Below are 57671 nucleotides of genomic sequence, written 5' to 3'. Positions count from 1 at the left end.
TTTTTTGTTAAGGTTGCGCTTAAGAAAAGGGCAATCGTACAATGATGACTCGCTAAATCTCGTAATTTTTCGAATTCTGGAACCGGTGTCCGTCCTTCAGCTCTCGTTAAAATAAGTGTCTGAGTTAAATCGGGAATCGTCAGCTCGGCGCCAATTGCTGCTGCTGAAGCAAATACTGAACTAACACCAGGAATCACCTCATAGCCAATATCCTCTTTCTTCAATAGAGCAATTTGTTCCATGATTGCACCGTACATAGCAGGATCTCCTGTGTGAATACGTGCTACCATTTTTCCTGCTTTAACACGATCAACCATAACATCAACAATTTCTTCCAAATGCATTCCAGCCGTTTTCAGCACCTCGGCATCAGGTTTTGCCTTTGCAATCAATTCTTCATTTACTAATGAATCCGTATATAAAATAACGTCTGCTGTTTGGAGAATATTCAATCCTTTTACCGTAATCAAATCCGGATCTCCTGGACCAGCACCTACAATATAAATTTTCACTTTCTCACCACCATCAAAGTTAAGTATTCTAATTCAAGTCCTTCCAATTCACTTAAGTTCCAGATTACTTCTTCATCGGAAGTGACTTTGGTTACAACTGAAGCCTTTTCAAGCAAATCTAAATCTTTTAATACAGTTATCATTAAATCGATTACTTTTGCGACTTTAATGAACACTACAGCATCATGATCTTCAATCGCCTTCTTCATCGCTTCATAATCATCTCTTGCAGGAATAATCGCGACATGATCATCGCCATCTGCCAAAGCAATGCCCAATCTTGAAGCTGACCCGTTAAACGAAGAAATGCCTGGTACCGTCTTAATCTCAACTTCAGGATGCAACTCCTGCATCAATTTCATCATATGTATGAACGTACTATATAAAAGCGGATCTCCTTCTGTAACGAAAGCAACATCTTTACCTTCATATAACTTTTGCCAAACCTTCTCAACTGTTTCGTTCCATTCCCGATCCAAAATCGTTTGATCCTTCGTCATCGGAAAAACAAGTCCGAGCATTTCCTTCTCCTCAGGCCGAATGTATACTTCTACGATACGATGGGCGTAGCTTTTGCTACCTTTTCTTTTTTTCGGATACGCAATAACTGGCGATTCCTGAATGACTCGAAACGCTTTTACTGTAATAAGCTCCGGATCTCCAGGACCGACGCCAAGACCATATAATGTACCAAGATTACTCATTCATGTCTTCCTTTCGTTGTGCAGTAATGATATAAACCGGATTCAGCGGTACAAATCTGTTCATTCCTAAAATAGGTTTGCTTCGTGAAATTTGAGCGTGCATGATGGAGGTTTGAAAACCTGCTTCTGCAAATGCCTCGTTCGCACGGTAAAGATTTTCTATCGTAGCGGCATTAAGGACAATCCTTCCGCCTTTTTTCAAACGATTGCAGCAAGTATTGATGAGGTCTACCATCTCTCCGCCTGTCCCACCGATAAAAACGGCATCCGGATCAGGAAACGTTTCTAAGCCTTGTGGTGCTTTTCCATGAATCGCCGTTAAATCGGTACGAAACTTACGTTGGTTTTGTAAACAATTTTCTAAATCCGGCTCATTTTTTTCAATCGCAAAAACTTGACCTTCAGGTGAGAGCTTCGCAGCTTCAATCCCCATTGAGCCCGTACACGTCCCAACATCCCAGACGATGCTGCTTTTCTTAAGGTTTAACGCATGAAGGCTTAATACTCGAATTTCCTTTTTGGTAATGAGACCTTTATCTGGCTTCCGCTGCGAAAATTCTTCATCTTCAATGCCTAAAGACCAGCTCGGTCCTTCAGATATCTTTTTCAAAATGACGACATTTAACGGAGAGAATTTCCGCTCTATCATTTCTTCAAGTTCATACCAGCCTGAATATTCATTTTCTCCTTGAAGATTCTCCGCCACAAATGCCCGATATTCTGTCATACCAAATGATAGAAGATATTTAGCAAGTTGATTAGGACTATTTTCAACGTCAGTAAGCAATGCAACTTTTGCTTTCCCATCGATCCGTTGGGCCAACCCTTTCATACTTCGACCATGAACACTAACAAGGAAAGCATCTTGCCAGCTTTCACCCATTTTGGCAAAAGCGAGTTGAACTGAACTAAAATATGGGTATACTTCTATATTCATCTTGCTGGAAAGATAGCCGCCAATTCCGTAAAATAGCGGATCACCAGAAGCTAAAACGACCGTCGGACGAGTCTCTTCCTGTAGTCGTTCTACAACTGCTTTCATGCCGCCCTTTATGACAATCTTCTTTCCTTGATAATTCGGGAAGAAGGACAAGACCCTCTCACCGCCGATAAGCACTTCACTTTCTTCAATCCATTGTGCATATTGAGGCAGTAAGCTTTCTTGACCGTTATCTCCTATCCCGATTAATTTAATCGATTGAGTCAATTCCAACAGCCCTTCCTAGTAATTGTCCTTTCAACGAATAAATCGCCGTTTCCATTTCAATGCCGCCCTTCACTTGCTTTAATCCTGAGTGACAGCAGGCTTCACAAAGTTTATTGAAGAATTCTTTGTTATCAATCTCGGCCATCATATCACCGACTTGCGATGCGGTGTTTGCGTTCTTAATTTCAAAAACAAGGTTATCATCTGCTCCGACACTTTGGGCAATTTCAGATAAAAAGCCGAAGTCGACTGGTGCACTTTTTGAATGCACCATCATCACACCTTGTGCAACTTTCGAAAATTTCCCCATCATACCAACAAGAGATACCTTTTTAATTCCCTGTCTTTTGCATTGCTTTAGCGAGAAGCCTACAAAGTCACCCATTTCAATAAAGGCTTCTTCAGGTAACCCCTGAAGAAGACCCATTGCATACTTTTCGCTTCGACCACCTGTCGTTAAGACAAGATGATCACAGCCACCAGCTTTAGCAACACTAATCGCCTGGACAATACTTGCCATATATGCGGAACTGGAAAAAGGAACGACGGTGCCCCTTGTTCCCAAAATGGAAATGCCACCGACAATCCCTAACCGGCCGTTTAATGTTTTCTTCGCAATTTCTTCACCTGCTGGTACGGATATAACGACTTTCACACCTCTATTAACCTTAAATTCTTCTAATGTTTGTTGCACGGTTGTTAAAATCATTTTGCGCGGCACAGGATTAATTGCCGCTTCTCCGACAGGAACAGGAAGACCAGCTTTGGTCACGCGACCAACACCAATCCCTCCATCCAAGATGATGCCAGGTGTATCTACCCAGCTGACAGTAGAAATTATATGTGCCAGATGAGTGGCATCTGGATCATCGCCAGCATCTTTAATTGTTTCTGCACTAACTGAATTTTCCGTTATATCATATTTCTCAATTGTAAAAGTAGCATCTCTACCTATTGGCAAAGAAATCGTTGCCTCCTCAAGTGCATCACCAGTGATCAATGCGATCAATGCCGCTTTAGTTACTGCTGTTGAACAGGCTCCGGTCGTATACCCATGCCGCATTTGGGAGGGATCTTTCTTGACTTTCTTTTCCATGATTTAACCTAATCAGCTAAAAGGGAAATCGCATTCAATGCCGCAACCGTGACAGTACTTCCGCCTTTTCGGCCAACATTTGTAATAAATGGCACTTCGGTAATTTTTGCTAGTTCTTCTTTTGATTCCGCGGCAGAAACAAATCCAACAGGCATACCAATAATTAAGTCGGGTTTAGCAATCCCTTCTTTAATAAGACGAATGAGTTCTAACAATGCTGTTGGTGCGTTACCAATGGCATATATCCCGCCTTCATTTTCCTTTACGGCTTTTTGCATCGAAATGATGGCTCTTGTCGTTTTCAATCGTTTTGCTTCAACCATTACATCTGGGTCTGAAATATAACAATGCACGTCCCCGCCATGTTTTTGAAAACGTTTTTTCCCCGTTCCACTTTCTATCATTTGAACATCGGCAATAACATGTCTTCCTTTGCGGATTGCTTCCACACCAGCTTGAATGGCATTTGGATGGATAATTACACTTCTTCCTAATTCAAAGTCTGCTGATGCATGAATTACACGGCGAACTATCTTCCACTCGTCTTCTGAAAAATCATGATTACCCATTTCTTCAGCAATAATTGAAAAACTATAATCATATATTTTATCTGGATCAACCGTTAGGGGTTTAAAATCTGTTTTAAAATCCATCGTACATTCCTCCTATTTTTCGTTTAGTTGTTTTTTCAAATCGGCAATGACCAGATTAAAACTGGAATGAACATTTTTATAATCAACATCGGGACGAGAAATCATAATCGTCTCAATTCCACATTCCAATGCTGCTTCCAATTTCTCATCAACAGATCCAACCTTGCCACTTTCTTTTGTAATCATTAACGTGACACCATATTGATTGTATAGCGCTTTGTTCAATTCTTTTGAAAATGGACCTTGAACCGCGACTATATTTTTTTGCTCAATGCCTAACTGAGCACATTTTTCCATATTATCAATGCGCGGAAGCATTCTCGCTATCACTCTTGTATTCTCCAGACCTACTAACTCTTTAGCAAAAATCGCTAAGGTTTTACTTCCAGTCGTTAGCATAATAACTCCTCGCTTTGTAGCAGCAAGCTTGGCGGCTTCAGCATAATCACGAACCATAATCAATTTCTCATTCTGGAATCGTTGACTTTCACGTTCATAACGAATATAAGGAACATTTGCTTCCTGTGCTGCCTGAAGAGCGTTTTTCGATGCTTCTTCTGCAAATGGGTGACTTGCATCAACTACCGCATGAAATCCTTTTTCGATGATTAAAGATGCCATATCTGTTGCAGTTAATCGTCCAATTTGAGTTGTTATCTTCGCATCTTGCAAACTTTTTGCTGCCGACTCGGTCACTACCGTTGCCAAAACTTGGAATCCCACCCGTTGGATTTCGATCGCTAATTCCCTTGCATCGCTTGTTCCCGCTAAGAACAAAATCATTTTGTCGTCCCCACCACTTGCTCATCATGGTCATGGTGGTCATGTCCATGGTCTGTTTCATGACCGTGATCGTGGTCATGGTGGTCATGCCCATGGTCGTGGTCGTGATCGTGGTCATGATGATGATGGTGATGGTGGGCATGGCCATGTTCCTCCACATGTTTACGATAGTTTTCTAGATCACGGGTACCACTTGATCTTCCTTCGCTAGCTTCGATTACACGTTCTTTCAGTATGGTTTGTAATGTTGGATGATAACCAAAGTATTTCGCCAAAACAAATTCATGCTCTGGATATTGGTCTTGATAGCCTGTTAGCATATTCTCCATTCTCTCCATTAACACACCTGTGAAGAGGAAATATGGAAGCATCACTATTTTTTTGGCACCTAACCGAATACAGCGTTCAATGCCTTCATCAACAAACGGATCCGTAACACCCATGAAGGCATTTTCGACCCACTTCACATTTAATTTTTCCCACAATAATCGTGAAATTTTATAAATATCACTATTTGCATCAGCATCACTTCCACCTCGACCTATCAGCAATATTGCTGTCTCCGGATGTTCCGAAGATGTATCGAATCCGACTTCCTCAAGGCGATCTGTCAGAATCGTTAATACTTCATGGTGAACCCCAATCGTTTGTCCATATGTGAATGTAACCGCTGGATACTTATTCCTTCCATCCTCTATTTCAGCTGGAATATGTAATTTTGAATGTCCTGCATGCAACAAAATAATCGGAATGACGATAACTTCAGTGGCCCCTCTTTTTATGCAATTGTCAATGCCTTGGGATATATTTGGCGTGGCAAATTCCAAGAAGCATGTTTCAATTAATAAAGAGTCGTCCATTGTCGGAATCATATTTTTAATAAAACGAATAACTTCTTCGTTTCCAGAAGCTAGTCTGCTTCCATGTCCTACGAATAATACTGCTTTCATTTGTTATCCCCCTCTTGATTAGTCTTCACAAGGCGCAGGCTCTATTTTTATTTTGGGAGCAATGTCTTGATATAAATAGCCCTGTATCTTTTTCGCCCGTTTGAAATATTTAAATAGTCGTTCATTAGGATGAGCATTTTGTTTATATTCGTTGACAATGTTTGTAATTAATTCAACTAGTTGATCCGGTTCAATTCCTTCTGCAACTGGTTGACCAGGATGAGCCGTTCTGCCAACAGGTTTCGCTCCAAGGAATAAATCAAATTTCCCTTTTCGGAAAACGATCCCGATATCATCCATCACTGCACTATAACAAGCCATTCCACACCCATTAAAACCAATGTTCAGTTCCTTAGGCATATCAATCCCACCAAGCACCCTCTGTATTTCATCCGCGTAAGGAATGGATTCCACTTTTTCACCATCACAGAAATCACAGGCTTTTAAAGTCAATACATCCCCAATTGGCGATAATAAAAAGTTTGCTGATTGCAATTTTCCAGTAATAACTTCTGGATCTGTTGTAGGAATCTTTAAAACGATTTTATGATTTGGCGTGTATTCCATCGTTCCCTTTTCTCCAACAACTTCTGCAAGTGTCATCATTTGTTTCGGAGTAAATTGCTTGTTCGCCACACCTGGGCTAACGGCAAGCTCGAATACCGACTCAATTTTTTGCTGAACAATCGGCGTAATTGATTGCTGAACGGTTTGACCCTTAACTCTTGTGAGGGCTTCCATTGCCACTTCAAAAGAAGTGCTCTTTTTTTCTGGTGCTTTTGTAAGCAATCCAACTCCGCCAGTCGCCTCGGTGTACGCTTCCTGCATAGAACCCGTTTCTTGATCTAATGCCCAAGGTTCTGCTTCTTTTTGCAAGCGTTGATGCGGCTTCAATGGTTGCTTTTCCGAATTCAATGTATACTTTCTTTGATATCCACGTGGCGTGATGATTTTGTCATCATATAAAAAGGTAGATGAATTTCCAATAATGACGGTCGTTAGCATCCCTATATCGTGATTTAACATGTCTTTCAAATTGGTTATCACAATATCCTGACGATCGCGATAAGCACTTTTTACCAATCCGACAGGTGTTTCGGGCGAGCGGTAACGCAGTAAAATGTTCTGTGTTTCAACAATTTGCCTAGTCCGTCTACCGCTTCGAGGATTATAAAGTGCAATGACAAAGTCAGCCATTGCTGCAGCCTCCACTCTTTTGGCAATCAGATCCCAAGGCGTTAAGTGGTCACTGAGGCTGATGGTACAGGAATCATGCATGACAGGTGCACCAAGTAAAGACGCACATGAATTGATGGCAGAAATACCAGGAATGATTTCAATGGCTACTCCCGTTTCTTCTTTCCAGCCTTTTTCAATCAATACTTCATAAACCAGCCCTGCCATTCCGTATACCCCTGCATCACCACTCGAAATTACAGCTACTTTCTTTCCCAACTCCGCCTGTTTCACTGCTTCTTGTGCACGTGATACTTCTTCAGTCATACCTGTACTTATAATCGTTTGATCTGTAAGAAGGCCCTGTATAAGTTCCACATATGTTTTGTAACCAATGATGAAGTCACTTTCTTGAAGGGCTTCTACAGCACGTTTGGTAATATGTTCAAAATTCCCTGGTCCAAAGCCAACGACAAATAATTTACCGTTTGTACTCATTTAGACATCTCCTTTTACGACTTGTCTTTTGAAATTCCTGTTTGAGCTGGAAAATCTGGATTAGGAGTCATTTCTCCATTAGTAAATTGGTAAATCATCTGTGGAATAAACTTCTCATCATCGAGATTATGGACAATCTCTCGTCCAAAATCAGGTGAATCCACTCGATACCATGTCCCTTGAGGATAAGCAATCACAACGCAGGCATCCTTACACCTTCCGTTACAGCGAGTTCTAGTAGTATGAATTTTTTGATTCAGACCTTGTGAAGTAATTTCATCACGAATTGCTTGCGTTATTTCTTCGCCACCTTTTTTCATGCAACTGCTGCCGTTACAAATCAAAAGATGCGAGTTTGTGCCTTTTAAGTTCCAAGTTGTCATCTTCTTCCTCCTAAATCTGAGAAAAGGCAAAATAAAAAACCTTAACTGTTAGAGTTAAGGTTTTAAAAAAACTATATGAAAAGGGAGCCTCCAGCAAGCAAAGTGAAACTCTCAAAATCTCCATAGTCCTTCTACCTTTCCCTCCGAAAAGTATCACACAATTTTAAAAGCAGGTTTCCTGGCTTACGCTTCAATTTACTTTTGTCCCTTCCCAGCTCTAGGCCAGTGGTTATCGACAATTTCATCAGCGTTACAGTAGCGGGGGCTGCATCGGATTCTCACCGATTTCCCTATTATCCCTTGCGTGTTCATACAAGAGCACTTTTAAATTGAAATATTTGGTTTTATAATAATATATTTCTAGTTAACTTTATCTATCATATAACAACTTTTTTAAAATTCAATAGTTTATTCCGACTGTTTTGAAAAGTTTAATGGTGAAAATCCAGCTTCATGCCTATCCTCTCTGCGATTTTATCCTTCTCAAAAAAAAATATGAATAGAGTGTAGATGGAATCATTGCTTTATGGTACAATAAACGAGAATTTTCAAAAAATTACATAAGTTTTATGGTGCTAGATTCCTCGGAATTTAGCTTAATAGGGAAGTCGATGTAAATCCGACGCGGTCCCGCCACTGTAAAGGGAAGTCCTAATACGTAAAGAATAATCCACTGTCAAACGAGATGGGAAGGATGTATGAGGATGATGATCCAGAGCCAGGAGACCTGCCATGAAGCGTGAAACTGTTTCAACCTACGAGGATGGGTGTGCGGATCAGGCAGATAAGCTAATATTTGTATTATGCTGCAAACTTACTGTTCATTACGCACTTCTTTCTTTTTGAGAGAAGTGCTTTTTATGTTGCCCGCCACTTCTCTTCTCAGCTTTAATCATTAAAAATAAAAGCGTTGAAAGGAGAACAAATGAAAAAAGCCAATTGGAAAATACTTTATTTTGTCATTTTACTACTCTTCGTACCAAAGAAAGCAATGGCCATGCATATTATGGAGGGCTTCTTACCGATCGAATGGGCGATATTCTGGTGGGCTGTGACACTTCCATTTTTAATCTTGGGTTACCGTTCCATTAGGTCTAAAGTGAAGGAAAACCCAGAAACAAAAATGATGCTGGGTCTGTCCGGCGCATTCGTTTTTATTTTATCAGCCCTAAAAATCCCTTCCGTTACAGGAAGCTCTTCACACCCTACCGGCGTCGGCTTAGGTTCAATCTTGTTTGGGCCACTGGCCATGAGTGTCGTCGGTTCTATTGTTCTGTTATTTCAAGCTGTATTACTAGCTCATGGAGGACTAACTACTCTAGGAGCCAATGCATTTTCCATGGCTGTTTGCGGACCGTTCATTGCTTATTTTGTATTCAAAGGCGCTACTAAATTAGGTTGGTCCTTTTCTCTTGCTGTTTTCTTAGCAGCAGCTTTCGGAGATTTGGGCACCTATGTGATAACTTCTGTACAACTTGCTTTAGCTTTCCCATCGGAGGTAGGTGGATTTATGGCCTCATTCACTAAATTTTCAGGAATCTTTGCCCTTACCCAAATACCTTTAGCAATCAGTGAAGGTTTATTGACAGTCGTTGTCATGAATTTCTTGAAGAAATACAATCTAGGCGAATTGAAATTACTGCGAGTGTTATCTAAGGAGGCTCGTTAGCATGAAAAAAAGTTTATTGTTGCTTTTTCTAGTCGTCATACTTGCTATAATTCCGTTAATCACCCAACAAGGAACAGAATTTGGTGGAGCTGATGGAGTGGCGGAAGAAGCCATCACTAAAATCCAACCGGAATATAAGCCTTGGTTCAACAGTATCTGGGAGCCGCCAGGTGCAGAAACCGAAAGCTTATTGTTTGCTCTCCAAGCCGCGATTGGCGCCGGATTCATAGGATACTTCATCGGCGTTATGCGACAAAAAAATAAACAGGCCGTTCAAGAAAAGGACGAACAGGCAAAACATGTTACTCATAGATAAATACGCCTATTTCAACCGGCTAAAGCATGTACATCCTTTAGAGAAAATGATTTTTGCCCTCTCCCTTTTGTTGTTTTCTTTAGCAGTGAGGGATACGACCGTCTCACTCATCACCTTTACAGTGATGAGTGCTTTTATCATTTTCGGGGCAAAAATCCCAATCTCTTATTATCTAAAATTACTCTTATTACCTGGATTTTTTGTACTATCAGGTACAATTACCATCCTTTTTTCAGTCGCAAGTAAATTTACTTCAATACCAAATGTATGGTGGTCCTGGAATTTCGGCAGCTGGCAAATATTTATCAGCGAAGACAGTATAAAAACGGTAATTGGTCTAATCGTTGTCGTATTAAGCAGTATCAGCTGTTTATATTTCCTAACCTTAACTACTCCCATCACAGTTATACTATATGTATTGCGTAAGCTGAAACTGCCTTCATTGCTGATTGATTTAATCGAATTAACTTATCGCTTCATCTTTATTTTTTTAGATACAGCTATGGCCATTCATCAATCACAGTCATCACGGCTTGGGTATAGTTCAGTGAGGAAGGGAATTCGATCTCTCGGGTTACTCATATCTTCCCTGTTTTTAGGAGTGTTTCAGCGCTCTGAACAATTAACGATGGCAATGAACGCAAGAGGGTATCAAGAGAATATTTCATTTATCGATGACTCTTACACTTATTCCTCTCGTAATTGGCTGATTACCATTGTAACTCTAGTAAGCTTATTCTTTATTTATAGATATATATAAATTGGGGGCAGTTCGATAATGGAAGAACATATTTTTAATATAGATGGCCTCACCCATCAATTCGCAGATGGGACGTTCGCATTAAAAGATCTTTCTCTAACTATTCAAAAAGGTAAAAAAATTGCTTTATTAGGCAATAACGGTGCCGGTAAGTCAACTTTATTCCAACATTTAAACGGTCTTTTAAAGCCAACAACAGGATCCATCAAATTTAAGGGAAAGAAATTAAAATATGACAGAAAAACATTATTACTATTACGAAAACAGGTCGGAATCGTTTTTCAAGACCCGGATTCACAACTTTTTTCCGCTAATGTTCAACAGGATATATCGTTTGGACCGATGAACTTAGGTTGGGAAAGAGATGTCGTGCGGGAGAAAGTTGAATGGGCGATGGCCCAAACAGAAGTAACAGAATTGAAAGATAAGCCCACCCATTTTTTGAGTTTAGGACAAAAGAAGCGTGTTGCCATAGCTGGTGTGTTAGCCATGGAACCCGAAGTCTGGATCCTAGATGAGCCTACGGCGGGATTGGATTCTTATTTTTCCAAACAGATTATGGCTCTTTTGGATAACATCCATCTCCCTGATAAAACAATTATTTTATCAACCCATGATGTTAACTTAGCCTATCAATGGGCTGACGAAATCATTGTCATGAACGATGGAAAGGTCATATATCAAGGAGATCCTGTCACTATTTTTCATCATGAAGACCTTTTGTATCAAGCACATTTAGAAAAACCATGGATATTTGAAATGTTTCAATCACTTATTCAATCAAAGATATTCACAGAAGAAGACCCTGCCCCTAGAACGAAAGAAGAATTACTTCAAAAAATGGAGATTGAAAAGGTTAATTAAGAAGCAATCCCTAGCCTGTTTCATTAGGTCAACAGACTAGGGGATAAAATGGAGATATTCTTCACTATCCAGGCAATTGAGTCGGTACTCCAATATCTGGATAGTTTTAACCTCAGAGAAAAACAAGTAGCTGCAAAGTATCCCTCTTGTAAGCTCATGTAATGCTCTGGTATTTCTCCCTAATTATTTTATTGGCTTTCTTCTTCAGCCTCTTCCCCTTTAATCTCTATATTCTTTCCGTCTACATCATCAACTACAGATTGCATTTCACCTTCCGTATAAGTATCCGAAACTTGCTCGTGCGTTTTAGCAAGCCCAGAGGACAATGTATCCTTTCGTTTATAATCACTGACGTCATAAATTCTTCCAGCTATATCTAAAGAATCCTTTTTTGATTCCTTGCTATCCATAGAATTCACTCCTTATTTCGAATTATTTTTATCTTGCCCATTTTATTAAAACAGGGAACTTGGTTTCATTTGTCATCTCATATAGATTGACAGCATGAAGTAATGACAAGGGTATTTTGCGTAAAAAATAATCCAATATTCAATAAAGATAAAAAAAACTATGAAAAGGATGATTTATCGCTGATTTAACAACCAGAGGGTTCAATCTTATCTGAATGGGAACATGAAAAATGAGGTATTTCAGTATCCATATCCATCATTCCTATCCATTTTTATGAACTCCGTTTAATATTATTTTTTCAAAAAGGCGCGCCCAATTGAAGTTGAAGAATGAGGTTAATTTCATCCTCCTTTTTTATTTGAAATTTCCCTTGTTTCTGACCCATTAGCTTATAAGCACTATTACTTCTCCCTTAGGCCCAATAGAAAAAGCGATTACTTGGAATAGGAACCGCCTTCATTCTCTGTCAACAATCTTTGCAAAGTCGTCAAGGCTAGTTGAATATTTGATATAGATTCGTGGTAAAAGATAGAGTTCGTCTTTAATGTCCTTCTCAGAAAATGGTTCAGGAGTTGTCGTAAGTCCAAACAAATAGTATTTCTTCGTTTCTGCTACGACTTTGTCATTGAAATTCCCGTATGGATACGCAAGAGCATAAACTGGTTTGCCCGTTATTTTTTGAATTTTATCTTTGGACCCTTTCAGTTCATATTCATAATTTTTTATTTTCGTCAAGTCAGGATGTGTAGCAGTATGAGACTGAATTGAGATCATACCCGAATCAGCCATCGTTTTTAAATCCGATTTCGATAATCGGTTTGAGCGACCAATAAAGTCAGAGATAACAAACATGGTACCAGATGGTTTAAAACGTTCGTTTTTCAATTTTTGAAAGATAGCAAATGCATTCAGGTTGTTTTTGTATCCGTCATCAAAGGTTATGAAAATGGGTTTGTTTACTTTACTAATGTCTTGCCACCGATCAAAAGTTAATAATGTGTAGCCGTGGTCTCGTAAATAAATCATTTGTTTCTCGAAATTCTTTGGGGTTACATATAACTCCATAGAACCGTGTCCATTAAACTCTTCAATCGAATGATAAATTAAAATAGGTACTTTTCGTTGAGCAATAACTTGTGATGGAAAAATTAAGATAAGAAGACATAGGAAAAACATTGCTATCTTTTTCATAAAACTCCTCGCTTTGTATCCTTTTTATATCTTTTCAATTTATTGTTCCTCAAAAGCATAGTTCTATTATGCTTTCTCTCATATTTCATTCTATCTTCCATTTTGATCAATGGTGACTTTGATATTCCCAAATGAAAAGTAATTCCCTAAAACACTAAGGAATCGGCTTTTTTATAAGTCCTCCTTCACCAATAGCCCTGTTTGCTTAATAAGAATTTCTGTTATTCTTCATCATCAATTTCTTCTTCAGAGCTTAGAAAGAACATATGCAACTTCTAGAAGAACTTTTCCTTACACCACTCACCTCCCCCTTTAGTATGTAAGAAAAAAAGGTTGCCGCAGCAACCTCCCTTTTTAAAGTAAAGCACCCCTTATTTGAACAAAACTTTTCGTTTAATTATCAAATAACTCAAAATTAGTAAACGGAATGATCGTTTGTCAATTTAAAAATCGTTATTTTTTTACAGACAAATATATTTATTTTGCTTCACTGTTTTTCTGTTTTTCCTTTAGATAAAAACCATCCACCTAATGCAATAAGCAGCATTACTGACCAAAAGATTGTATTCCAAATAGGTCCTTCAACAAACTCGTGAGGAATAATGTGCAAGGCTGGATGCGCAAGAGTATGCATTAATAACTTAACCCCAACCCAACCAACGAGTAACATTGCTGCAGTTTCAAGACTAGGGCGTTCTGTCAATATCTTAACGAAGTAACCTGCTGCAAACCTAATAACAATTAAACCAGCAATTGCTCCTAATAAAATAACTATAAATTGTGCGCCATCCATCCCCCCAATTTCCCCCATTGGTGTATCTGGCAGGGCAATGACAAGAGCTACCGCTGCTAAAATAGAATCAACAGCGAAGGCGATATCAGCTAATGCAATTTGCACAATAGTCATACGATAGCTTTTCCCTTTTTTCTCTTTTTCTCCGTGGTCCTTTTTTAGTAAATGTTTTAACGAGATGAAAATTAAATAAGCAGCCCCAATTGCTTGAACTTGCCAAACGTGGAAAAGGTACGAAATAATAAAGATTGCACCAATCCTAAATATAAAAGCTAATAGCAACCCAATATTAATCGCTTTTTTTTGCAGTTCTTCTGGTAAATGTTTTGACATAATAGCTAAAACTAAAGCATTATCTGCAGATAATAAACCTTCTAAAAAAATCAAAATAATTAATACCCAGCCATACTCTAATAATAAAGAAAGTTCCATATTATCCCCCTATAAATTATCACTTCATAAGCCAGTATAAGTATGCTTACATGAGTTTAATAACGTTTTGTATTATCGGTATTATATACCATCCAGCCTATATTAAAGAAAGTTTGCCTTTTTCTTATTCCAATATTGTCTCAACGTATCCACTTCCTTATTCAACTCTTCTGCCCCGATAGTGGAATAAGAAAGGACATATGCTTTTTATATGCTGATATCCTCCCACCTATAAACGAATAATTTAAGTTATCATCTGCAATGTTTGTTAACATGCTATCCACTATTTTAGCTCCCATTGCCTCATAGAAGTGGCAAGAACTATTTTTCTCTAACACTTTAACACTAGCTGAATTGAAGTCTAAACTCTTAAATTCAGGAAGGAGTCTTTTTAATAATTTTTTTCCTATCTCTAAACCTTGAAGTTCGTTTAAAATATATATAGAAGTTACGTCCTGTGTCAAAATTCAGTTTGACAAGTTAATTCTTATTTCACTAAAGAAGTATTGAGTTGAAGAAGGCGATTTATTTAAAATAACGAAAATGATGTATTAGAGGTGATTAAATTTAACAAAGTTTTTGTCTTAGATGGTGAAAATTTTTCGGACTTTAATGGACTCTGTAACGAGTTTTCGAATGTAGTTCTCTCTGGAAAATACAAGTGGAATGGAAGTCTCGATGCATTTAATGATATTTTGTTTGGTGGTTTCGGTGATATAGAAGTTGAAGAAGAATATACAATTTTTTGGAGAAATTCTGTCAAATCTAAAATCGATTTAGGGTACGGAGAAACAATAACCATACTGAATGAGATGTTGAAAAATTGCCATCCAAGTAATGAAGAAAAAGTAATTAAAGAAATAAGGGATGCAAAAATGAACATTGGTTCAACTATATTTAATTGGGTAGAAGAAATTATCCTTGATAATAAAAATATAACGTTGATTTTGGAGTAATCCTTAATCAAGTAAAGGGTAGCGTTAGTTGAATTAAAAAGGGAACTTAATATGTATCAAGAGTTCCCTTTCTTAATGTATACATATCAACATTTAGATTTAACATCGCCTATACATAAAAAGCTTATAGACTTGTCCCTAAAAAAGGGGACTTTGTCTACAAGCTAAAAGGCCTTAATTTATCTTTAACTTTCGATTGCTCTTACTCTCATCCACATTATCGGATGGATCACCCCAACATTCCACATTCTTCAAACCTTTAATATTGTTTACATGGAAAACTGGGTTTTTTCCACTCTTCTTTTGTTTTTGATAATCGGCTAGTGCAGCAAATGCAATTTTTCCAAGTAATGCTATGGCGATTAAGTTGATAATGGCCATTAACCCCATCAGCAAGTCAGCTAGACCCCATACAAACTTGAGTGAAGCAAGCGAACCGAAAATCACCATCCCTACGACTGCGATACGATATAAGTTTAACCAAACTTTATTTTCATTAATAAAGCCAATGTTCGACTCTCCATAATAGTAGTTACCAACTATGGAACTAAAGGCGAATAACAGTACGATAATGGCAAGGAAAATGCCAGCCCAAGATCCTAATGCCGTACCAAGTGCATTTTGGGTAAGGACTATACCATCTGTTTCCTTCGATGTATACAGGCCTGAGACCAAAATGATGAAGGCGGTCGAACTACAAATGACAAGTGTATCCACAAATACACCAAGTGACTGAATGAGCCCTTGTTTTACCGGATGACTGACATCTGCTGTCGCACCTGCATTAGGGGCACTACCCATCCCGGCTTCATTAGAAAATAGACCTCTCTTGATTCCTTGCATCATGGCAGCGCCTAATGCTCCACCAGCAACTTCCCTTAATCCATCAAAAGCACTTTCAAAGATTAAAACAAAAACACCCGGTAACTCGGTAATATTCATGATAATGATAATCAACGCTACTATCACATATGCTCCTGCCATAATCGGTACGATGACTTCAGATACTTTTGCAATCATTTTAATGCCTCCAAAAATGATGACAGCCGTAACAAGAGCAAGGATGATTGCCGTAACCCACTTATCGATCCCAACCGATTCATTGAACGCACTTGTGATCGTGTTGGCTTGTACAGAGTTGAAAGCAAGCCCAAATGTAAGCGAAATCAATACAGCGAACGTGATACCCATCCAACGGGCATTCAATGCTTTTTCCATATAATAAGCAGGGCCACCTCGGAATGTATCGCCATCCTTGACCTTATAAATTTGTGCAAGTGTACTTTCAATGAAGGCAGAGGCAGACCCGATAAGTGCTATTAACCACATCCAGAAAACGGCTCCTGGACCACCCATTGTGATGGCTATGGCAACACCTGCAAGGTTACCTGTTCCAACCCGTGAAGCAGTACTGATGCAAAAAGCCTGAAACGATGTCACCCTTTTTTATCCGCTGTGGCACCTTCTCCCAAAAGCCGCATATAAAAAAACACCCTAGATCTAAAGATTCAGGGTGTTTTTCTGTTTAATTCACTTTTTCAAGAAGTATGTTTCTTCTCTTCACTCCCTGAAAATCGCGGAAAACCAATCAAAATGGCTATGACTCCACAAATCCCAATTAATACTGGATAAAAAGAATAGGGTAAAATACTTACAGGTGAAATTTGTGCTACCCCCGCCGCAACAAGCAGTTGTGCCCCGTATGGAATTAACCCTTGAATACAACAAGCAAAAACGTCAAGCAAACTCGCCGATTTACGGGGATCGATGCCATACTTTTCCGCAATGTTTTTGGCTAGCGGACCGGCAATGATAATAGAAATCGTGTTATTTGCCGTAGATAGATTTGTCAAACCGACCAGACCGGCAATGCTGAATTCAGCACCTTTTCTTGATTTGCTATTACGGGTCACGACGTGGAGAAGATAATCGATGCCGCCGTTATGTTTGATGACTGACACCATACCAGCAATTAAAATGGCAAGAAAAGAGATCTCATACATTCCCGCCATTCCATCCCCAATTTTTTGAATGACTCCCATCAGTTGATAACTACCATCCGCTAACCCGATAATTCCGGCAAACACAATACCGATGGAGAGGACAAGGAACACATTGACTCCAGCTAATGCAGTGATCAAAACGCAAAGATAAGGTAGAATCTTCACCCAATTATAGGAATGTTGAGAGATAGCTGCTTGTTCACCCATTGTTAAAAAACCAAGGATGACACATGTGATGATGGCCGCAGGTAAAACAATGAAAAAATTCACTTTAAACTTATCCTTCATTTTCGTTCCCTGCGTTCGAACAGCTGCGATTGTCGTATCTGAAATGAAAGATAGGTTGTCACCAAACATCGCACCACCAATAACGGCAGCCATTGAAAGGGCAAGCGAAATATCGGTTTGTTCACTAATTCCTACACCTATAGGTGCTAGCGCTACGATTGTTCCCATGCTTGTCCCCATAGATAGAGAAATAAAACAAGCGATAATGAAAATACCTACCATTAATAGATTTTGCGGAAAAACCGATAACGCAAGATTCACCGTTGATTCTACCGCACCCATTCCATTCGCCACTTCTGAAAAAGCACCGGCCAAAAGGAAAATGATAACCATTAACATAATATTGGAGTCCCCGGCACCTTTACAAAAGATTTCAACTTTTTGATTGAAAGACTCTTTTCGATTCATTGCCAATGCAGCCGCTGATGCAATCGCAATCGCCACAATCACCGGAAATGAATAAAAATCTCTTGTAATAACCCCGGAACCTATAAATAAAATTAAAAAAACGACAAATGGGACTAAAGCCCAAGGATTCCCTTTATTGTTTGTACTCATGATGAACACCTCTTTTTATTTTTCCCATGACAAATATGTCACAGCCCTTTTTCATTGAACTAATTCGGTAAAAAAATTCTAGTAAGATCCAGCATTTCTTTCATATTATTGTAAGCATGACTCCAAAAGCATAATAGCCAATACAAAGCTAAAGCTAAACCCTTGAACGTGAAAAAAGACCTCTTCTATTAAACAATAAGAAGAGGTCTTTTAATCTATAAAAAACACCCTCCTCATCTTTCAGGCGTATTCGCCTGCTGGATTTGGCACAGCACTCCTATTAAGTCTGCTGCCGAGACATCTTCGGGCCAGTCCCTCCGTCTCTCTTGATAAGAAGATCCAAATTACGTAATGATATTATCAAATGTTCCGATGTCTACGAGTAAAGAATCAGGCAGGTTAACAAGTTCACTGCATTGTTCATTGCTAAGTTGTCTTTTTGCAGCCCTAGCTTTTCATCCATTCACTCTAGGAAAGTGACATCGATACCCGCATCGAAAAGCAAATATAAGAGTACAGTATTTTGTGTATTTCCGCAAGGTGTAGCCTAAAGTATTTTATAAGGAGGTTTTTTCAAATGAGTAAAGAGGAACTTATGAACGATGATAAAGTACTTCATCTTTAATAGGAAAAGAGAAAAACAAAAAGAGGTCCTAGGACCTCTCAGCAAATTTGGTGTATTAACTTAGGTGAATTATTTTTAGGTGAGTTCACATCAGTTGATACCTCAAAAGCTTCCATCTGTTCAGTATCAAATGATTTTAAGTATTGCTGCAGATATGCAGTATCATTAATTGAAGGATCCAGCCAAGTCTTTTCATCTTCAGGTTTAAGTATAACTGGCATGCGATCATGAATACTAGTCATTAGCTCATTCGGAGTAGTGGTAATAACTGAGCAGGAATATATCGTGATACCTTCAGGTGATTTCCATGATTCCCAGAGACCAGCCATTCCAAATGGGGCATTACTTTTAAGTTTTATTCGCATAGGTATTTTTCGTTCTGGTGCCTTCTTCCACTCATAAAAAGAGTCGGCAAGTATCAAACACCGTTTCTTCTTATACGAATTCTTAAAACTTGTTTTCTCAGCAATGGTCTCCGCTCGGGCATTAATCATCTTGTAGCCCATTTTCTCATCTTTTGCCCAGTAAGGTATGAGTCCCCAACGAAGATATCCAAGTCGATTCCTAGATCCGTCATTAATAACGGATAAGACAGAGTGAGAAGGTGCTATGTTGTAGCTGAATTGGTACTCGGCATTAAATGGAGCTTGAATATCAAACCTGTCAATTATTTCTTCAATGTCAGTGAAAAGGGTGAAACGCCCGCACATAATATCGCCTACTGTTTTAAGATTTATTATGATTGTAACAAATGGAGAGTTCAGTAACAAATTAGCGTTCTAAAATCCTAATGTCAGTAAAAGGTTGATTAAATAATTCGCTAGTAATCAATAGTGTGCCAAGGACTTCTCTTTCATCTTCAGCTTTAATAATTTCTGACAGAATTAATGTGCTGCCATTCTTAACTGTAACATTATATTCATTCAAAGTTTCACCCCCTGATAAGACTTGATAATTGTTATTATAAACCAAAAACTCACTTGTAAAAACTAAAGAGCACCGTCATCAATTAACTAAACGAAAGGAGAAAAGCATTGAAAACATACGTTCAATTATGCATTTTTTTAATCTAGTGATCAAGTGAAGCGTTAATTTCATCTCGTAGGATTACTAGTTATTTACACGAAATCCCCAACCAGGTTCTCATAGTTAATTCGTTTTTTGTCTACTTCATATAGGCTACACTAAAGCCCATAATTTCGTTGATTATTACTGAATGATTTATTATTTCAACACAAGTATGCGCTCGTTTTAATTACTTATATGTATAGAGTGATCGCTATTAATCTATAACTGGGGATCAGCTTCAAAAATTCACCCTTTTCTTATTAACTTAATTTCATTTAAAAATTAAATGTAAAAAATATAATCCTCTGGTAAGACCCTTTTTAAGAACTTCTTTGTTCTTTCTTCTTTTGGTTTCACAAAAATATCTTTAGGTGATCCTTCTTCTACTACTACACCAGCATCCATAAATATTACTCTGTTTGCTACATCCTTTGCAAAAGACATTTCATGCGTGACTACTAACATGGTTGTTCCTTCTTTTGCTATTTGCTTCATTACTGTTAAAACTTCACCGACTAGTTCAGGATCAAGTGCAGAAGTTGGTTCGTCAAATAGAATAATGTCAGGATTTAAAGCAACTGCTCTCGCAATACCAACCCTTTGTTGCTGACCACCTGATAGTTCAATAGGGTAAGCATTGTATTTTTCTGACAGACCTACTTTATCTAATGCTTTTTTACCAATCTCATTTGCTTCTGCTTTCGCAATCTTCCTTCCAATAACAAGACCTTCTGTCACATTTTCTAATGCCGTTTTATTATTAAACAGATTATAATTTTGAAATACAAAAGCTATCTTTTGCCTAATTCCATGAATCGCCTTTTTTGATGCTGTTTTAAGATTTACATCAATATCCCCAAAAATTGCATGTCCTTGATCTGCTTTTTCAAGAAAGTTAATGCATCGAAGTAATGTTGTCTTTCCTGAACCGCTTGGGCCCAGAATTACTACCACGTCACCCTTTTCTATTTTTAAATCTACACCTTTTAAAATCTCATTTTCTCCGAATGATTTATGGATATTTGTAATTTCTAACATCATGGCCACCTCCTGCTTCATTTCAAATACCTACTGCTCTATACCTACTTAAACGTTTTTCATACAGCTTAAATAAATACTCTACTAAACTACATAAAATCAGGTATACAAGAAAAATATCAATATAAGCCTCAACATAATTGTAGCCTACATTGGCAGCTACCTTGGCTCTTAGAGTAATTTCTTGCAATGACAACGCATATCCTAGAGATGTTGCTTTAATTAGATTGACTGTTGCTGTACAAATATTTGGTAATGCTACAACTAATGTCTGTGGAATGATAATTCTTCTAAATGCTTGGACATTTGTTAATCCGACTGAATAAGCAGCTTCTAGTTGTCCCTTACTCACTGTGCTTATTGCTGAACGAAACACTTCTATTAGAATAGCTGTCGTATTCAATGAAAAAACAATGAATGCGTACCAAATCGGATTTACATCGTATACATTCATTTCGATGTTATACTTATCAAATATCGAAGCTAGCAATAAGGGTACACTGCTATAAATAATAAAAATTTGAATTATGACAGGAGTTCCTCTTACAAAGGAAACATATATCTGTGCTACACGATTTAAAACCGGAATTTGATTTATTCTTGTTAAAGCAAGCAAAAATCCTAACGGAAGCGCAACAAGTAAAGCTACAATTGTAATGAATAACGCGGTGGGCACCCCTGATAATGCTACAAAAAAGGTTTCCACTAAAAATTTATAATCCAATCCTTCTGACACTCTGTCACCCCCTATGTAGTTGTTATCACTTGTTTTCCTTTACTAAATACCTTCTCTAATTTTAAGAATAGTTGTTCAATAGCAATTGATAATATCCAGTAAATAACAGCTAAAGCAAGATAAATTTCTAATGCATGAGTATTATAATTCCCAGCGATTATAAGCTCTGCTTTCCCCATGATATCTATCAATCCGATTGTATATGCTAGGGCCCCTTCTTTCATCAACTCAAGTAAGCTGTTACCGAAGTTTGGTAAAGCAACTACAAAAGCTTGCGGTAAAATAATTCTCCAGTACGCTTGTGTATTACTTAATCCTACACTTACTGCAGCTTCAAATTGCCCTCTATCTATAGATTCATACGATGTTCTGATAACCTCAGACATGGCAGCTGCAAATTGAAGCGAAAAGGTAATAACAACAAATACCGCTTTGTCAATGTCATTTAGGTTTACGCCAAAATTATCTGCAATTGCCGGAATCCCATAATAAGTTAGAAATAGGAGAACAATAGATGGTGTACATCTTAATATTGTTGTATAACCATTGGCAATTTTCTTAGCAATTTTACTATTTCCTATTTTCATTGCTGCTAAGATGAAACCTAAGATTGTCCCGAATATGACTGAGAGACCAGCAACCATTAATGTTACTTTTAGAAAAGGAATTAACATTGGTACTGACTCAACTATGTAACTTACATCAAAGTATTTCTCCATGTTTCACATCCATCTTCTTTTTCCTATTGAAAGGGTTCAATATTCAAAACGTAATCATTCTTCAATATTAGAGGTATATATACAAAAACTTGCCACTTCTTTACTTTTTAGGTTTGAGTTGAGGTTACTCACCAAAAACCTAAAATAAGAAAGTGACAAGTATAGCCTCAATGATTTACTTTTTTCAGGCTCTGTTAGATTAAAATGTTGTTATCTTTTTACAGTTTCCAATACATCAAACAAATCTCTGCCGTAAAATTCTGTACTTAACTGATTTGTCTTCTTTTCTTCTTTTAACTTTTTGATTGCTACATCATAAGCGTCTGCAAATTCTTGTTCTTTTTTGTTAAACAATGGCCAAGTTTTGATTACTGCGAATTCATTGTAAACGAGATCATTTTTTAAATTATGATATGGGCCATCTTCTGCTACTTGCTTCTTAAAAGCTCCCTCAATTGCTATTCCACCGTCTACACGACCTTCGTTTACCCATTGAACTACATCAACTGTGAATGCATCTCCGGCTTTTAATTTTACTTTATTGTCCTTATTGGCCTGGTTATATTCATCAACAATTGTATATTGCGCGTTGTTTGCAGCAATTGGTGCTAAAGAAAAACCAGCTGAAGCAAAGTCTTTTAGATTTTTTATCTTTTCATTTTCTTTCTTTAACACAAGTCCTGCACTGCTTAACCCAAGGAATTCTTTAGGAAAGATAAACTTCTCTGTCCTTTCCTGTGTCCAGAAAGCATTTTTAACCCCTGCTTGATATTTACCTTGTTCAATGCCTACTAATAAGTCATCACTTGATGTCCCAATATATTCAAATTCGTATTCTGGAAGTAATTCATCAACCAATTTCATAACTTCTACATCGTAACCAGTTGGATTTCCCTTCTCGTCTAACCAAGACATTGGTTTTGACGCTTGGTCATATGCTATTTTTACCTTTTTTACTTCTGTGTCGCTACTACCTTCATTTGTATTTGCTTCTTTTCCGGACGATGTACTTGAACCGCATCCTGTTAAAAGGGTTACTAATGCTAAACCGGTGGCTACCACATTGAAAAACTTTTTATTTTTCATAAAAAATCTCCTTCTTTTGTTTATTTGTATAATGCTTATTACATACCTTTAACTATCTTCATATAGCAGATCCACCTGCTGCCTTTAAATACCAACTATTTTGGTAGGTTAAGTATGGTAACTGATAATTTAAATATTAGATTGATAATATTTTAAAGTCAATGTATTTTTTGGAAATCTCCAACTTATAATCTACTGGATATAAATTCCTTGACAACTTAAACCATCACAATTATCATTTAAACCAATAAGAATAATAGGGATTATTTTGTTAAACTAATAGGTAAACCTTTTAAATAGCAGGAGGGCAAAACGTGATTAACTTATTTATTAAAACAGAGAGTCAAAAAACGTGGTTACATAAGTTACATGAACTAGAATCAAAATTCAAAAATAATTCTGCTCAAATTGATGAATTAGCAACCTTCCCAACAGAACACATTCAGGATTTAATTAATATGGGATATACAAGTTCAACTCTTCCCAAAGCCTATGGTGGCGGAGGTTTAAAAATATATGACATGATACTCCTTCAAGAAACATTGGCTAGTTTTGATGCAACAACAGCACTTTCCATTGGCTGGAACCTTGGAGTAATAGGCGAACTTTTTGAAAAAAAGAGTTGGACAGATAAGAACATAAACTTTTTTGCTAATGAAGTTCTAAATGGTGCCTTAGTGAATCGTTCAGTTAGTGAAGCACAAACAGGAAGTCCAACCCGGGGAGGCCGTCCTGGAACAAAAGCTGTCAAAAAAGAGAATTCTTGGGTTATTTCAGGACGTAAAACTTTTACAACCATGTCCCCAGTATTAACTTATTTTCTAGTATCTGCATGGATTGAAGAAAAGCAAAAGGTTGGATTTTTTCTCCTACATAAAGATTTAGTAGGACTAACCATAGATGAAACATGGGACGTAATTTCAATGAGGGGAACTGGAAGCCATGATCTGGTTCTTAAAGAGGTAGAAGTAGATGATTCAAAACTTGTCGAACTTCCTGAAATACCAAGTGGCAGCCAATTGAATGCATGGATTCTTCATATTCCAGCTTGTTACCTTGGCATTGCGCAAGCTGCAAGAGATTACGCTATAAAGTTTGCTAATAATTATTCGCCAAATAGTCTAAATGGACCTATTAGCCAGCTGGCAAATGTCCAACAACTTCTAGGAGAAATTGATTTAGAATTATTGAAAGCAAGGCATTTCTTATATAGCGTTGCAGAGGCTTATGATGATGAATCACGAAGAGCTCATATCACCAATGAGCTTGGAGCTGCTAAACATATTGTTACAAACGCAGCAATTACAATTGTCGATAAAGCCATGCGAATAGTCGGTGCAAAAAGCCTTCAACGAAGCAATCCTCTTCAAAGGTACTATAGAGATGTAAGAGCCGGTTTACACAATCCTCCAATGGATGATGTAACAATAAAAAAATTAGCATTATCTGCAATTGAACAGGAGAAATCTAATTTTAGTTATCCTGCACCATCAAAATAATTTTTGGGGTAAAAGAGCCTGTCCCCTTCATAAAGAATAATGTAGCTAAATCAGGTTCTTTAAATTAAATTTTAGACTGGATTTAGCATAATTCGTCGTATAGTTAATCTTACTTATATTGAATGAGAGGTATTTTATGATTAAGCTGCTTCACCCTTCACTTGCGTTATTTCTAAGTCTGCTTTCGCTCGCAGGCTTTATTTTGATTGGGTGCACACTTACCAAGTGACATTCTTGGTGGCTTTTTCACAGGTGGGTTTTGGCTTTAAAATAATTCCCCTTATGCACATAGCACAAGGGGAATTATTATCATTCAGTTAGGTTTATGACTATCATCACTTTCAAATTCTTCGTTCTCTAAGAGTATTTTTCAACGATAATAGACCTAAAACTTAGAGTAAAAAAATTAATTGGTGATAGTACCATCATCATCAGGATCTTCCACATCAGTTTTGTCTTTTTCTAACAGTACTACTTTATCTTTTTCGTCCCATTCTACTTTGTATCCCAATGATTTCGCGACTTTTATAACTGGTAAATACGATTTATTATCTGGTTTATATGTTTTTAAATCCGCTGTGCCAATTACACCTAAACCAAGTAGCAATTTATCTGACTGAATATAAGGTTTTCCATTAATGATTTTCATTTGATTGGCTGTATAGGGATATACGGCTCCATTCACTTTCAAGGTAAACGGTCCCTTCTTCTCTTCTCTTATTTCTTTTGGCTTTTTCGATTTATAGGATATCCTATCTACCCCAAGGACTGTACCTTGTCTCGTATTATCGGCTCCTCCATACATTTTCCCATGTTCATAATCAAAAATAACAGCCTGCACATTTCCAATATGCTGCGGTTGTTCTTCATATACATGCCCTTTTGCCATTAACTCCAATCTGGTATTTTGTTCAATTCCTGGTTCCCATCTCACAGTCGGATAACTAGCGGAATAAATACGAGGCATTAAAATGGCTTCTTGAATCGACATATGATGATCAATCACATTCATAATTGTTTCAGACACCGATGAGATAATCGTTGCTCCACCGGGAGAACCAATGGCCATAAATGGCTGACCGTCTTTTAATACAAAGGTTGGAGACATACTGCTTCTCGGTCTTTTTCCTGGCTCTACCTGGTTAACGCCACCCGGAGTCGCATCAAAATCCGTCATTTCATTATTAAGCATAAATCCATAATCAGGCACCATAATACCTGATCCAAATACTTGTTCAATCGTTGTCGTATAAGAAACCATATTTCCCCACTTATCCATGACAGAGAAGTGAGTCGTTTGTCCAATTGGGGTCTTCTCTTCTTTTACTTTCACCCTAGAAGTAGGTTCTTTGCCTTCATATTTCCATGGATAGCCTTCTTTTACATCAGCGGTTGATCTATTTGCCTTAATAAGTTTTCTTCTTTCTTTTATATAGTCGTCATCTAAAAGTCCTTTTTTAGGTACATCATAAAAATCTTCATCTGCCATATACGCTGCCCGATCAGCAAAAGCCAAATGCGTGGCTTCAGTTAGATAATGAAGATATTCTGGTGAGTTTGCGCCCATCTTTTGTACATCGTACCCTTCCATTAATTTCAGGATTTGTTGGACAGTCAAACTGCCAGAACTTGGTGAAGCTGCCCCTGCCAATTCGAATCCTCTATATTCCGATCTAATCGGTTCTCTTTCTTTCACCACATAATTCTCTAAATCCTCTGTTGTCATTGTTCCTTCGCGTTTTTGCACTTCTTTGGTAAGTGCTTTACCAATTTGGCCACTATAAAATACTTCTGATCCTTGTTTTTTAATTAATTTAAGCGTCTTTGCCAGATCTGGTTGAACGAGGGTATCTCCCTCTTTCAAGGGTTGGCCGTTAGGAACAAACACATTTGCTGCCGCTTGATTATTTTGAAGTTTTTTTACATTTTCATCGATGTATTGAGCTGTGATCCAATTTACTTTAACCCCTTTTTCAGCTTGTTTAATAGCTGGATCTATTACTTGAGATATATCCAACGTTCCATATTTCTCAAGAGCTGTTTCGACACCCTTTAACGTTCCTGGAACTCCTACTGCTTTTCCAGTAGTGTGACGCTTACTAAAAGGAATTGGTTTTCCTTTTCCATCTAAAAAAAGTTCAGGCGTTACATTTTGCGGGGCCATTTCACGACTATCAATCATTGTAATTTTATTTTCCTTTTTACTATAAATCATAATGAAACCACCGCCACCAATTCCAGACATCATTGGTTCCACTACGTTTAACGACAATTGAATGGCAGCTGCAGCATCGACCGCGTTTCCTCCCTGTTTTAATATTTTTATACCAGCCTCAGCAGCTAACGGATGAGCAACGGATACTATTCCTTTTGTTGCCCCCTTTTTCATTGACTTATCTACCCCAGGCACACTTGCAAAAGCCGGTGTAATCATACAAAAGAAACTGAAAGTAACTAAAATAAAACTTTTTATTAATTTCATAAATTAGTCTCCTTTCAAAATGATTATTGTTTCTAAAACAAATGCGATAACTAATGAAACTTTTACTGGTCTTCACAAATTCACAAAGGGCTGTTACAGAATTCGACTACATTCACTATTACCAGACGGAATGTGCGTGATGCACTCTATACTATATAAAAGCAGTTTGAACTGACTGAAGCACATTCTTTTATTCTCTCTTTTGTCAAAATATGAATTGGAAACTTTACCTCATCAAGCCACCCCTTTAAAATTAAAAACTAAAATTTGATTTAGATTTCTTATGCTATTAAAAAAAACCATTACCTGCTTTTCTTCAACTCTAGTATTTATTGATACCATTCATGTCCTTACGATTATAGTCACAAAGAGTGCAAACACATACATTACACCCTCTGCTGCCATATAATATCGTTGCAGGTATCATTTCTACATATTTTGTTTATGTTCCAATATATTAGAACTGTTATCCTTGTCTCGATTCCTCAAATATTGTAAACCAAGTAATATTACAAACGTAGTTAATCCAATAATGTCCGAAATTGTTTCAGGATAGATTAATAGCAACCCAACCACGATAGCAAGGATTCTTTCTAACCAGTGCATCCCCCTCACCCAGTAACCAATTACACCGGCTCCAATTGCGATCATACCCGTCATTGCTGTAAGAACAACCCATGCAACTTCCATCCAAGTTGTATCAATCATTAGCATTTGCGGAGAAAGTACAAAAATGTATGGAATAATAAATGCGGCTATTGCCAGTTTTGATGACTCTATCCCAGTTTTTATCGGTTCTCCACCAGAAACTCCTGCAGCTGCAAAAGCTGCTAATGCAACTGGTGGTGTTATGTCTGCAATTATGCCAAAGTAGAAAACGAATAAATGTGCCGATAAATCCGGTACACCTAGTAAAATTATTGCAGGCGCCGCAATTGTGGATGTGATTACATAGTTTGCAGTTGTCGGTGATCCCATTCCCAAAACAAGTGCTGCTACCATCGTTAGCATAAGTGTTGGTATTAAATATCCACCAGACAAATCGATTAAACCATTTGCCAGCTTTAGCCCTAATCCCGTTTTCGTCACAATTCCTACAATAATACCAGCTGATGCAGTGGCAGCTGCTACTGCAAGTGCTGTACGAGCTCCATCAACTAATGCATAAATAATATCAATGAATTTCATACGTACATCTTTGTTAATAAATCCTACTATGACAGAAATGACAATTGAGTACAGTGCAGCATGTGTAACCGTTATATTTGACATGAGTAATAAAACAATGGCGATTATCGGAATTAATAAATAAATCTTACCAAATACTTCTTTCTTACTAGGCATTTCTTCTTTGGTTAACCCACGCAATCCAAGTCTCTTCGCTTCAAAGTGTGTCATTATCCAAATTCCTGAAAAGTAAAGTATGGCTGGAATGGAAGCTGCTTTAGCTATATCCCAATACGTAATCCCGTTACCAATAAACTCAACCATTAAAAATGCAGCAGCCCCCATTATTGGCGGCATTAATTGACCACCTGTTGAAGCAGCTGCCTCTACTGCACCAGCAAATTCCTTTTTATATCCAAGGTTTTTCATCATCGGAATCGTGAATGCTCCTGAAGTAACAACATTAGCTACAGAGCTTCCGCTTATCGTTCCTTGAAGAGCACTTGAAAAAATTGCAACCTTTGCAGGCCCTCCTATTCTTCTACCAGCAATCGCTGTTGAAAGATCATTAAAATATTGACCAACCCCTGTTCGAATAAGGAAAGAACCAAATAATAAAAACAGGAAGATAAATGTAGATGAAATCGCTAATGGCGTGCCTAATATCCCCTCCGTAGAGAAAAACATCGTTTGTACCATACGCTCAAAGGTTAAACCACGATGTGATAAGAACCCAGGCATATATTGTCCAAAAAGTCCATAGAGAACAAATACTATGGCAATAACCATAATGGGAAGACCTACTGCACGCCTAGTAGCCTCAAGTACAAGTAGAATCGCTACTAAACCAACTGCAAAATCCAAAGTGCCTAAACGACCAACATTCATAACGAGATCCTCGAAAAATAATGGCCAATAAGCGCCTACTCCAATACTAAGAACAGCTAAAATAATATCGTACCAGGCAATTTGGAACTTTCCCTTTTGACGTTTCTTGCGGTTTGCGGGGAATAGTAAAAAAATTAAAGAAAGTGCAAAACCTAAATGTATCGTCCTTTGAATTTGTGCTGTAAAAACACCAAAAACAGCCGTATATAATTGAAATAATGAAAAGGCTAAGAGACCGATAAAAGCAATGTAACCCAAAATACCTGTTAATTTCCTTGTTCCCGCTTCGGGATCGTATTTTTCTAATAGTTCCTGTTGTTCTTCTTCCGTTAAATACTTCGCTATTTCGTTATCATCAGCCATTTATATTCACTCCATTCAATTGTTCCCAAAATGAAATTTTTTTTGGAGAAATTCTGATCCATGTGCCTGGCTTAATAAAACTTGAAAATGTGTATGTACACCCCTTATAAATTACCCGATGATTTGCTCTAACTTTCCCTATCCTTAAATCGATATATGCAAATTGGCGATTCATATTTTTTATATAATAAGTGCCATCTTTCTCTTCAAATACTTCCTCACCTTCTGCATTAGAAGGCATACCAACTGCAAAATCTTTATAGGCAAGCTCGGTTAGTTTCATTTTCTTGTCGGATAAGTGATATGTTTCGAGTACTTCTGATAGGTGAATAGAGTGTGTATACTTTATTTGAACGGTTCTTTCTTTTTTTAACGGTAAATATGCTAGTAATTCCTCTTGATCCTGGTAGGAAAAAGCAATGACTTGTTTATATGGAAAGAAGAATAGAAAAGCGCTAAACAATAGTAGAGGTATACAATAAATCGTAAATTTCTTCACTCTCATAGATACCCCTTTCAAAATTAGGAATCTATTTTCCAGAAAACAAAAGTCGATAGAACACATGTAGCGTACTACCGACCATTATAGTGTTTACTGAGTAACACCTTTTTCTTTAAAGTATTTAGCTGCACCAGGATGAAGCTCCATATCCCCTAATCCTTCAAGTGCCGTTTCAGGTGTAATGAACTTACCTTTTGCATGTGTGATTTTGTCTGTATTTTCATAGATAGCTTTTGTCATTTCATATACTAATTCTTCATCAAGATCCTTTGATACAACTAACATTGCTTTAACAGCCACCGTTTTAATGTCAGATTTTATTTTATAAGTGCCACTAGGAATGGTATCCTCTGCATAGTATGGATATTTGTCAACCAATGCTTGAACTTTGTCGTCTGCCATTGGAATAATGATAATATCATTTTGTACAGATAACGCTTCAACCGCACCAGTTGGTGTACCTGCAGTTATAAATGCTGCGTCAATATTACCTGCCTGGATCCCGTCAGTTGACTCATCAAAAGATAGGTTTTGTGCTTTAATATCTTTGTCTGATAATCCATGAATTTCTAGAATTTGCATGGCATTAATGTATGCTCCTGATCCAGGTGCGCCCACTGATACTTTTTTCCCTTTTAGATCACTAACTGATTTAATTCCACTTTTAGCTGTCGTTACAAGTTGTACTGTTTCCGGATATAAAGAGCTGATTGCTTGGATATTATCAATTGGTTTTCCTTCAAACATTTCTTTACCTTCAATTGCATAAGCTCCGATATCTGTTTGCGAGAAAGCAATTTCAGCTTCTCCCACTCTCAAGGTTTCCATGTTTTCAGCTGAAGCACCGGATGTTTGGGGTGTTATATTCGCCTTTGTGTTATCAGAAATGATATTTCCAATTTGTCCACCAAGTGGATAATATGTACCGCCAGTTCCGCCAGTCAATAGACTTAAGTTTTGGCTTCCACCGCCGGAGACACCTTCTTTACTGCCACTACATGCTGTCATGATTCCGATAAGCATCAAGATACTAACTAATAAAAAACCACTGTATAATTTTTTCATTAAAATCCTCCTTTTGCATTTTTATCACCATTTAATAGATGATATTGTTAATATTCTACCGACCACCTTGATTTCCCTGCATTTTCCAGCTAGACCTTAGTACTGAAAATCTCTAGGAATAAATTATTATTTTTTACAAAATCAGGAAAAAAACAAGGCGTAAATGGGTCAAAATACTGCAAATAAATAAGAAAATTCAATCATTTGTGAGTGGAAATCCCTAATTATACAGCTCCACCCTTTATTAAAGGAGAATATTGACTCTTCTATATTAGAAATATATTATTGTTATAAACTTATAAGTGTTAATTATAAAAATTACCTTTTTGGCAGTGATTCTTGAAATCCAACTGAAGTGAGTGATCATATGAATTTTCTATCTCTACGCTATTTTATAGAGATTTCTAACCATCTTAGTTTCAGTGAGGCATCCAAAACCCTGCATATTTCCCAACCCGGGCTAAGTCAACAAATCTCTTCCCTTGAAAAACAACTAGGTTTTAAACTTTTAAATCGAACAACAAGAAAAATCACATTAACAGAGGAGGGAGAGTACATCTATAAAAAACTCGCTCCTTCTTTCGATGATATTGAGAAAACGATCAATTACATAGTTGAAAACAAGATTATCCCCAAACCTAAAATAGAAATCGCTACCGTACCCTCTGCAGCTAGCATTTATATCCCAAAGCTATTAAAAAAGTTTCTAGGGGAATATCCTGATGTTGAATTTTATCTACATGAAACAACATCATCAAGGGCTGTCAAACTAGTTAATCAACAAAATTATCACATCGGGTTTATCCGAACACCCATTCACAATAACATAATTGCCCATGAAGGATTGAACATGATTGAATTCAAAAGGTTTCCATTACAATTAGTGGTTTCAACAGTTCATCCACTAGCTCAAAAGGATTCTATACACTTATACGAAGCAAAGGATGAATCTTTCATTCATTATGATGCGGTTCAAGCACACTCCCTTCAATTTCTATTGGAAAAGGCTTGTTTAACTGCTGGATTTTCTCCGAAAGAATTATGTAAAGGATCGGAATTATTAACTATAGCTAATTTGGTCTCTAATAACCTAGGCGTTGCTCTCATGCCCAAAGATATGATTGGTTTGTTAGGGACAAGTAACGTTAAAGCTTTAGACATCGATAACACTGAATTAACTAGTTCCATTTCAGCGATATGGAAAAACACCGATGATACGTCATTATTAACTAATCAAATTTTGCATACTTTACAAAACGATCCAACGTTTTACGATAAATAAGAGTTTTTTTATTTACGTCCTTCAAAAAATTAGAATATGGTGGGCTTATTTTGTATGGCCTTTCACGAATATATTTTCATACAAAATAGTTGCCTTAAAGACAACTCCAATCTTCAGCTAACGCACGATCCAATAGTTTAATTGGAAATCTTCACAATATTAATTAACAAAAATACATCCATTTTCCCTTTAAATTAGAAGCTTATGGTGTAAACGTGTTTAGTAATTAAAAGAACCGGGTAATAGTAGTTTTGGCATATAAAAAATAGGAGGATTAGAATATGAAGGGGTCGCTAGATACATATAAATTTCTGGAATTCATCCAAGAAAATATAGAGGATTTTGAAGATTCATTATTAAACGAAGCATCTAATGTGAAAGAAAAAATCGAAGAAATTTTAACGGTCGGTAATATTGACCTGATAAATAATGCCCATAGTCTGATTCAATACATTATTGAGGGTAAAGAACAAGAACTTCAATCATTTGCTAAGCAAGAAGGTATAGCTTGGGCGACACACGCAATACCATTATCTTTCAAATTAGAGTGGGTGCAAGCCATTCGAAGAACCTTGTGGAAGTTCCTACAAGAATATAATGAGGTAACGAATAAGGCTTTAACTGAAGAATTTTTTTCGGTAGAAAAAAAGGTAAATAATCAAGTAGACAGGTTTTTAAATGTTTTTTTTATCACCTATTCTCAATACAAAGATTCATTGATAATGGCTCAAAAAGAATTGGTTGAAAATCTTTCGGTGCCTATAATACCAATAACACCCACTATATGTATTTTACCTTTAATTGGTGCGGTTGATCTTTACCGAACGAATATTCTCGAGAAAAAAGTTTTAATAGAGATTGGAAAATTACGTATTCAAACATTGATTATGGACTTATCTGGAATTATGGAAATGGAGCCTGAAGTAATTGATCATTTAATGAAGATTATTGACGGCACTTCATTAATGGGATGTACCACTGTGGTTACCGGGTTAAGAGCTGAAGTGGTTAGAAAAATGATAAACGTAGGAATAAGATTAAATGAAAAAGCACAAACATTGGGAACTTTACAACAAGCATTGAATAAATACTTATTAAGTTAAACACGGAGAATCTTAGAGGTGGGTCGCTTTGCCGACTCTTTTTTTAATTGGCTATATTCTGACCAACTGTCTAAATATTTGTTCCTGCCCCGCAGTTACATCTCGGTATAAAAACTATAGTGAGGGTATTTAGTATTTAATTCAACACCAATCAATTCATTTTCATCTTCAACTAAAAAATGCCCGGTTAGTAGCATAAAGAAAGAGCTGACAAAACAAACTGTGAAACAAAAAAACCTCTATTAATTAGAGGTTTTTTTAGAACTATCTTGCATAACTTTATCAATAGCTGAGATAGTAGATTCTATATCGTCACAGGTTTCGATAATTTGTGTATCCAAATGTGTTAGTTCATAACAATTATTGTCATAGCATACAGACAATAACGGTATACCATTTTTGTTTTTGAAAGTTAATGTTATTTCACAGTTAGTATACTGTTTTAAGGTTTCTAACATTGTTTTAATGTGGTCTAAGGACATATCGTCTTAGTCTCCCTTCTATTACAGAGGGAAGATGACTAAGAGAAGTCTGGAGGTGCCCCATATAATTCTAATTTTAACTCTAATTAAATATAACATACTAATGATTAAAAGTATTGTTATTCGATGTAGCTATACAGTACGAATACACTACACTTGTAACAAACCTGCCCCTTTGTGCCATAATAAAAAGACTACCTCAGCAACCTTTCTTATTGAATTAAAGCACCCGTTAGTGCATTAAGAAATCCTGTATGGAAACAAATAAAACAAATAAAGAGATAACAATGCTCATATATCCCACAAAGCCTTTTCTGTCTTTTTGAAGTTCTGCTAAACCTATTTCCAATATAAGTGTCCCTAAGAAAAACATACAATACGGCATTAACTCGGTTTAGATTCAGTTATTAAACTATAACTTGATAGAACAATAACAGCTATTGCTAAGATAATTCTAATCATATTATCCCCCCATTTTTTTCGCAATCTATTATGTAAAACATACCCAAACTATAAAATAAACGAACTCATTTAAAGAACAAATCCTAACTTTTATTAATAGCCTTATAAATGATAAGGGGTACTTTTTCTCCAATTTAAGCTTAAGATGGAAAATCGATGGTTCTACGGCATTGCCAGGATGTTGTTATTACCTCAGGAGAAATAGTTTTGTTACTTCAGACAAATAACCCAGTCGTAAGACTTGATAAAGAATTGGATGAGCTCATTCAGATTGCTATCAAAACGGAAATACTGTTAGAGGAAATTAAGTATTTTTTATCAGGAAGTAAATCAGTATTTACATTTGAAAAAAAATGAGTAAATACGTTGTTGGTTCTCGCTGAGGTAAGATGGACAATTCAATATAATAAAAATGTTTGTGTACTGGTTTTATTAAGCTTTAGGGATATTACCCTGCCATACTGCAATGGATCCTGAATCACACCATCCGTTTAATGCATTATTTAGGGGTTGCTGGAAGAGAAAACGAGCATAAAGTTCGATGCACCTCTCTACTGCAATGCTTTTCCAATACCTTTACTGCCACCTGTCACGAGTGCCGTTTTATCTTTTAATCCCAGGTTCACTTTAGATCCAATCCTTTCAATGGGCGTCTATTGTTGATTATATATTAACAATAACTTCTAGTCATAAACAAATGAACTATGGCTGATTTTCTGCTCCAATACTCAATAAAGGAGGGAAACCACTAAGATGGTTTCCCTCTAAAATGTTCCGTCTTGTTTAGTATAAGGTATATTCTTATACTTGCTGAGCAAGGACAATTATCATCACGATTCCCATTTTTTGTTGAACAATTCAAGGAAGCAGAGATGGAATGAGATAAGTGAACTCCTTATACAATAGGAAGCCAGTCAGGGATGCCAGTATAGTACTTCCACATTTTATCAGAAATAGCCAGTTCTTTTTGATCTTTTTTAGATAATGTTGTACGGATTTTGTTTTCTTCACCGGCTTGTACTTTTTGTACCCACTGAGGTTCCATTATCAATTCCCTCCCTAAAGCGATTAAAGGTACACCTGTTTCAAATGCTTTCATCACTTCTTCGGGTGCCCGCAGCATCCCAACACCCATCACAGGAACATGATCGCCGACACGCTCATGGATCATAACAACTTGGGATGTCTGATGTTATCATCACGGATTGATCCGTTCCAAAAGCCGCCGACAGAATTATGGAGATAATCCAGGTCCTGGTCCGCTAACTTGTCCACTAATTCCAACGTTTCTTCCATGGTGATGCCAGGATTCTCTCTTTCTTCAGGCGATAACCGATAGCCGATGATAAAAGGTTTTGTTGCATGGTCTAAAACTGCTTTTTTAACGTCGTCAACTACAGCAAGCGGGAAGGACATACGTTTTTCCAGCGTTCCACCCACCCAACTTGTCAGTTCTGCGATTTGAGTGTGGAGAAAAGAATTGCTGAATCAAATACGTATTGGCACCATGGATTTCAACTCCATCATACCCAGCTTCGATTGCTCTTCTGGTTGCTTCACCAAATGCTTTAATAATTTCATCGATTTCGTCTGCTGTCATTTCCCAAGGTACCACGGCATCGTCCCGTTCCGCTGCTACCGCACTCGGAGCAATTGGTTGACGATCGAGCATTTTTATTCTATGAAAAAAAATTTTTAGAGATACATTAAAAGCTTGCCATAAGGATCGGCCAGTTTTGACCTATTTTAGCTGAGTAATTTCTGCCAATATTTCATAGGAATGGAGGCGGGCCTTATGATCGTAAACCTGGGCGATTGCCATGATTTCATCGGCTTGACTTTCATCCATAAACTTTTCCAGCTTTTCTTTTACGATTTGAGGACTGCCAACAATCGAAGTTCCTAATTGTTTCTCAAGGGCAGCTATTTCATAGTCGCTCGCTATATCATTAATATTATCCACTGGCGGCTGCAATGGGACTTCCTTCCCGCGCATCAAATTCAAGAACTGCTGCTGCAATGTTGTAGCGAGCCGCTCAGCTTCTTGATCTGTGTCGGCCGCAATGATGTTTAGCCCTACCATTGCATGCGGCTTGTCCAGTACTTTAGAAGGCTTAAACGAACGGCGGTACAGCTGGATAGCCGGCAGTGTGTTATGCGGCGAGAAATGGCTCGCAAATGCAAACGGCAGTCCAAGCTCTCCTGCCAGCTGGGCACTATATCCGCTTGAACCTAACAGCCAAATAGGTATGTTTAATCCCTCACCCGGAATTGCTTTAACATGACTATATCCTTGTGCCAGGGAAGGGTCAAAGTAATTCCGGAGCTCAGCCAGCTGCTCAGGGAAATCTTCTCCTGAACTTCTCAAGTCACGTCTTAATGCACGTGCGGTAAGCTGATCAGTGCCTGGTGCACGGCCCAAGCCAAGATCAATACGTCCTGGATATAATGATTCCAGAGTACCAAATTGCTCAGCAATAACAAGAGGTGCATGATTCGGCAGCATAATGCCGCCTGAACCTACCCGGATTTTTGATGTACCTGCTGCAACATGGGAAATGACTACCGATGTTGCAGAGCTGGCGATAAATGGCATATTATGATGCTCAGCGAGCCAATATCGGTTATACCCCAGCTTTTCAGCGAGCCGGGCCAGCTCCAAAGTATTGCGAAAAGAATCAGCCGGCGTACTTCCATCTGCAATTGGAGAGAGATCCAGGACCGAGAATGGAATATCCGTAATTTGTTTTGTATCATTTTCAGGCATATGCTCATCTTCTTTCTTTAAAAATTTCGTTTCAAACCTATAAAAGAATTTACAGGTTGTTTTCTTTGTCTTCTTTTACTGCTTCAATCTAAATCACATTAATTTAACTGATTTAATATCTGCAGAAAATACATCCTTTATTAGACTAGACACTGTTTAATTTACTGCAGCCTGAGCCAAAATTTCATAAGAGCGCAGCCGTGCCTTATGATCAAAAATCTCTGTATGAGCCATAATTTCATCAGCGTCAGTCTTTTCTATTAACTCATGGAGCTGCTGCTTCACACCTGCAGGGTCCCCGATGATGGAAGTGAAAAGCTGTTCTTCAACCGCCCTGCGTTCATTATCGTTCCAAATCTCGTCCATGTTATCAACAGGTGGCAAAATGGGCGAAGGCTGTCCGCGAGTTAACAAAAGAAATTTTTGATACATCGAAGTGGCAAGCCTTTGTGCCTCCTGTTTCTCATCAGCAGCCACCACTTGAACGGCTAACAGTACATAAGGCTCCTCCAAAAATTGAGACGGACGAAAATAATCCCGGTACAGTTTTATGGCCTCCATCATGTTACCTGGAGCAAAATGTCCCGCGAAAGAGAATGGTAACCCAAGTATTCCAGCCAATTGTGCACTATAAAACCCTGAACCTAACAGCCAAATTGGCACATTTGTTTTTTCGCCGGGAATGGCGTGAAAGCTAAATAAACCATTCTTAGTGGCTGTTCCTGTACCATAAAGATATGCGATAAGCTCCTCAAGCCGGGCATCAAATTCAGGTTCACCAGCAACCCGCTGCCGCAATACATTTGCTGTATATTGGTCGGTGCCAGGTGCCCGCCCCAATCCAAGGTCGATTCGGCCAGGGAAGAAGGATTCTAATGTTCCAAATTGCTCAGCCACGGAAAGAGGAGAATAATGAGAAAGCAGCATTGCGCCTGATCCAATACGAATTTCTTCCGTGACAGAGGCTACTCGTCCAATTACGATTGGGGATGCTGAACTCGCCATTCCTGCCCAATTATGATGTTCAGCAAGCCAAAACCGTTTATATCCCCACTGCTCTGTTTTCTTTGCTAGATTAAGCGTGTTTTGAAGGGAAAGTTCGGCTGATCCTCCCTCGACAATTGGGGAGGGATCTAGTACTGAAAGTTCTATTTTCTTTGTCATAATTCTTCCTCCTTTTATACAATTTAATTTGTACCTTTATGGGTTGGAAAGTAGGGTAAAACAAATTCTCCAAGTTCCTGGATTACTTCCTCTGGAGGGCGCTTGGAAAAATACAGAACAAACGCCAAATGGTTGACACCAATCGCTTGAAATCGATGAAGTAGATCAACTAAACGGTTTCTTCCCACGGAATAGCCTAAGGGTATGGGGACAGGCATTTCATCGGGATTTTCCAATAAATTGATGAACAAGCTTTGAGAGAAGGGTTTAAAATCTCCTGGAGCATGCACTTCAGTTAAAGCACGATAATCCTGGATAAGCTGCGCCTGTTGAATAATGCTTCTTGGGTATTGAAGCCACCCATCCCCATTCCTGGCTATCCAATTGATAGACTGATTGCTAAATCCATTCACCATGGTCGGAATCGAAGATACAGGCTTTGGAATTAACCTCATATCTGTACCATCGATCAGCCCGGCGTGGCTGTGGATTGTCGGCTGATCCTCTTTTAACAGCCGGTCGAGAATTTCGAAATTTTCTTTAAATAACGGACCGCTTTCTTGCTTAGATATCCCTAAAGCTGTAAAGTCTTTTTCCCTGTCCCCTGATGCCACCCCCATAATCAATCGACCTGGAAACAATTGATCGATTGATGCAGCTTCCTTGGCTACCCTGACGGGGTGGCGCAAAGGAAGAACTACACTTCCTGTCACTAACGCAATGTGCTTCGTATAGGCAGCAAGATACGTCAAATAAATCCATAAATCGTACTTTTGGCCGTTATCATCAATATTCAAATTCTGTATCGTAATATCACGGAGCCATAATGAAGCAAAGCCATATTCCTCAATTTTACGGGCAAGCTCCAGCTGATTTTCCATAATCGGATTTTTAGACATCCTGGCAGTCGGGAGGATAAATCCGAGTGTCATTTTGTCCTCTGGTACATGCTGTTATAGGCACGATGATTTTGAAAACTCACTCTTGGTCCTCCTTAAAAGGTTATATTTTTAAGCCTATATACTTTTCAAACTGTTTAATGGTTTCCTCATTGCGTCGATAATAAGTCCATTGTCCGATTCGTTTCATTTCTACCAGGTGAACGTCCGACACCTGCCTCTATTCTTCCGGGAAAAAGTGATTGTAATTGAAATAGCTGGGTAGCCACCTTATATGCACTATACTGTGGAAGCAGGATTCCACCACTGCCAACCTTCAATTATGTTTTTCAAATTTGTTCATTTTAATTTTCTCCCTTTTCATCTCTTAGAATTTCAGTATATTATTAAACAACGGATTGTATTGGATCAATAGGAAACAAAAGCGAATACTTCATCCTTATTCTTATGGACACCATTTCTAAATTCGTCTAAATCTCTTCCTTACTATAATTAATAAATCAGCTCCTTAAATAAAGCTGAAATCATAGAAGCGTATATAATAAATTAACATATCGCGAATTAACGATTTATTTTAATAAAAAAATATATGGCCTAACACATTTACATATTCTGAAATCTCGATATATAGTAATTAATTAAAGTGAATTGCTTCAAGCAATTCACTTTAATCCTCAAATCTCTTTCGCAATGTAATTGCTTATTTCCTTAATAACTTCTTCATTACGCTTATAGTATGTCCACTTCCCCTTACGCGTTGCTTCGAGTAGCCCAGCCCGATGTAACATAGTAAGATATTGAGAAACCGTTGATTGTGTTACATTTAACTTATGATGCAGCTGTGATACGCATACACCCTCTTTCTCAAAGCTAACCCCTTCAGAAATAGGGAGGGTAAAATAGTTTTCAGGCTCTTTTAACCACTTCAAAATCTGCAAACGTTTTTCATTAGACAATGCTTTAAAGATTTCTATGATATCCATATGTTTATAATATCATTAATTCCCGATATGTCAATTTGAATTTTCCCCTATAAGGATATCAATCGATGTTAATACCTACTACCAAGCATGTTAGTTATCTAAATATAGTCAGAATACTATTTACGGACCCAATCAATCTGAACATAATTAGAGCCTCCTTATACAGCGTTTGTCATTGTCATCCGGATTATGCCAAAGCAGTCGTAGCAGTGAAAAATGCGGCAGATCAATAATCACTTTTTTGTTCAAATTTATTGATCTTCCACAATCGAGGCATTATCTACAGTATGGAAAAAAGCCCAATTTCTCAATTTAATGCTGAGAAATTGGGCTTTTTAATATTGGTATTTCCTTAACGTTGTAAATTCGCGTTTTGCTGGTGGTACCCCTGTAAGTACGCACTTTATAATTAAATAGTATCAGTAAAATTACATAGTGTAATAAATTATACCAATTACTGGGTCTTTGTATAATATTCCTAGAAACGAAAAGGTTTTCCCCTCTGAGTAGACACTCCTTCATTAAGCTAACCGTACACCACCATGGCTAGAGATTTGCACCAATGCCGGGTGCATGTGAAAAAGCCAAGGTCAGCGAATATACAAAAATCGCTAACCTAGGCTTTTAATAACCGATTATTAAATGTTGTGCTTTTCTCTACCTTAATTTGATACGTGACCAAATCAAGGTAAAGAAAAAGGAGAAAACATCTTTGAATAAGAAAGAAGGGAAAGTTTTTCTACTTGATATCCTCTTTACTTTCTACTTGGCCCCCAACGACATTCTCCATATAATTTTTACCCCAATTATACATCGAATCAAGAATCGGCATCAGGCTTTCTCCTTGTTCTGTCAGAGAGTATTCCACTTTGGGAGGTACAATTGGATAGACTTCGCGATGAACAATAAGATCTTCTTCCAGCTCTCGAAGCTGGTTAACGAGCATTCTTTGAGTGATGCCCGGCATAAGAGCCTTCAGTTCACCAAAACGCTTGGTCCCCTGCTTGCCTAGGTGCCATAAAACAAGCATCTTCCATTTCCCCCCAATAACAGAAAGGGTCAATTCCTTCTCACAATTGAATGTTTTATTCTGTAGCCTTGTCATTCAAATCACCTCCAAATATAAATCCTAAATCACATAGTATACTTTTTATCACTATGTAAAATTAAAGTGCGTACTTACAAAAATATTATACTTAGTATACGATACATTGTACAGTCGATATGAATTTCTTGCGGTGCAATGATTGAGTACCAGAGGAACATACTTACTGTGCAACAAACTAAAACATACTATTAGGAGTGAAGGATAAATGGAATTACAATTGGCACTGGATTTAGTAAACATTCAAGAAGGTATTGAATTGGTTAAACAAGTGGAGGAATATGTTGATATCGTAGAAATCGGTACACCTGTGGTTATTAATGAAGGGCTTAGGGCTGTTAAAGAAATGAAAGAAGCTTTCCCTTCTTTGAAAGTATTAGCTGACCTAAAAATTATGGATGCAGCCGGTTATGAAGTGATGAAGGCATCTGAAGCTGGCGCTGATATCATCACGATTCTTGGTGCAGCTGAAGATATGTCCATCAAAGGGGCTGTTGAAGAAGCTAAAAAACAAGGAAAAAAAATCCTTGTTGATATGATCGCTGTGAAAGATCTTGAAACTCGTGCTAAAGAAGTGGATGCATTTGGCGTCGACTACATCTGTGTGCACACTGGCTACGATCTTCAAGCTGTTGGAAAAAATTCTTTTGAGGACCTTCAAACCATTAAACGTGTTGTAAAAAATGCAAAAACTGCTGTAGCAGGCGGCATAAAATTAGATACACTTCCGGAAGTCATTAAAGCACAACCTGACCTTGTCATTGTTGGTGGAGGTATCACTGGACAAGCTGATATTAAAGGGACAGCTGCCCAAATACAAAAATTAGTGAAACAAGGCTAATATCCATCATGCATACTTCTCAATATTTAGCTGAAATCATAAAAGAGCTAAATCGTTCAGTAGACTTAATAGCTGACGAAGAAGCTGAAAAACTGGTTAATGGGATTCTTGAATCAAAGAAAGTTTTTGTAGCGGGTGCAGGAAGATCCGGGCTTATGGGTAAATCCTTTGCCATGCGAATGATGCACATGGGGATAGATGCGTATGTAATAGGTGAAACGGTCACCCCTACCTTCGAAAAAGACGACATTTTGATCATCGGAACCGGTTCAGGAGAAACAAAAAGTTTGGTTTCCATGGTTGAGAAAGCAAAAAGTATCGGTGGAACCATTGCGACTGCAACAATTTCCCCTGAATCCACCATTGGAAAATTGGCAGATATCGCAATAAAATTACCTGGTTCACCTAAAGATCAGTCAGAAGGTGATTATCAAACAATCCAACCAATGGGCTCTCTATTTGAGCAAACTCTCTTACTTTTTTACGATGGTGTCATTTTGAGGTTCATGGATAAAAAGGGATTGGATACCAATAAAATGTATGGCCGACACGCAAATCTCGAGTAAAGAAATGATAACTAAAAAGTAAGATATAAAAAGACCGCAAGTAATTCTTCTGAATTCTCCGCGGTCTTTTTTTTGTAAAAGGGTTGGCGTGGGCTATAATTCATATGCCTTATGCGAAATTTTAAATCGGAGACTATACATAGGTCACTGTCAAAATGTCATACACTTGTATGAAGATGTGATATACCTCCCGATCGCCTACAAACTTGATAACTCGATAAAGTTCCGTTTTCATCATATCATTGCTCACTTGTACCGATACTTAGCAATTCTCTTTTATAAAAAGTATATCCTCATTTGATTGCGTTTAATAACCCTTTGATTAAACCTTTAATTTTCATTGTTGGTGGAATTCAACATTTGTAGCGGATAATTTGTCATGTCGCCAATAATTCGACCGCGAGAAAAGTGTAAGTGAAAACTTCTTGCGTTCCTACATTTTATGGATAAAAGTAAATAACCACTAGTATTGATTCTGAAACACAAATTAGTCCTACTGAATAGTTTCGTGTTCGATGGAACATAATAGGTTTAGCCTTTAAAAATATTATACTTTCCCTTTTTTATAATCGCCGCGTGACTAATAAATGAATTTAGTGAGGGATTTATATGTTTTGGAAAAGGAATAAAAGGAAAAACGGTGCGTTTATGGAAATATCTCAAAAAACGACAGGTCAACAAGAAATTTCCATGGACCTATTAAAGCAGGTTTTAGCAAATTTGGATGATGCAGAAATCATTGAAAGACAAAATGCAAAAGATCAAAATGTCACATTCGTATACATAAGAACATTGATTGATGAGGAAAGAATGAATGAATCCATAATAGAACCTGTGATTCTCTGTACTCATGAGACAATCCTTGATTGTATGTCCACTACTAAAGTCTCTGAAATTTTCACCTTAGCAGAAGCACAAAAACAATTATTAAAAGGTTCCATTATTATTTATGACGTGATTGGAAACCAATGGTTGACTGCACCACTCAGGAATAACATAGGCCGTTCTATCGAAACGTCTGACACTGAAACGATATTATATGGAGCGAAAGACAGCTTTTGTGAGCAAATAGAAGTTAATATGACTTTAATTCGTAGGAGACTGCCATTAGCCGAATTAAAAGCAGAGAAGTTTAAAGTTGGCTCTTTAAGCGATACAACTGTTGTCCTTATGTATATGGAGGGGGTAATCAATCCTGAATTCGTTTCTGTTGCCAGGGAAAAAATCTCCAAGATTGATTTTGATTTATTTTTTGATTCGTCTCAAATTGCGGCTTTTATGGAAGATCATCAACATAGTATATTTCCTCAATTTCAACAAACGGACCGTCCAGATGTTTGTGCCTATTCTTTAGGTCTCGGTAAACTGATTATCTTGGTCGACAATACACCGTTTGTATTAGTTGGACCTGTTACATTTTTCCATCTTTTCCAATCACCTGAGGACTATATTAACCGCTGGCCAGTCGCGAGCTTTTTACGCACTATACGATATATCAGTTTTTTCTTATCTATTGCACTAATTCCCCTTTATGTAGCGTTAACTACTCATCACTATCATATGATTCCTTTGCAAATTCTTTTTGTACTAGTGGAATCAAGAAGTAAATTGCCATTCACTCCCTTCTGGGAAGCGCTGCTCATGCTTATCATTTTGGAAATTATCAAAGAAGCTAGCCTGCGAATGCCATCAAAATCCAGTCAAACACTAGGTGTAATTGCCGGAATAGTCATTGGCCAAGCTTCAGTAGAAGCAGGTTTAGCCAGTAAGGTATTGATTGTGCTGGTAGGTATTTCAACTATCGCTTCTTTTTTGGTCCCCAACTATTTAGTGACAAAAGCTAATACATTGATTCAGTTTGTTTTTCTTGTGCTTTCTTCATTTCTTGGGATAGTTGGGATCGTGCTGGGTATGATAGCAATTCTTGCCCACTTAAACGGACTTACGTCACTTAGACAACCTTATTTAGCACCGGTAGCTCCTTTCTACTGGGAGGATTGGATTGATCTTTTCATACGCGGACCGTTAACGAAGATGAAAACTAGGCCTGAGCATTTACATCCATTACAGAAATGGCGTTATGGTAAAAGGAGGTGAATTCGTGAATTTATTTTCTTTATATGATAAAACATCATCCTTCAGTGGCATTTATGTCTTTTTTTTGGTGAACCGGCTCCAAATGCTTTACTTTCTATTTATTATGCCAACAATACTAACCCACCCATATATGATTTGGGGAATTATCTTGGTAGGAATGCTTTCTCAACTCAATTTAATGGTGTTGTCAAAATGGGTATCTTCAGATTATGCTTCAAAAGGTTATCAAGGGTTTGTGCAGATTTTTGGGGAATCGTTGGTACGTTTATTTACATTTTTCGGTGTCATTCTTATGTTAGTGAAAGTAGTCGTCCTTACATTAGGTTACGTGGAAATTATCCATCAACTTGTGTTTCCATCGATGAATGCAAATTGGTTGGTTGTATTTATAATGGTGATCTGCTGTTATGTAGCATCACTAGGAATGAGTAACTCGATTCGTTTTGTAGTAATCGCCTTCCTATGTACGATATGGATGATTGTCTTATTTTATCCTTTTTTCTTTCCCGAGATTGCTTCACTACATGACCTATATCCACTAGTACCAACTGAATGGTCTAAGGAGTCTTGGAGGGGATTGTTGTTGATATGGTCGTCTTTTTCCGGACCTGAGTATATCGTCTGTTTAGTTCCCTGGCTAAAATCCAAAGAAAATTTGGTTCGATATTTCACTTATGCCAATACACTATCTGTACTGGAATATGTGCTTTTATTTATGGGCTCCTTATTCTTTTTTGGATCCGAATATTTAAGCAAAAGCAAATTTCCTGTGGCAACAATGGCTAAGTACTTACAGACACCTGTATTTGAGAGAATCGATATTATCATGATTTCTTTACAGGTTTTTAACTTAGTGTTTGCTGTGTCAATCTTTTTGTTATGTATCTATGGTGCCTATCGAATCATAAGGAAAAAATCACAAAACCAACCTACCAGAAAAGGGCTCCAATTTACTTGTTTGGTACTAATTGTAGGCCTCATTGCCACAAACAATTGGATCTGGCAGGAAGATCACCAAAACCTTTTACTTAATCTTCAAATATGGTGTGGGTCATTTACATACTTATTGGTCCCTTCATTGCTTTTCATATCAAGTAAAAGAAAGGGGCGCATGTAGAATATGACATCCTTTAAAAAGGCTATATTGCTGGTTATAGTGAGTAGCATCTTGTGGATTACTGGTTGTTCCCCATTTGTGGAAAATAACGAGATTGAAGAAATTGCACCAGTGATTTTCTGGTCATTAGATGACGCTGGAGAAGGGAAATTAAAAGCAAGCACAGTCGTGCCTCCCTTGGTTAAAGAAAAACAACGTCTTCTCACTATGGAAGTTGAGCTACTGAAACAAGGTGGGAAAACCTTTAATTTTAAATATTACCGTGAGTTGAAAACAGGACAACTTCGGATGTTACTAATTAATGAAGAACTTGCTAAAAAGGGAATGAAAACAATTATCGATACGGTATTTTCTGACCCCAACATATCTCAGCGTCTCTATCTCGTAATAGTAAGAGGAAACTTTGAAGAGTATATAAAAAATGAACTGCAAGATGATCAGGAAAATCCAGATTATTTCCTTTATCGTATGCTAAAACACTACGAGGAAAAACATCAAGGCGAGATGTCGATTGTAAACTTGCACCAATTTATGGAGAAACTATACGCCGTTTACTCTGACCCGATATTGCCAGTTTTTAAGGCAGAGAAAGATAGTTTCACTTATGAGGGGACAGCGATCTTTCAAGGCGACAAGCTAATTTCAACAGTTAGTCATATGGAAGATCAAATCTACCAGCTTATAGGAAATGACGGCTATTTAAAATATTTGCCAATGACAAACTTATCTACTGTTTTAGGTCAAGTACGATCAAATACGAATATGACATTAAATCAAGATTTATCAACATTGACCGTCAATGTAGAACTTACAGGTACGATAGATGAGTATCGTGGTACAAAGAATCTAAATGATCTAGCTGAAATAATGGTTTTGAAAACCGAGATTGAATCCTATTTGGAAACCAAAACAAAGGCATTTTTACAAAAGAATCAGGAGTGGAACGTTGATCCACTACAGATTGGAACTAAAACGTTCACGCCCTTCACTAAACCGATGAGTGAAGAAAAATGGTTTGAAAAATGGAGTAATATGAAAATCAATGTAAACTATCATCTCGAATTAGTGCCCTTAATTGATGTCCAAGATTAACTTTGTAAAGTAAGGTGCTACTATATAACAGTTGCACTTCTATATTTCCCCTAGTAAACCGTATGACGAGATTTGGAAGGCAACGAGGTTATCAAAAGACTAGGATAACCCTTTAAGTAAAGTAATTGTAATAAAATAAGACCTTATTCAGGTCTCAATTTGATTTAAGTACTCTCTAATTTAAAAAAACAGGAATGATCCCTTAACGATTCCAGCGATAATCGGTTTTCATGTCTCGCTAAATTCTCTAAGACGTCTTTCAATTAAGCCCCTCCATTTCTTTACGTCCATAATTGAAACCATGAAATATGATTGGAAAACTGTAGTATTTACTGTTATATTAAGTGGTTCTGTTGGATTAGAGAATGAAAATATTCTTATCATTAAATTATGGTTATGTACGGTCATTTTTAGAAACAGCTAGTTTACAACCCCCTTTATTAAAACTAAGAAATCAACCCTGGATTCGCCAAAAATAGGCCGAATCGAGAGTTGATTTTTGGGGCTAGATATTAAAAGTCCTTCCATGACTTACTTATCAAGTTCCATTTCTTTTTTCAACCGTCCCGTTCCACAAAACGTTCATTGATATAAGTACGGACAAACTGGTCCTTTTTCGATGTATTTTCTAAAAAAACCCACCCTCTTAAGGCGTTGATCCTCAGGCAAGTTGGACCATGCCAGGTTCGCCTCCTCTTCCGAGAACTTTCAATCTTTCTCTGAATCACCATCGCTTGAAAGCTTTGGTTCTTTCTTTCTTCTATAGATGGTGGTTTGGGCAAGCCGTTTAGTAATTGTTCATATTGGCTTTTCAACTCTTCGACTTTTGCGGTAGCCATTTCTACAAAATTTTTCTTTACTTCTTCTGTTATCTGTTTTTTCAAAGTCTCCGTATTGTCTACATATGGTGCAAGCTTCTCTTTTTAATGGTCTTAACTCAAATAAGTTTGAGAGATCATTTGAAATCGCTGATAAGGCCCGCTTTTCTTCCCTTCTATTCTTTATAAACATTGCAATTTTTAAATCTAATTCATCGTACACCTTTTCATTGGTTTCTAGAGTACGATTAATATAATGAAGTCGTTCATTCTCTAACCATTTATACCAACCGTTCAATGTATTAATATGTATATTTTGATTATTCAGATGAGTTTTTAAACATTTCTACAAAATCGCTATTTTTCCAAAAGGATTCTTCAGACATTTTGAACCCCCTAAATTGTTTTATTTGTCTTACTTTGCTATTAAAGGTCTTAAATAATGAACTATATGTAGAACACAATTTAAAGAAGCGAAACAAGGAGACACTCATCCTATCTCCAAATCAAAATTGGAAATAAATGAATCTAGAACTTCAATTTCATCTTCCAATAAACAGAAACAATATATTGAAGAGAGTATTAGATTATACAGGGAAGCCAGGGAATTGTTCGATAAAGGCGGGGAACTCAAAGTCGTATGTGATATTTTAGAAAAAGCTAACAGGTTCCACTATTCCTCTATTGTTCAAGAATTCAATGAAGATAATTTTAAACAATTTTATAGATTAAATGTACAGGGCTACAAAGAATCCAAAAAGCTAAAAATCCCATTAAAAGGTTTAGCAAGTGAGGACCTTACTACTATTTAACACGAATTAATATGGTATTCCCTCAATAATATTAAAGCTGACTACATTTTGATGGCGTTTCTAATCTTTCGTAACTATCAGTGGAAAGAGTTTGTGGAAGAGTTAATAGCTACTACAAAAGAAATCGGAAATGAAAACCTTGAAATGTACTATTTTGTAAAGAATGACCAAAAGAGCGGACTGACTTTAAACAGTATGAAGAAAGATTCTATTCACTATCCCAAGGTGCCAGAATTTTATTAACGAATTTCAATGCAATCGGAAGGAAAAGAAAAATCAGGAAACCAGATGAAATGTTGATGGTTAAGAACTCTGCTGGTTATAAGTCCAGCAGCAAGGCTTTATTCTAGAAGTACCTGAAGAATTAATTATAGAGTTTCCAGTAGAAAATTCTAAGCAAGTAATGTATGAAAAAAGGAAGATCGAAGCATTACTTTTACACTTGCAAAAATTAGTCCATGCTCAACGGGAATGGGCAGATATTCAAAAAGATTTAAAAAAGGCTGATGAATCTAGAAAAGAGGATTTAGTTGTTTTGATAAATGGGTTTTGGAGGAAGTTCAAAATGCCAAAAAGAATTCTTCTACACGAAGAATTTGAAGAAATTCAACCTTATTCCACATGCTGTTGGTTGTAAGTGTTCATTACACCAGGCAAACCGTCATCTTTTACCTGATTCAGAACTTAAAGCATACGGAATAATAAAATAATCGTGAGGATTTAAGGTATCATTTTTAGATACTTTTTTTAGATAGATTTTGTTATTTTCCTTGTAGATTATTAGCAAAAGGAAGATCGACCTAAAATTTGTCTTGTTATTTTCTTTGTTTCTTCTACTAACGCAATCCGTTAGTTTACAACATTAAATCAAGTTTTTTACTAAGCTAGCAAATACATGTTTTCTTATATTGTCTAATAAAAAAGGAAAGGCAATGTAATTCGATTCGAATCACATTGCCCTTTATACTGCTTTTAAAGGTTTCATTTATTTTGTAGCTTCCAAAGTTACTTTATATATTTTTACGGTGCACCCCATTTCCGTCAAACCTGATCCAGAATAAACACTAGGTTATTTTAAAAAAAGAGGCCCTACCAAAAGTAAAACCTTTGGTAGAGCCTCTTTTACATAAATTTATATTGATTATTCAATTTCAATTATAATACAAATAATTTTCCCGCTTTGAACAAATACGTTACTTGATAATTCCCCCTTTCTTTAAGTACTCCCTTCTATAACCAATATTTATAAGTATATAAAAATTTACTATTTTTATTATTTATCTTACCATGTTAGCATTTTTTTATACGATATTTGAAAGGATGAGAGATTATTGACTAAACAACATTCAAAATTTTCAGTATTCGGGCTCGGCCCTATTGGTATAGAAATTCTCCGCAGTGCATACCAAACTAATCCACACTCGATTATTGGTGTTATAGATATTGATCCTGAAAAGATTGGAAATGATATTGGGTTATTAATCAATGAAAAACAAACAGGACTAAAAGTAGTATCTAGTATACAGGAATTAAAAACGAACACAGATAATCCTGTCGCCCTTCATGCAACCGGTTCTAACTTACAACAAGTATGGCCACAAATCAAAGAACTTCTAGATCATGGTTTTTCAGTCGTTTCTACCTGCGAACAGCTTTCTTTCCCCTGGGACCGTTACCCTGAACTTGCCAAGGAAATAGATGATTACGCTAAGGCTAAAAGGCTTAGTGTCATTGGGACTGGCATTAATCCAGGATTCATCATGGATACATTGGTCATCTGTTTTTCAACAGTATTAACAGCGGTCAATAAAATAATTGTCAACCGTAGGGTAGATGTTTCAAAACGACGCATTCCCTTACAAAAAAAAGTCGGCATCGGTATGCCCAAAGAAGAATTTGAATCCTTAGCTGAACAGAATAAAATTGGGCATGTTGGGCTTGAAGAATCTATCAGATTAATCGCTTATGGTCTCAATTGGAACCTTACAAGTGTAAAAAATACAATTGAACCGACGATTGCTGGAGAAAATATTACCGTTCCACTTACTTCCTTAAAACCAGGAGATGTAAATGGCCTTCATCAAGTTTCCAAGGGCAAGACCTCAAATGGAAGGGAAATATGCTTGGATTTGACTATGTCTGTTGGAATTAATCAAGAAGATGAAATTATTATTGAAGGAAACGAAACGCAAAGATTGATCATTCCAAATGGTATTTTTGGAGATACTGCGACCGCTGCAATGGTTATCAATACCGCTAAGCAGATCGATGCTATTCGCAAACCAGGGTTACTTACCATGACTGACATTGGATTACCAAGGAATATATATCAATCCGAATTTGCACGTATTTAAATGCAGAAACAGCATCACTGGGACGAAGTGTAACCTGCTCTAATGGCTTTAAAAAAATAGACAACACAGAATATGTTCATTTCTTCAATAGTTTATTATATTTCCTTGACGTGTGCGAGAATTCTAGATTCGAAAATAGGATGATTCCCGTACACGTTTCGTTTCTTATTTGACAACTTTTTCTAATTCTTCCGAACACTGGTTTAGTTCATTTTATTTATTCCCTTACAGGAGTTAATATCGTATTTTAACAGTCTACTTGGACGGATTAAATTATAAAATAAAGTATTGTTTTATTTTTCTGAGGCATTCGCCGAATAAAAAAAATCAGCTTCTTCACAAGCAGATATTAATTCAACAAAAATGTTATGGAAGACGGTATCAAAACTAGCCCTATCAAGATATGAATTACTCACCAATACTTCTAAATTGTTTTCTACTTTTTCTAAAATGATTCAATGGTAATTCTACATTTGGTTGGACGAATAATCCCACAAGATTATTTCGATTGCCGCTTATTGCAAGTGCTAAAGCTTTTAACTCATTCTTTGAGATAGATTGTTTACCTGATTCCACTACAAAAGAATTTTCTATATCTTCATAAAAATAAAAAAGAGCATTGGATAAACTATCTCTTTTCTGATCATTCACAAAAGCTTTTGCCTTTTTATGTGTCACAAGAAACTCTTTACTAATATCGTTATCCAAGTTAATAAACTCGTACGATTTATTCATACTAATAATTGAAAACGGATAATGACAACTTACAAAGAAGGATTGATACTATTCTGAAAGATATACTTCTTTACCTCTCATTTAATCCCCCTTTATAAACATAAAATGCAAAAATAGATAATATAAACCTATCATAAGTGACTATGATACTGAAAAAGGTTGGAGAGCTCTATTTATATGCTTAGATGTTTTAACAACTCAATGATGATAAAACTGTTAGTAAAATGATAACAAAAACCCAAAAAACCACCATAATCGTAAATGATTAGAGTGGTTACACAAATTATTCCCTTAGTTGAGATGAAGCCTTCACTACCTTCAAGGAACCAAGTGGTAAAAGGTTCACCTAAGAAATAACAAAGAAAGGTCTGCTCATGGTTGTTTCCGTTCGGGAATGGCTTTCCATAGTCCTATCCCCCAACTTTTAGAAATTCCAAGTAAATCTTATGTAAGTCATAATAAATAAGGAAACAAAAATCAGACAGTATAGTACTGAATTGAATTGGCGGACATACAAAGTTTATTAATCTGCTACTTCTTTTTCGGTTTTAGTTTACGAAGTTTGAGAACCTAGTTTCAATGAAATTCGTCTGGCGGCATTCGTTACTTTTTCAATTAATTCCGGCAAGCGATCTTCTTGAAATCTTGCATCAATTCCAGCTACGCTTATACCTGCTACAATTTGATTTTTACCGTTAAGTATTGGTGCACTTACGGATTTTGTATAATCCTCTAATTCAGATGAAGTAATCGTATAACCTTTCATTCTTGCATCTTCCAAAGCATGACGGAGTATTTTTTTATCTGTTATCGTTCCAATAGCAATTGGTTTTAATTCTATATTTTCGAGATATGCTTCACATTCTTCTTCAGGCAAATAGGCGAGTATTATTCGAGAGTCACCTGCGTACAGTGGTGAACGCCTTCCGATTGAAGTATATAAACGAACAGGATGCAACGTATCTACCTTTTCAATATACATGGCTTCGTTAGTATCTCTCACAATTAGATTCACAGCTTCTTCAACATCATCTCGAAGTTCTTTCATAATGGGGTATGCGATTTTTCTTATATCTAAACGCTCCCCTACGAGTTGTCCAAACTGCAAGAATATAAGCCCAAGTGAATAATAACCATCATCATCTCTTGTTAAAAACCCCATTTCTTCTAATGATCCAATCATACGGTGCAGAGAGGTTTTTGGGAGGCCAGAAAGTTCCATCATTTCATTAAAAGTGAGCTTGGAATGATTCATGAAAAGGTTAAGAATCTGCATTGACTTTACAACTGTTTTATTTTGTGATTGCATACATGGCTCCTTTCATGATTTTAGTATTTTTATTAGTGCAGAAGATAGAAATTGTTGTTCACCTTTACTATCAATTTATTATAAAACAAAGCACAAAAGTTGTAATTGAATAAGACTGTTTTCGCATAGATTGTTATTTTGCATAAATGCTCTGAGCACATATTCATATTACCTTCGTAGCTGTTTTCTTCATAACTTTCAACTTTTGTTTGCTTGTATATTGGAAGCTTTCGCCATGGGTTATTAGCTTAACAGACCCCTTAAGAGGATCTTTAATGGGAATATTATCTTAATGCGTAAAGCTATCAGGAATTCCTTGCAGCTAAATTTACTTGATCGTTACAAAAAAAATTTCTTTACAAAGGTATTTCCAAAAATACTTTTGTCCCTTTCTCCTCAACAGAATGAAGGGAAAGGTTTCCACCGGCAGCTTTGGCTCTCTCTTCCATACTGAATAAGCCTACTCCACGGGTAACCTTTTCTAAATCAAATCCCTTTCCTTTATCCTCTATAACCACACGAATTTCGTCATCTATTTCCCGAATCGTCACTGTTGCTTCTTCGGTTTGAGCATATTTACGAATATTCGTTAATGCTTCTTGGATTACACGGTAAATGGTAATTTCTTTGTTTGTATTCAGACGGCAATTTAAATAGCAGTCAAAATGGATCTTGATATGGTGATGCTCTGAAAACCGGACCAAATAAGAGCGAATGGCTGGGAACAAACCAAGATCATCAAGTACTGATGGCCGCAGTTCCCATGATAGGTGTCGGAGTTCTTCGATAATTTCAGTTGCTTCATCTCGCATCTGATCTAAAAGAGGATGACTCATTTCTGTCTGCAGCCTGTTAATCGTGATGAGATGGCTGTATAAGTTTTGTCCGATACCATCGTGAAGCTCTCGAGAAAGGCGTTTCCTTTCATCTTCCTGAACATCAATGATTTTTCCCGTCATTTTCTGAATCTCTTCTTCCGCAATCTTCCTCTTGGTCACTTCATAGCGAATCGCTAAATACTGGTATGGTTTATTGTGCTCATCAAGAAACGGAACTATAGTCGTATCTACCCAATAATAGGTTCCACCCTTGGTCTTATTTTTAATCTCACCTTTCCATACTTTCCCCGATGAAATTGTTCTCCAAAGATCATTAAAAAATTCTCTAGAATGAAATCCCGAGTTAATAATTCGATGATTCTGTCCAATCAGCTCTTCCTTTGAAAACTCCGAAATCCGGCAAAATTGATCATTAACAAATTTGATGGTCCCTCTTTGATCGGTTATTGCTACAATTGATGAAGCATCCAAAGCAAATTGAAAATCGACAAGTTTATTTACGGACTTTTTCAGTTCCTCTACAACTCGTTTATATTCGGTAATTTCCTTCCGAATTGCCAGGTATTTATAAGGGCTCCCTATTTCATTTAAGAAAGGGACAATTGTGGTATCTACCCAATAATAGGTTCCATCCTTTGCTCTGTTCTTAATTTCGCCCCTCCATACACTTCCTGTCGAGATTGTTCTCCAAAGATTTTGCATAAATTCCTTTGAATGATAACCTGAATTGATAATTCGATGATCCTTCCCTATAAGTTCTGTTACTGAATATTGGGATACCTCACAAAATTTCTTGTTAATGGATTGTATCTTGCCTTTTTCATCTGTAAAAGCGACAATCGTTGATTCATCGAGTGCGTACATTAAATCAACCAGCTCATTTATGGGATAGGTTTGCTGTTGATTAAGTCGTGATTGGTCTTTCACTTTATGGAACACGACTAAGTAATAGACCTCTTTTTCAAGCGAAAAGGCATTCACCCTGAAAAAAAGTGAAAAAGTATGTCCATCCCTGTGGATTCCGAACTGGTGGATTATTTCCCCTTCCCCACTGGCCTGAAGATTTGCTCCTGGCATAAGATTCAAAAGCTTTTCTCCTATTAATTCATGATTTAAATAACCAAAATTTTCATATACCTGTTGATTCGCAAAAGAGATGACGCCTGATTCATTAACGAGAATTGTCGCTTCGCTGGACCCAAAAGAATTCTCTTTTTCCATTTCCAAATGATTATTCCAGTCCATACATAGTCCTCCTGTTGCCGTTAAATTGAGCTGTTTAATTCCTTTTCCAATCTTTTCGCTGCATCAAGGATCGTATGCTGGTCACTTTCAGAAATAGGCTGTTTTGTTCTATTACCTACTAATAATACACCTTTGAGAACACCTTTAAATTGAATTGGAACTGCGAAAGCGTAGCTGAGATTTTCCGCGAGCATGATAGGATATTCTAGTGCTTTGCCCAGAATATTATTAGGAAAATCTTCAATTCCCATCGGTCTGCCTGTTGATATTACCTTACCTGCTATCCCTTTTCCATATCGAACTGTTATTCTTTTGTATTTATCATTTCTGTTCCCGGCGGCATAATGCCAGCTTACGTCTGGACCGTTGCTGTTTTGTAAAGCCAGTCCAACAAAATCACAGTTCAATTCTTCTAATACTTGTTCACACGCTTGTTTAAATGGTTGATCTTTTCTCGATTTATTGCACACGTTAAATTCCATACCCTAATAACCCCTTTTTTAAAGCAAATGCAACAAGTTCAGGTCTTGTTTTCATCTGAAGCTTCTCCATCAGGTTTCCTTTATGGGTTTCAACCGTTTTCACACTTAAAACAAGCTGTCCGGCAATTTCTTTATTGGAAAATCCTTTCGCAATCAATGTCAGGACTTCTTTTTCACGGTCCGAAAGCAGATTGAAAGTATCAGAGGTCCCCTGCTTCACACTGCCTATGTATACTTCCATTAACCTTTTAGTTGCAGATGGATGAAGGTAAGCATTTCCGGTCGATACAGAGCGAATAGCTACCAATAATTCTTCATGTGGTGCAGTTTTTAAAATACAGCCTGAAGCACCCGCTTGAATAGCTCTGAACAAATATTCTTCATCATCATGCATAGTAAGTATTAATATGGCTACTTCAGGCATTAGTTTTTTCAGTTCTGAAGTGGCTGATAAGCCATCCTTCCCATGAGGCATGCTTAAATCCATGACTACCACATTTGGCTGGAGCTCTAGTGCTTGCTGTATTCCTTCGTTCCCCTCGGAAGCTTCCCCTATCACTTCCATATCAGCATGATTATTTAATAGCATCTTTAAGCCCATTCTTACAACGGCGTGATCATCGCAAAGCAAAATTTTTATCAAAGCTGTTCCCCCTTAGCTTTGTTCGTATATGTATTGTTATAAATGAATTTGAAACAACAACGGGGATTGCTCAATTAGCAAACCCCCTGTTTAGTCCATTTTAATATAATGGAAGAGAAATCTCTATAGAAGTCCCTTTATCTATTTTTGAAAATATGGTACATTTTCCGCCAATCAAATGCATTCTTTCACTCATGGCTGCAAGCCCGCTCGACTTATTCATAGCCGTTTCCACCTCAAACCCTTTTCCTGAATCTTTAATCATAATCAATAACCTGCTTTTTTTCCATTTGAATATTATACTTGCCTTCATCGTATCAGCATACCTTGCTATATTCACTAATGCTTCCTGGCAGACTCTGAAAAGTGTAATGCTATCTCTATCAGAGATTTGCGATTCAACACCCAGATTCTCTACCTCAACTTCAATGCCATATGTTGAAGTGTATAATTTTATATAGCTTTTCATAGCAGAAATTAGCCCCAGAGTTGTAAGGGTAGGAGGATGCAATTCTACAGCCAAGAGCCTGATTTCTTGAATTGTCTTTTCCAATAGCTGGCTCATATCACCTGCATAGCTTTTCATGGCAGGCTGTTCGATTGCCTTTTCAATGAGCTGCATACCTGTAAAGAGACTGTAGAGGGACTGTCCCACGCCTTCATGAAGCTCCATTGCAATTCGTTTAATCTCTTCTTCATGAGTTTGAATAATATAAGAACTGATGTTTTTTTTGAGTGGCTGAGTATTCATTCCCACCCTCCTTAATCGTTTGTCGCAAATTATCGGGCAGGACGACTAATACGGGACGTCCTCCCAAAAGTTACGCTTTCGGTCGAGCGATGTAAAAGCTGATGAAGAGTTTCTGTCCTTAGGGAAAGTTTGCACTAGTACTTCTTGTACGTCGAAAACTCCGCTTCAAAACTGGGATTCAATGATTTACAGCACATTGATTTTTTATGATTTTTTCATTTTATGACTTGAAATATCACTAAACATCCCGGCATATTGAACAACATCCCCAGCATCATTCTT

57 protein-coding genes, 2 pseudogenes and 3 riboswitches (2 of these 62 only partly in view) are annotated in these 57671 nt (G+C 37.2%); of the genes and pseudogenes, 16 read left to right on the top strand and 43 right to left on the bottom strand.

Translation table 11 applies throughout. The features are described from left to right. The 9 genes in view from cobM to NST21_RS12525 are tightly spaced (at most 18 nt apart) and all read right to left on the bottom strand, a layout consistent with a single transcriptional unit that may run on beyond the window. On the bottom strand, positions 1–512 hold the 5' portion of the coding sequence (cobM, locus tag NST21_RS12565; protein ID WP_340889401.1) for a precorrin-4 C(11)-methyltransferase. 265 nt of this gene lie to the left of the window's left edge; only the first 512 of its 777 coding nucleotides appear in the window; it begins with the start codon at positions 510–512; its stop codon lies beyond the left edge, outside the window. Next, complete coding sequence (gene cobI, locus NST21_RS12560; RefSeq protein WP_053345849.1) at positions 509–1216, bottom strand: precorrin-2 C(20)-methyltransferase; 708 nt, start codon at positions 1214–1216, stop codon at positions 509–511. Before cobI ends, cobM begins: the two co-directional genes overlap by 4 nt. Further along, entirely contained in the window at positions 1209–2423 is a 1215-nt protein-coding gene (gene cbiE / locus NST21_RS12555; protein ID WP_340892524.1) for a precorrin-6y C5,15-methyltransferase (decarboxylating) subunit CbiE, read from the bottom strand. The genes cobI and cbiE overlap by 8 nt, the downstream gene beginning before the upstream one ends. After that, positions 2407–3519, bottom strand: a complete 1113-nt coding sequence (locus NST21_RS12550; RefSeq protein WP_056526998.1) for a cobalt-precorrin-5B (C(1))-methyltransferase — start codon at positions 3517–3519, stop codon at positions 2407–2409. Before NST21_RS12550 ends, cbiE begins: the two co-directional genes overlap by 17 nt. An 8-nt stretch (positions 3520–3527) precedes the next feature. Then, on the bottom strand, positions 3528–4172 hold the full coding sequence (locus NST21_RS12545) for a precorrin-8X methylmutase (RefSeq protein ID WP_053345847.1): 645 nt from the start codon (positions 4170–4172) through the stop codon (positions 3528–3530). Positions 4173–4184: 12 nt separating this feature from the next. Then, positions 4185–4955 carry a precorrin-6A reductase gene (gene cobK, locus NST21_RS12540; protein ID WP_340889397.1) on the bottom strand — a complete coding sequence of 257 codons (771 nt, stop codon included), beginning with the start codon at positions 4953–4955 and terminating at the stop codon, positions 4185–4187. Further along, positions 4952–5905, bottom strand: a complete 954-nt coding sequence (locus tag NST21_RS12535) for a sirohydrochlorin chelatase (RefSeq protein WP_340889395.1) — start codon at positions 5903–5905, stop codon at positions 4952–4954. The genes cobK and NST21_RS12535 overlap by 4 nt, the downstream gene beginning before the upstream one ends. A gap of 18 nt (positions 5906–5923) precedes the next feature. Further along, on the bottom strand, positions 5924–7579 hold the full coding sequence (gene cobJ / locus NST21_RS12530; RefSeq protein WP_340889393.1) for a precorrin-3B C(17)-methyltransferase: 1656 nt from the start codon (positions 7577–7579) through the stop codon (positions 5924–5926). 14 nt (positions 7580–7593) lie between these two features. Then, positions 7594–7962 (bottom strand): (2Fe-2S) ferredoxin domain-containing protein, encoded by a 369-nt coding sequence (locus NST21_RS12525; protein WP_340889392.1) that lies wholly within the window; start codon positions 7960–7962, stop codon positions 7594–7596. 151 nt (positions 7963–8113) lie between these two features. Beyond that, positions 8114–8303: riboswitch (cobalamin riboswitch) on the bottom strand. A gap of 212 nt (positions 8304–8515) precedes the next feature. Then, positions 8516–8711, top strand: a riboswitch (cobalamin riboswitch). Between the two features lie 176 nt (positions 8712–8887). On the opposite strand from NST21_RS12525, the gene NST21_RS12520 reads away from it, so the two are divergent. Genes NST21_RS12520 through NST21_RS12505 form a run of 4 tightly spaced genes read left to right on the top strand, consistent with a single transcriptional unit; the run spans position 8888 to position 11571 of the window. Beyond that, a complete protein-coding gene (locus tag NST21_RS12520; RefSeq protein WP_201180813.1) occupies positions 8888–9631 on the top strand; it encodes an energy-coupling factor ABC transporter permease in 744 nt (247 codons plus the stop codon). Between the two features lies 1 nt (position 9632). After that, positions 9633–9947 (top strand): energy-coupling factor ABC transporter substrate-binding protein, encoded by a 315-nt coding sequence (locus tag NST21_RS12515; RefSeq protein WP_340455416.1) that lies wholly within the window; start codon positions 9633–9635, stop codon positions 9945–9947. Beyond that, positions 9931–10707: a cobalt ECF transporter T component CbiQ gene (gene cbiQ / locus NST21_RS12510; protein ID WP_340889391.1), complete on the top strand. Its 777-nt coding sequence runs from the start codon at positions 9931–9933 to the stop codon at positions 10705–10707. The genes NST21_RS12515 and cbiQ overlap by 17 nt, the downstream gene beginning before the upstream one ends. 18 nt (positions 10708–10725) lie before the next feature. Further along, positions 10726–11571 (top strand): energy-coupling factor ABC transporter ATP-binding protein, encoded by an 846-nt coding sequence (locus tag NST21_RS12505; RefSeq protein ID WP_340889390.1) that lies wholly within the window; start codon positions 10726–10728, stop codon positions 11569–11571. A gap of 188 nt (positions 11572–11759) precedes the next feature. Here NST21_RS12505 and NST21_RS12500 read toward each other — a convergent pair whose 3' ends face one another. From NST21_RS12500 to NST21_RS28830, 4 genes are all read right to left on the bottom strand, one after another. Next, entirely contained in the window at positions 11760–11981 is a 222-nt protein-coding gene (locus tag NST21_RS12500; protein ID WP_053345838.1) for a YozQ family protein, read from the bottom strand. A 457-nt stretch (positions 11982–12438) separates the two neighbouring features. Further along, positions 12439–13173 (bottom strand): polysaccharide deacetylase family protein, encoded by a 735-nt coding sequence (locus NST21_RS12495; protein ID WP_340889388.1) that lies wholly within the window; start codon positions 13171–13173, stop codon positions 12439–12441. 487 nt (positions 13174–13660) lie between these two features. Continuing rightward, positions 13661–14398, bottom strand: a complete 738-nt coding sequence (locus NST21_RS12490) for a TerC family protein (protein ID WP_201180817.1) — start codon at positions 14396–14398, stop codon at positions 13661–13663. A 161-nt stretch (positions 14399–14559) separates the two neighbouring features. Continuing rightward, positions 14560–14862 (bottom strand): GNAT family N-acetyltransferase, encoded by a 303-nt coding sequence (locus NST21_RS28830; RefSeq protein ID WP_445670513.1) that lies wholly within the window; start codon positions 14860–14862, stop codon positions 14560–14562. A gap of 93 nt (positions 14863–14955) precedes the next feature. Between NST21_RS28830 and NST21_RS12485 the strand changes: the two genes are divergently transcribed. After that, positions 14956–15354, top strand: coding sequence for a hypothetical protein (locus NST21_RS12485; RefSeq protein ID WP_340889386.1), 399 nt, complete (start codon positions 14956–14958; stop codon positions 15352–15354). A gap of 174 nt (positions 15355–15528) precedes the next feature. On the opposite strand, the gene NST21_RS12480 is transcribed toward NST21_RS12485, so the two are convergent. The 8 genes from NST21_RS12480 to NST21_RS12445 form a co-directional block, all read right to left on the bottom strand. Beyond that, positions 15529–16794: an alanine/glycine:cation symporter family protein gene (locus tag NST21_RS12480; RefSeq protein WP_340889385.1), complete on the bottom strand. Its 1266-nt coding sequence runs from the start codon at positions 16792–16794 to the stop codon at positions 15529–15531. Between the two features lie 98 nt (positions 16795–16892). Next, entirely contained in the window at positions 16893–18203 is a 1311-nt protein-coding gene (locus tag NST21_RS12475; protein WP_340889383.1) for a Na+/H+ antiporter NhaC family protein, read from the bottom strand. Between the two features lie 230 nt (positions 18204–18433). After that, positions 18434–18539, bottom strand: a riboswitch (SAM riboswitch). A 327-nt stretch (positions 18540–18866) separates the two neighbouring features. Next, complete coding sequence (locus NST21_RS12470) at positions 18867–19538, bottom strand: SOS response-associated peptidase (protein ID WP_053345832.1); 672 nt, start codon at positions 19536–19538, stop codon at positions 18867–18869. A 61-nt stretch (positions 19539–19599) separates the two neighbouring features. After that, entirely contained in the window at positions 19600–19755 is a 156-nt protein-coding gene (locus NST21_RS12465) for a hypothetical protein (RefSeq protein ID WP_157443964.1), read from the bottom strand. A gap of 423 nt (positions 19756–20178) precedes the next feature. Beyond that, a complete protein-coding gene (locus NST21_RS12460; protein ID WP_056527041.1) occupies positions 20179–20934 on the bottom strand; it encodes an amino acid ABC transporter ATP-binding protein in 756 nt (251 codons plus the stop codon). 22 nt (positions 20935–20956) lie between these two features. Then, positions 20957–21670 (bottom strand): amino acid ABC transporter permease, encoded by a 714-nt coding sequence (locus NST21_RS12455; protein WP_223305291.1) that lies wholly within the window; start codon positions 21668–21670, stop codon positions 20957–20959. An 11-nt stretch (positions 21671–21681) separates the two neighbouring features. Further along, the gene (locus tag NST21_RS12450; protein WP_340889381.1) at positions 21682–22389 is read right to left on the bottom strand and encodes an amino acid ABC transporter permease; all 708 of its coding nucleotides are present in this window, start codon (positions 22387–22389) and stop codon (positions 21682–21684) included. A gap of 210 nt (positions 22390–22599) precedes the next feature. Beyond that, positions 22600–23475 carry a transporter substrate-binding domain-containing protein gene (locus NST21_RS12445; RefSeq protein WP_340889379.1) on the bottom strand — a complete coding sequence of 292 codons (876 nt, stop codon included), beginning with the start codon at positions 23473–23475 and terminating at the stop codon, positions 22600–22602. 317 nt (positions 23476–23792) lie between these two features. Here NST21_RS12445 and NST21_RS12440 point away from each other — a divergent pair, with 317 nt between their 5' ends. Continuing rightward, the gene (locus tag NST21_RS12440) at positions 23793–24974 is read left to right on the top strand and encodes an acyl-CoA dehydrogenase family protein (RefSeq protein ID WP_340892523.1); all 1182 of its coding nucleotides are present in this window, start codon (positions 23793–23795) and stop codon (positions 24972–24974) included. Between the two features lie 406 nt (positions 24975–25380). Here the strand turns inward: NST21_RS12440 and ggt are convergent, their stop codons facing one another. The 4 genes from ggt to NST21_RS12420 form a co-directional block, all read right to left on the bottom strand. Further along, the gene (gene ggt / locus NST21_RS12435) at positions 25381–27456 is read right to left on the bottom strand and encodes a gamma-glutamyltransferase (RefSeq protein ID WP_340889377.1); all 2076 of its coding nucleotides are present in this window, start codon (positions 27454–27456) and stop codon (positions 25381–25383) included. 429 nt (positions 27457–27885) lie between these two features. Further along, entirely contained in the window at positions 27886–29874 is a 1989-nt protein-coding gene (locus NST21_RS12430; RefSeq protein WP_201180832.1) for a TRAP transporter permease, read from the bottom strand. Next, positions 29867–30373, bottom strand: coding sequence for a DUF1850 domain-containing protein (locus tag NST21_RS12425; protein WP_445670512.1), 507 nt, complete (start codon positions 30371–30373; stop codon positions 29867–29869). Before NST21_RS12425 ends, NST21_RS12430 begins: the two co-directional genes overlap by 8 nt. 93 nt (positions 30374–30466) lie before the next feature. Beyond that, positions 30467–31441 carry a TAXI family TRAP transporter solute-binding subunit gene (locus NST21_RS12420; protein WP_116822006.1) on the bottom strand — a complete coding sequence of 325 codons (975 nt, stop codon included), beginning with the start codon at positions 31439–31441 and terminating at the stop codon, positions 30467–30469. Between the two features lie 367 nt (positions 31442–31808). Between NST21_RS12420 and NST21_RS12415 the strand changes: the two genes are divergently transcribed. Further along, positions 31809–32723, top strand: a complete 915-nt coding sequence (locus tag NST21_RS12415; RefSeq protein ID WP_340889374.1) for a LysR family transcriptional regulator — start codon at positions 31809–31811, stop codon at positions 32721–32723. Positions 32724–33004: 281 nt separating this feature from the next. Next, positions 33005–33826: an STAS domain-containing protein gene (locus tag NST21_RS12410; protein ID WP_340889373.1), complete on the top strand. Its 822-nt coding sequence runs from the start codon at positions 33005–33007 to the stop codon at positions 33824–33826. A gap of 714 nt (positions 33827–34540) precedes the next feature. Here the strand turns inward: NST21_RS12410 and NST21_RS12405 are convergent. Beyond that, entirely contained in the window at positions 34541–34681 is a 141-nt protein-coding gene (locus tag NST21_RS12405) for a DUF3953 domain-containing protein (RefSeq protein ID WP_242489163.1), read from the bottom strand. Positions 34682–34977: 296 nt separating this feature from the next. Between NST21_RS12405 and NST21_RS12400 the strand changes: the two genes are divergently transcribed. Further along, a complete protein-coding gene (locus NST21_RS12400) occupies positions 34978–35127 on the top strand; it encodes a hypothetical protein (protein ID WP_157444554.1) in 150 nt (49 codons plus the stop codon). A gap of 538 nt (positions 35128–35665) precedes the next feature. On the opposite strand, the gene NST21_RS28825 is transcribed toward NST21_RS12400, so the two are convergent. The 9 genes and pseudogenes from NST21_RS28825 to NST21_RS12365 form a co-directional block, all read right to left on the bottom strand. After that, entirely contained in the window at positions 35666–35941 is a 276-nt protein-coding gene (locus NST21_RS28825) for a hypothetical protein (RefSeq protein ID WP_445670511.1), read from the bottom strand. After that, the gene (locus tag NST21_RS28820; protein ID WP_445670510.1) at positions 35938–36210 is read right to left on the bottom strand and encodes an oxidoreductase; all 273 of its coding nucleotides are present in this window, start codon (positions 36208–36210) and stop codon (positions 35938–35940) included. The genes NST21_RS28825 and NST21_RS28820 overlap by 4 nt, the downstream gene beginning before the upstream one ends. Continuing rightward, positions 36161–36442: an oxidoreductase gene (locus tag NST21_RS28815; protein ID WP_445670509.1), complete on the bottom strand. Its 282-nt coding sequence runs from the start codon at positions 36440–36442 to the stop codon at positions 36161–36163. The genes NST21_RS28820 and NST21_RS28815 overlap by 50 nt, the downstream gene beginning before the upstream one ends. A 69-nt stretch (positions 36443–36511) precedes the next feature. Beyond that, positions 36512–37537: an LLM class flavin-dependent oxidoreductase gene (locus NST21_RS12390; protein WP_340889372.1), complete on the bottom strand. Its 1026-nt coding sequence runs from the start codon at positions 37535–37537 to the stop codon at positions 36512–36514. A gap of 156 nt (positions 37538–37693) precedes the next feature. Beyond that, positions 37694–38701, bottom strand: coding sequence for an LLM class flavin-dependent oxidoreductase (locus NST21_RS12385; RefSeq protein WP_340889371.1), 1008 nt, complete (start codon positions 38699–38701; stop codon positions 37694–37696). A 23-nt stretch (positions 38702–38724) separates the two neighbouring features. Further along, positions 38725–39683: pseudogene (locus NST21_RS12380) on the bottom strand (TIGR03571 family LLM class oxidoreductase). A gap of 93 nt (positions 39684–39776) precedes the next feature. After that, positions 39777–39920 (bottom strand): annotated as a pseudogene (locus NST21_RS12375) (LLM class flavin-dependent oxidoreductase); the annotation flags it as partial. 354 nt (positions 39921–40274) lie between these two features. Further along, positions 40275–40583 (bottom strand): ArsR/SmtB family transcription factor, encoded by a 309-nt coding sequence (locus NST21_RS12370; protein WP_057219135.1) that lies wholly within the window; start codon positions 40581–40583, stop codon positions 40275–40277. Between the two features lie 739 nt (positions 40584–41322). Then, a complete protein-coding gene (locus tag NST21_RS12365) occupies positions 41323–41688 on the bottom strand; it encodes a winged helix-turn-helix transcriptional regulator (RefSeq protein ID WP_340889368.1) in 366 nt (121 codons plus the stop codon). A 208-nt stretch (positions 41689–41896) separates the two neighbouring features. Here NST21_RS12365 and hxlA point away from each other — a divergent pair, with 208 nt between their 5' ends. The 5 genes from hxlA to NST21_RS12340 all read left to right on the top strand — a co-directional run bounded on the left by hxlA (position 41897) and on the right by NST21_RS12340 (position 47401). After that, positions 41897–42529: a 3-hexulose-6-phosphate synthase gene (gene hxlA / locus NST21_RS12360; RefSeq protein ID WP_056519751.1), complete on the top strand. Its 633-nt coding sequence runs from the start codon at positions 41897–41899 to the stop codon at positions 42527–42529. Positions 42530–42537: 8 nt separating this feature from the next. Next, complete coding sequence (gene hxlB / locus NST21_RS12355) at positions 42538–43095, top strand: 6-phospho-3-hexuloisomerase (protein ID WP_057219140.1); 558 nt, start codon at positions 42538–42540, stop codon at positions 43093–43095. A gap of 609 nt (positions 43096–43704) precedes the next feature. After that, the gene (locus tag NST21_RS12350; RefSeq protein WP_340889365.1) at positions 43705–45192 is read left to right on the top strand and encodes a spore germination protein; all 1488 of its coding nucleotides are present in this window, start codon (positions 43705–43707) and stop codon (positions 45190–45192) included. A gap of 4 nt (positions 45193–45196) precedes the next feature. Then, complete coding sequence (locus NST21_RS12345; protein ID WP_340889361.1) at positions 45197–46309, top strand: GerAB/ArcD/ProY family transporter; 1113 nt, start codon at positions 45197–45199, stop codon at positions 46307–46309. A 3-nt stretch (positions 46310–46312) separates the two neighbouring features. Then, on the top strand, positions 46313–47401 hold the full coding sequence (locus tag NST21_RS12340; protein ID WP_340889360.1) for a Ger(x)C family spore germination protein: 1089 nt from the start codon (positions 46313–46315) through the stop codon (positions 47399–47401). A 557-nt stretch (positions 47402–47958) separates the two neighbouring features. Here NST21_RS12340 and NST21_RS12335 read toward each other — a convergent pair. Next, on the bottom strand, positions 47959–48285 hold the full coding sequence (locus tag NST21_RS12335; RefSeq protein WP_340889359.1) for a hypothetical protein: 327 nt from the start codon (positions 48283–48285) through the stop codon (positions 47959–47961). A 797-nt stretch (positions 48286–49082) separates the two neighbouring features. On the opposite strand from NST21_RS12335, the gene NST21_RS12330 reads away from it, so the two are divergent. After that, positions 49083–49274, top strand: a complete 192-nt coding sequence (locus tag NST21_RS12330; protein ID WP_340889357.1) for a hypothetical protein — start codon at positions 49083–49085, stop codon at positions 49272–49274. A gap of 1088 nt (positions 49275–50362) precedes the next feature. Next, positions 50363–51385 carry an NAD(P)H-dependent amine dehydrogenase family protein gene (locus tag NST21_RS12325; RefSeq protein WP_340889356.1) on the top strand — a complete coding sequence of 341 codons (1023 nt, stop codon included), beginning with the start codon at positions 50363–50365 and terminating at the stop codon, positions 51383–51385. Positions 51386–51793: 408 nt separating this feature from the next. Here the strand turns inward: NST21_RS12325 and NST21_RS12320 are convergent, their stop codons facing one another. The 7 genes from NST21_RS12320 to NST21_RS12290 form a co-directional block, all read right to left on the bottom strand. Next, complete coding sequence (locus tag NST21_RS12320; protein ID WP_340889354.1) at positions 51794–52093, bottom strand: hypothetical protein; 300 nt, start codon at positions 52091–52093, stop codon at positions 51794–51796. A gap of 580 nt (positions 52094–52673) precedes the next feature. Further along, the gene (locus NST21_RS12315; protein WP_340889352.1) at positions 52674–53429 is read right to left on the bottom strand and encodes an IclR family transcriptional regulator; all 756 of its coding nucleotides are present in this window, start codon (positions 53427–53429) and stop codon (positions 52674–52676) included. Between the two features lie 356 nt (positions 53430–53785). Beyond that, positions 53786–55513 (bottom strand): sensor histidine kinase, encoded by a 1728-nt coding sequence (locus tag NST21_RS12310; RefSeq protein ID WP_340889351.1) that lies wholly within the window; start codon positions 55511–55513, stop codon positions 53786–53788. A gap of 20 nt (positions 55514–55533) precedes the next feature. Then, positions 55534–55995, bottom strand: a complete 462-nt coding sequence (locus tag NST21_RS12305; protein ID WP_053345820.1) for a GAF domain-containing protein — start codon at positions 55993–55995, stop codon at positions 55534–55536. After that, a complete protein-coding gene (locus NST21_RS12300; protein ID WP_340889349.1) occupies positions 55985–56638 on the bottom strand; it encodes a response regulator transcription factor in 654 nt (217 codons plus the stop codon). Before NST21_RS12300 ends, NST21_RS12305 begins: the two co-directional genes overlap by 11 nt. Positions 56639–56738: 100 nt before the next feature. Then, positions 56739–57389: a sensor histidine kinase gene (locus tag NST21_RS12295; RefSeq protein ID WP_098174678.1), complete on the bottom strand. Its 651-nt coding sequence runs from the start codon at positions 57387–57389 to the stop codon at positions 56739–56741. Between the two features lie 204 nt (positions 57390–57593). Beyond that, a protein-coding gene (locus tag NST21_RS12290; RefSeq protein ID WP_340889348.1) for a nitrate/nitrite transporter crosses the window boundary here: on the bottom strand, positions 57594–57671 show its 3' portion. The gene runs 1428 nt beyond the window's last position; 78 of the gene's 1506 nt are visible here — the last part of the coding sequence; its start codon lies off the right edge, out of view; it ends in the stop codon at positions 57594–57596.

The organism is Peribacillus sp. FSL K6-1552 (assembly GCF_038005205.1).
Lineage (GTDB): Bacteria > Bacillota > Bacilli > Bacillales > DSM-1321 > Peribacillus > Peribacillus butanolivorans.
This window is presented reverse-complemented; position numbering and strand designations above follow the sequence as displayed.

Excerpts from the sequence above, each read along its gene's own strand:
- cobI (WP_053345849.1), bottom strand. The coding sequence starts at position 1,216 with ATGAGTAATCTTGGTACATTATATGGTCTTGGCGTCGGTCCTGGAGAT.
- NST21_RS12550 (WP_056526998.1), bottom strand. The coding sequence starts at position 3,519 with ATGGAAAAGAAAGTCAAGAAAGATCCCTCCCAAATGCGGCATGGGTAT.
- NST21_RS12545 (WP_053345847.1), bottom strand. The coding sequence starts at position 4,172 with ATGGATTTTAAAACAGATTTTAAACCCCTAACGGTTGATCCAGATAAA.
- cobK (WP_340889397.1), bottom strand. The coding sequence starts at position 4,955 with ATGATTTTGTTCTTAGCGGGAACAAGCGATGCAAGGGAATTAGCGATC.
- NST21_RS12535 (WP_340889395.1), bottom strand. The coding sequence starts at position 5,905 with ATGAAAGCAGTATTATTCGTAGGACATGGAAGCAGACTAGCTTCTGGA.
- cobJ (WP_340889393.1), bottom strand. The coding sequence starts at position 7,579 with ATGAGTACAAACGGTAAATTATTTGTCGTTGGCTTTGGACCAGGGAAT.
- NST21_RS12525 (WP_340889392.1), bottom strand. The coding sequence starts at position 7,962 with ATGACAACTTGGAACTTAAAAGGCACAAACTCGCATCTTTTGATTTGT.
- NST21_RS12520 (WP_201180813.1), top strand. The coding sequence starts at position 8,888 with ATGAAAAAAGCCAATTGGAAAATACTTTATTTTGTCATTTTACTACTC.
- NST21_RS12515 (WP_340455416.1), top strand. The coding sequence starts at position 9,633 with ATGAAAAAAAGTTTATTGTTGCTTTTTCTAGTCGTCATACTTGCTATA.
- cbiQ (WP_340889391.1), top strand. The coding sequence starts at position 9,931 with ATGTTACTCATAGATAAATACGCCTATTTCAACCGGCTAAAGCATGTA.
- NST21_RS12505 (WP_340889390.1), top strand. The coding sequence starts at position 10,726 with ATGGAAGAACATATTTTTAATATAGATGGCCTCACCCATCAATTCGCA.
- NST21_RS12500 (WP_053345838.1), bottom strand. The coding sequence starts at position 11,981 with ATGGATAGCAAGGAATCAAAAAAGGATTCTTTAGATATAGCTGGAAGA.
- NST21_RS12495 (WP_340889388.1), bottom strand. The coding sequence starts at position 13,173 with ATGAAAAAGATAGCAATGTTTTTCCTATGTCTTCTTATCTTAATTTTT.
- NST21_RS12490 (WP_201180817.1), bottom strand. The coding sequence starts at position 14,398 with ATGGAACTTTCTTTATTATTAGAGTATGGCTGGGTATTAATTATTTTG.
- NST21_RS12475 (WP_340889383.1), bottom strand. The coding sequence starts at position 18,203 with ATGAGTACAAACAATAAAGGGAATCCTTGGGCTTTAGTCCCATTTGTC.
- NST21_RS12470 (WP_053345832.1), bottom strand. The coding sequence starts at position 19,538 with ATGTGCGGGCGTTTCACCCTTTTCACTGACATTGAAGAAATAATTGAC.
- NST21_RS12460 (WP_056527041.1), bottom strand. The coding sequence starts at position 20,934 with ATGTTAGAAATTACAAATATCCATAAATCATTCGGAGAAAATGAGATT.
- NST21_RS12450 (WP_340889381.1), bottom strand. The coding sequence starts at position 22,389 with ATGGAGAAATACTTTGATGTAAGTTACATAGTTGAGTCAGTACCAATG.
- NST21_RS12445 (WP_340889379.1), bottom strand. The coding sequence starts at position 23,475 with ATGAAAAATAAAAAGTTTTTCAATGTGGTAGCCACCGGTTTAGCATTA.
- ggt (WP_340889377.1), bottom strand. The coding sequence starts at position 27,456 with ATGAAATTAATAAAAAGTTTTATTTTAGTTACTTTCAGTTTCTTTTGT.
- NST21_RS12430 (WP_201180832.1), bottom strand. The coding sequence starts at position 29,874 with ATGGCTGATGATAACGAAATAGCGAAGTATTTAACGGAAGAAGAACAA.
- NST21_RS12420 (WP_116822006.1), bottom strand. The coding sequence starts at position 31,441 with ATGAAAAAATTATACAGTGGTTTTTTATTAGTTAGTATCTTGATGCTT.
- NST21_RS12415 (WP_340889374.1), top strand. The coding sequence starts at position 31,809 with ATGAATTTTCTATCTCTACGCTATTTTATAGAGATTTCTAACCATCTT.
- NST21_RS12410 (WP_340889373.1), top strand. The coding sequence starts at position 33,005 with ATGAAGGGGTCGCTAGATACATATAAATTTCTGGAATTCATCCAAGAA.
- NST21_RS12405 (WP_242489163.1), bottom strand. The coding sequence starts at position 34,681 with ATGTTTTTCTTAGGGACACTTATATTGGAAATAGGTTTAGCAGAACTT.
- NST21_RS28825 (WP_445670511.1), bottom strand. The coding sequence starts at position 35,941 with ATGATCCATGAGCGTGTCGGCGATCATGTTCCTGTGATGGGTGTTGGG.
- NST21_RS28815 (WP_445670509.1), bottom strand. The coding sequence starts at position 36,442 with ATGCTCGATCGTCAACCAATTGCTCCGAGTGCGGTAGCAGCGGAACGG.
- NST21_RS12390 (WP_340889372.1), bottom strand. The coding sequence starts at position 37,537 with ATGCCTGAAAATGATACAAAACAAATTACGGATATTCCATTCTCGGTC.
- NST21_RS12385 (WP_340889371.1), bottom strand. The coding sequence starts at position 38,701 with ATGACAAAGAAAATAGAACTTTCAGTACTAGATCCCTCCCCAATTGTC.
- NST21_RS12370 (WP_057219135.1), bottom strand. The coding sequence starts at position 40,583 with ATGGATATCATAGAAATCTTTAAAGCATTGTCTAATGAAAAACGTTTG.
- NST21_RS12365 (WP_340889368.1), bottom strand. The coding sequence starts at position 41,688 with ATGACAAGGCTACAGAATAAAACATTCAATTGTGAGAAGGAATTGACC.
- hxlA (WP_056519751.1), top strand. The coding sequence starts at position 41,897 with ATGGAATTACAATTGGCACTGGATTTAGTAAACATTCAAGAAGGTATT.
- hxlB (WP_057219140.1), top strand. The coding sequence starts at position 42,538 with ATGCATACTTCTCAATATTTAGCTGAAATCATAAAAGAGCTAAATCGT.
- NST21_RS12350 (WP_340889365.1), top strand. The coding sequence starts at position 43,705 with ATGTTTTGGAAAAGGAATAAAAGGAAAAACGGTGCGTTTATGGAAATA.
- NST21_RS12340 (WP_340889360.1), top strand. The coding sequence starts at position 46,313 with ATGACATCCTTTAAAAAGGCTATATTGCTGGTTATAGTGAGTAGCATC.
- NST21_RS12330 (WP_340889357.1), top strand. The coding sequence starts at position 49,083 with ATGGCGTTTCTAATCTTTCGTAACTATCAGTGGAAAGAGTTTGTGGAA.
- NST21_RS12315 (WP_340889352.1), bottom strand. The coding sequence starts at position 53,429 with ATGCAATCACAAAATAAAACAGTTGTAAAGTCAATGCAGATTCTTAAC.
- NST21_RS12310 (WP_340889351.1), bottom strand. The coding sequence starts at position 55,513 with ATGGACTGGAATAATCATTTGGAAATGGAAAAAGAGAATTCTTTTGGG.
- NST21_RS12305 (WP_053345820.1), bottom strand. The coding sequence starts at position 55,995 with ATGGAATTTAACGTGTGCAATAAATCGAGAAAAGATCAACCATTTAAA.
- NST21_RS12295 (WP_098174678.1), bottom strand. The coding sequence starts at position 57,389 with ATGAATACTCAGCCACTCAAAAAAAACATCAGTTCTTATATTATTCAA.